The 56,758-nt window shown below is 71.7% G+C and carries 49 protein-coding genes and 1 pseudogene (2 of these 50 only partly in view); 15 read left to right on the plus strand and 35 right to left on the minus strand.

The window, feature by feature from the left end; translation table 11 throughout:
* From ACQB60_RS41390 to ACQB60_RS41405, 4 genes are all read right to left on the minus strand, one after another.
* Positions 1 to 1,178, minus strand: the 5' portion of a protein-coding gene (locus ACQB60_RS41390; protein ID WP_496931259.1) for an acyl-CoA dehydrogenase family protein. 760 nt of this gene lie to the left of the window's left edge; the window shows 1,178 of its 1,938 coding nt (coding positions 1–1,178); it begins with the start codon at positions 1,176 to 1,178; the stop codon falls past the left edge of the window.
* Positions 1,179 to 1,394: 216 nt separating this feature from the next.
* Positions 1,395 to 2,840: an aldehyde dehydrogenase family protein gene (locus tag ACQB60_RS41395; protein ID WP_496931260.1), complete on the minus strand. Its 1,446-nt coding sequence runs from the start codon at positions 2,838 to 2,840 to the stop codon at positions 1,395 to 1,397.
* 203 nt (positions 2,841 to 3,043) lie between these two features.
* Positions 3,044 to 4,714 (minus strand): PucR family transcriptional regulator, encoded by a 1,671-nt coding sequence (locus ACQB60_RS41400; RefSeq protein WP_496931261.1) that lies wholly within the window; start codon positions 4,712 to 4,714, stop codon positions 3,044 to 3,046.
* A gap of 244 nt (positions 4,715 to 4,958) precedes the next feature.
* A complete protein-coding gene (locus ACQB60_RS41405) occupies positions 4,959 to 7,112 on the minus strand; it encodes a type IV secretory system conjugative DNA transfer family protein (RefSeq protein WP_496931262.1) in 2,154 nt (717 codons plus the stop codon).
* A 243-nt stretch (positions 7,113 to 7,355) separates the two neighbouring features.
* On the opposite strand from ACQB60_RS41405, the gene gabT reads away from it, so the two are divergent.
* Positions 7,356 to 8,690, plus strand: a complete 1,335-nt coding sequence (gene gabT, locus ACQB60_RS41410; RefSeq protein WP_496931263.1) for a 4-aminobutyrate--2-oxoglutarate transaminase — start codon at positions 7,356 to 7,358, stop codon at positions 8,688 to 8,690.
* A gap of 192 nt (positions 8,691 to 8,882) precedes the next feature.
* Positions 8,883 to 9,740, plus strand: a complete 858-nt coding sequence (locus ACQB60_RS41415) for a phosphatase PAP2 family protein (protein WP_496931264.1) — start codon at positions 8,883 to 8,885, stop codon at positions 9,738 to 9,740.
* Here the strand turns inward: ACQB60_RS41415 and ACQB60_RS41420 are convergent.
* The 9 genes and pseudogenes from ACQB60_RS41420 to ACQB60_RS41460 all read right to left on the minus strand — a co-directional run bounded on the left by ACQB60_RS41420 (position 9,679) and on the right by ACQB60_RS41460 (position 19,509).
* Positions 9,679 to 10,338 (minus strand): DUF1579 family protein, encoded by a 660-nt coding sequence (locus tag ACQB60_RS41420; protein ID WP_496931265.1) that lies wholly within the window; start codon positions 10,336 to 10,338, stop codon positions 9,679 to 9,681. The genes ACQB60_RS41415 and ACQB60_RS41420 overlap by 62 nt on opposite strands.
* 29 nt (positions 10,339 to 10,367) lie before the next feature.
* Positions 10,368 to 11,384, minus strand: a pseudogene (locus tag ACQB60_RS41425) (chitinase); the annotation flags it as partial.
* A 271-nt stretch (positions 11,385 to 11,655) separates the two neighbouring features.
* Positions 11,656 to 12,141, minus strand: coding sequence for a hypothetical protein (locus ACQB60_RS41430; RefSeq protein ID WP_496931266.1), 486 nt, complete (start codon positions 12,139 to 12,141; stop codon positions 11,656 to 11,658).
* A 163-nt stretch (positions 12,142 to 12,304) separates the two neighbouring features.
* On the minus strand, positions 12,305 to 13,723 hold the full coding sequence (locus ACQB60_RS41435) for an NAD(P)/FAD-dependent oxidoreductase (protein ID WP_496931267.1): 1,419 nt from the start codon (positions 13,721 to 13,723) through the stop codon (positions 12,305 to 12,307).
* 43 nt (positions 13,724 to 13,766) lie between these two features.
* Complete coding sequence (locus ACQB60_RS41440; protein WP_496931268.1) at positions 13,767 to 14,567, minus strand: ABC transporter permease; 801 nt, start codon at positions 14,565 to 14,567, stop codon at positions 13,767 to 13,769.
* Positions 14,567 to 15,508 (minus strand): ABC transporter permease, encoded by a 942-nt coding sequence (locus tag ACQB60_RS41445; protein WP_496931269.1) that lies wholly within the window; start codon positions 15,506 to 15,508, stop codon positions 14,567 to 14,569. The genes ACQB60_RS41440 and ACQB60_RS41445 overlap by 1 nt, the downstream gene beginning before the upstream one ends.
* Complete coding sequence (locus ACQB60_RS41450; protein ID WP_496931270.1) at positions 15,505 to 16,662, minus strand: ABC transporter ATP-binding protein; 1,158 nt, start codon at positions 16,660 to 16,662, stop codon at positions 15,505 to 15,507. The genes ACQB60_RS41445 and ACQB60_RS41450 overlap by 4 nt, the downstream gene beginning before the upstream one ends.
* A gap of 72 nt (positions 16,663 to 16,734) precedes the next feature.
* The gene (locus ACQB60_RS41455) at positions 16,735 to 17,922 is read right to left on the minus strand and encodes an ABC transporter substrate-binding protein (RefSeq protein ID WP_496931271.1); all 1,188 of its coding nucleotides are present in this window, start codon (positions 17,920 to 17,922) and stop codon (positions 16,735 to 16,737) included.
* 84 nt (positions 17,923 to 18,006) lie between these two features.
* Complete coding sequence (locus ACQB60_RS41460; protein WP_496931272.1) at positions 18,007 to 19,509, minus strand: gamma-aminobutyraldehyde dehydrogenase; 1,503 nt, start codon at positions 19,507 to 19,509, stop codon at positions 18,007 to 18,009.
* Positions 19,510 to 19,727: 218 nt separating this feature from the next.
* On the opposite strand from ACQB60_RS41460, the gene ybiA reads away from it, so the two are divergent.
* Positions 19,728 to 20,321 (plus strand): riboflavin biosynthesis intermediates N-glycosidase, encoded by a 594-nt coding sequence (gene ybiA / locus ACQB60_RS41465; protein ID WP_496931273.1) that lies wholly within the window; start codon positions 19,728 to 19,730, stop codon positions 20,319 to 20,321.
* Positions 20,322 to 20,548: 227 nt separating this feature from the next.
* Here ybiA and ACQB60_RS41470 read toward each other — a convergent pair whose 3' ends face one another.
* Positions 20,549 to 21,253 (minus strand): DUF4190 domain-containing protein, encoded by a 705-nt coding sequence (locus ACQB60_RS41470; RefSeq protein WP_496931274.1) that lies wholly within the window; start codon positions 21,251 to 21,253, stop codon positions 20,549 to 20,551.
* A gap of 178 nt (positions 21,254 to 21,431) precedes the next feature.
* On the opposite strand from ACQB60_RS41470, the gene ACQB60_RS41475 reads away from it, so the two are divergent.
* The 3 genes from ACQB60_RS41475 to ACQB60_RS41485 all read left to right on the plus strand — a co-directional run bounded on the left by ACQB60_RS41475 (position 21,432) and on the right by ACQB60_RS41485 (position 24,542).
* Positions 21,432 to 22,472 (plus strand): adenosine deaminase, encoded by a 1,041-nt coding sequence (locus ACQB60_RS41475; RefSeq protein ID WP_496931313.1) that lies wholly within the window; start codon positions 21,432 to 21,434, stop codon positions 22,470 to 22,472.
* Positions 22,473 to 22,492: 20 nt separating this feature from the next.
* On the plus strand, positions 22,493 to 23,179 hold the full coding sequence (locus tag ACQB60_RS41480; RefSeq protein ID WP_496931275.1) for a glycerophosphodiester phosphodiesterase: 687 nt from the start codon (positions 22,493 to 22,495) through the stop codon (positions 23,177 to 23,179).
* A 187-nt stretch (positions 23,180 to 23,366) separates the two neighbouring features.
* Complete coding sequence (locus ACQB60_RS41485; RefSeq protein WP_496931276.1) at positions 23,367 to 24,542, plus strand: serine hydrolase domain-containing protein; 1,176 nt, start codon at positions 23,367 to 23,369, stop codon at positions 24,540 to 24,542.
* 43 nt (positions 24,543 to 24,585) lie between these two features.
* Here the strand turns inward: ACQB60_RS41485 and ACQB60_RS41490 are convergent, their stop codons facing one another.
* From ACQB60_RS41490 to ACQB60_RS41520, 7 genes are all read right to left on the minus strand, one after another.
* On the minus strand, positions 24,586 to 25,158 hold the full coding sequence (locus tag ACQB60_RS41490) for a DUF8788 domain-containing protein (protein WP_496931277.1): 573 nt from the start codon (positions 25,156 to 25,158) through the stop codon (positions 24,586 to 24,588).
* 12 nt (positions 25,159 to 25,170) lie between these two features.
* The gene (locus ACQB60_RS41495) at positions 25,171 to 25,602 is read right to left on the minus strand and encodes a DUF8788 domain-containing protein (protein WP_496931278.1); all 432 of its coding nucleotides are present in this window, start codon (positions 25,600 to 25,602) and stop codon (positions 25,171 to 25,173) included.
* A 14-nt stretch (positions 25,603 to 25,616) separates the two neighbouring features.
* Positions 25,617 to 26,453 carry a DUF8788 domain-containing protein gene (locus ACQB60_RS41500; protein ID WP_496931279.1) on the minus strand — a complete coding sequence of 279 codons (837 nt, stop codon included), beginning with the start codon at positions 26,451 to 26,453 and terminating at the stop codon, positions 25,617 to 25,619.
* Positions 26,454 to 26,502: 49 nt separating this feature from the next.
* Positions 26,503 to 26,937: a DUF8788 domain-containing protein gene (locus ACQB60_RS41505; RefSeq protein WP_496931280.1), complete on the minus strand. Its 435-nt coding sequence runs from the start codon at positions 26,935 to 26,937 to the stop codon at positions 26,503 to 26,505.
* Positions 26,938 to 27,004: 67 nt separating this feature from the next.
* Positions 27,005 to 28,555, minus strand: a complete 1,551-nt coding sequence (locus tag ACQB60_RS41510; protein WP_496931281.1) for a phenylacetate--CoA ligase family protein — start codon at positions 28,553 to 28,555, stop codon at positions 27,005 to 27,007.
* Positions 28,552 to 30,027, minus strand: a complete 1,476-nt coding sequence (locus tag ACQB60_RS41515) for a pyridoxal phosphate-dependent decarboxylase family protein (protein ID WP_496931282.1) — start codon at positions 30,025 to 30,027, stop codon at positions 28,552 to 28,554. The genes ACQB60_RS41510 and ACQB60_RS41515 overlap by 4 nt, the downstream gene beginning before the upstream one ends.
* A gap of 632 nt (positions 30,028 to 30,659) precedes the next feature.
* Positions 30,660 to 31,280 carry a cysteine hydrolase family protein gene (locus ACQB60_RS41520; protein ID WP_496931283.1) on the minus strand — a complete coding sequence of 207 codons (621 nt, stop codon included), beginning with the start codon at positions 31,278 to 31,280 and terminating at the stop codon, positions 30,660 to 30,662.
* Between the two features lie 244 nt (positions 31,281 to 31,524).
* On the opposite strand from ACQB60_RS41520, the gene ACQB60_RS41525 reads away from it, so the two are divergent.
* A complete protein-coding gene (locus ACQB60_RS41525; RefSeq protein ID WP_496931284.1) occupies positions 31,525 to 32,103 on the plus strand; it encodes a MarR family winged helix-turn-helix transcriptional regulator in 579 nt (192 codons plus the stop codon).
* Between the two features lie 158 nt (positions 32,104 to 32,261).
* On the opposite strand, the gene ACQB60_RS41530 is transcribed toward ACQB60_RS41525, so the two are convergent.
* The 8 genes from ACQB60_RS41530 to ACQB60_RS41565 form a co-directional block, all read right to left on the minus strand.
* A complete protein-coding gene (locus tag ACQB60_RS41530) occupies positions 32,262 to 32,993 on the minus strand; it encodes a gamma-glutamyl-gamma-aminobutyrate hydrolase family protein (RefSeq protein ID WP_496931285.1) in 732 nt (243 codons plus the stop codon).
* Positions 32,994 to 33,021: 28 nt separating this feature from the next.
* A complete protein-coding gene (locus ACQB60_RS41535; RefSeq protein WP_496931286.1) occupies positions 33,022 to 34,605 on the minus strand; it encodes an APC family permease in 1,584 nt (527 codons plus the stop codon).
* Between the two features lie 305 nt (positions 34,606 to 34,910).
* Positions 34,911 to 35,756: a fumarylacetoacetate hydrolase family protein gene (locus ACQB60_RS41540; protein WP_496931287.1), complete on the minus strand. Its 846-nt coding sequence runs from the start codon at positions 35,754 to 35,756 to the stop codon at positions 34,911 to 34,913.
* 1 nt (position 35,757) lies between these two features.
* Positions 35,758 to 36,729, minus strand: a complete 972-nt coding sequence (locus tag ACQB60_RS41545; RefSeq protein WP_496931288.1) for a 3,4-dihydroxyphenylacetate 2,3-dioxygenase — start codon at positions 36,727 to 36,729, stop codon at positions 35,758 to 35,760.
* Positions 36,722 to 38,278, minus strand: coding sequence for an aldehyde dehydrogenase family protein (locus ACQB60_RS41550; protein ID WP_496931289.1), 1,557 nt, complete (start codon positions 38,276 to 38,278; stop codon positions 36,722 to 36,724). The genes ACQB60_RS41545 and ACQB60_RS41550 overlap by 8 nt, the downstream gene beginning before the upstream one ends.
* Before the next feature lie 150 nt (positions 38,279 to 38,428).
* Positions 38,429 to 39,235, minus strand: a complete 807-nt coding sequence (locus ACQB60_RS41555; RefSeq protein ID WP_496931290.1) for an acetoacetate decarboxylase family protein — start codon at positions 39,233 to 39,235, stop codon at positions 38,429 to 38,431.
* 12 nt (positions 39,236 to 39,247) lie between these two features.
* Positions 39,248 to 40,657 (minus strand): NAD(P)/FAD-dependent oxidoreductase, encoded by a 1,410-nt coding sequence (locus ACQB60_RS41560; protein ID WP_496931291.1) that lies wholly within the window; start codon positions 40,655 to 40,657, stop codon positions 39,248 to 39,250.
* Positions 40,658 to 40,660: 3 nt separating this feature from the next.
* Entirely contained in the window at positions 40,661 to 40,849 is a 189-nt protein-coding gene (locus ACQB60_RS41565; protein WP_496931292.1) for a ferredoxin, read from the minus strand.
* 254 nt (positions 40,850 to 41,103) lie between these two features.
* On the opposite strand from ACQB60_RS41565, the gene ACQB60_RS41570 reads away from it, so the two are divergent.
* Positions 41,104 to 42,492, plus strand: a complete 1,389-nt coding sequence (locus ACQB60_RS41570) for a glutamine synthetase family protein (protein ID WP_496931293.1) — start codon at positions 41,104 to 41,106, stop codon at positions 42,490 to 42,492.
* 41 nt (positions 42,493 to 42,533) lie between these two features.
* Positions 42,534 to 43,799 (plus strand): cytochrome P450, encoded by a 1,266-nt coding sequence (locus tag ACQB60_RS41575; RefSeq protein WP_496931294.1) that lies wholly within the window; start codon positions 42,534 to 42,536, stop codon positions 43,797 to 43,799.
* A gap of 18 nt (positions 43,800 to 43,817) precedes the next feature.
* Here ACQB60_RS41575 and ACQB60_RS41580 read toward each other — a convergent pair whose 3' ends face one another.
* Positions 43,818 to 44,990, minus strand: coding sequence for an ABC transporter substrate-binding protein (locus ACQB60_RS41580; protein ID WP_496931295.1), 1,173 nt, complete (start codon positions 44,988 to 44,990; stop codon positions 43,818 to 43,820).
* Between the two features lie 79 nt (positions 44,991 to 45,069).
* Positions 45,070 to 46,512: a gamma-aminobutyraldehyde dehydrogenase gene (locus ACQB60_RS41585; RefSeq protein ID WP_496931296.1), complete on the minus strand. Its 1,443-nt coding sequence runs from the start codon at positions 46,510 to 46,512 to the stop codon at positions 45,070 to 45,072.
* 168 nt (positions 46,513 to 46,680) lie between these two features.
* On the opposite strand from ACQB60_RS41585, the gene ACQB60_RS41590 reads away from it, so the two are divergent.
* The 6 genes from ACQB60_RS41590 (at position 46,681) to ACQB60_RS41615 (ending at position 52,622) form a co-directional block, all read left to right on the plus strand.
* A complete protein-coding gene (locus tag ACQB60_RS41590) occupies positions 46,681 to 47,193 on the plus strand; it encodes an Lrp/AsnC family transcriptional regulator (protein ID WP_496931297.1) in 513 nt (170 codons plus the stop codon).
* Positions 47,178 to 48,557: an aspartate aminotransferase family protein gene (locus tag ACQB60_RS41595; protein WP_496931298.1), complete on the plus strand. Its 1,380-nt coding sequence runs from the start codon at positions 47,178 to 47,180 to the stop codon at positions 48,555 to 48,557. The genes ACQB60_RS41590 and ACQB60_RS41595 overlap by 16 nt, the downstream gene beginning before the upstream one ends.
* A gap of 398 nt (positions 48,558 to 48,955) precedes the next feature.
* On the plus strand, positions 48,956 to 49,759 hold the full coding sequence (locus ACQB60_RS41600; protein ID WP_496931299.1) for an ABC transporter ATP-binding protein: 804 nt from the start codon (positions 48,956 to 48,958) through the stop codon (positions 49,757 to 49,759).
* Positions 49,741 to 50,937, plus strand: a complete 1,197-nt coding sequence (locus tag ACQB60_RS41605) for a hypothetical protein (RefSeq protein WP_496931300.1) — start codon at positions 49,741 to 49,743, stop codon at positions 50,935 to 50,937. Before ACQB60_RS41600 ends, ACQB60_RS41605 begins: the two co-directional genes overlap by 19 nt.
* A gap of 99 nt (positions 50,938 to 51,036) precedes the next feature.
* Positions 51,037 to 51,441: a VOC family protein gene (locus tag ACQB60_RS41610; protein WP_496931301.1), complete on the plus strand. Its 405-nt coding sequence runs from the start codon at positions 51,037 to 51,039 to the stop codon at positions 51,439 to 51,441.
* A 35-nt stretch (positions 51,442 to 51,476) separates the two neighbouring features.
* Positions 51,477 to 52,622 carry an LOG family protein gene (locus ACQB60_RS41615; protein WP_496931302.1) on the plus strand — a complete coding sequence of 382 codons (1,146 nt, stop codon included), beginning with the start codon at positions 51,477 to 51,479 and terminating at the stop codon, positions 52,620 to 52,622.
* Between the two features lie 113 nt (positions 52,623 to 52,735).
* Here the strand turns inward: ACQB60_RS41615 and ACQB60_RS41620 are convergent, their stop codons facing one another.
* The 4 genes in view from ACQB60_RS41620 to ACQB60_RS41635 are tightly spaced (at most 9 nt apart) and all read right to left on the minus strand, a layout consistent with a single transcriptional unit that may run on beyond the window.
* Positions 52,736 to 53,527, minus strand: coding sequence for a maleylpyruvate isomerase family mycothiol-dependent enzyme (locus ACQB60_RS41620; protein WP_496931303.1), 792 nt, complete (start codon positions 53,525 to 53,527; stop codon positions 52,736 to 52,738).
* Positions 53,528 to 53,536: 9 nt separating this feature from the next.
* A complete protein-coding gene (locus ACQB60_RS41625) occupies positions 53,537 to 54,673 on the minus strand; it encodes an ABC transporter ATP-binding protein (protein ID WP_496931304.1) in 1,137 nt (378 codons plus the stop codon).
* On the minus strand, positions 54,673 to 56,370 hold the full coding sequence (locus ACQB60_RS41630) for an ABC transporter permease (protein ID WP_496931305.1): 1,698 nt from the start codon (positions 56,368 to 56,370) through the stop codon (positions 54,673 to 54,675). Before ACQB60_RS41630 ends, ACQB60_RS41625 begins: the two co-directional genes overlap by 1 nt.
* Positions 56,346 to 56,758 carry the 3' end of a thiamine ABC transporter substrate-binding protein gene (locus ACQB60_RS41635; protein ID WP_496931306.1) on the minus strand. It continues 691 nt past the right edge of the window, so 413 of the gene's 1,104 nt are visible here — the last part of the coding sequence; its start codon lies beyond the right edge, outside the window; the stop codon is at positions 56,346 to 56,348. The genes ACQB60_RS41630 and ACQB60_RS41635 overlap by 25 nt, the downstream gene beginning before the upstream one ends.

Here is a 56,758-nt window from a genome sequence, read left to right on the forward strand (position 1 = left end):
CCGCGGCCGCCGCGGATCTGGACCAGCTCGTCGGCCATCAGACAGCCCATCTCGGAGCCGTACAGCTTGGCGAGGGCGGCCTCGATGCGGATGTCGTTGCGGTCCTCGTCGGCCATCTGCGAGGACAGGTCGACCATGCCCTCCAGGGCGAACGTCGTCGCCGCGATGAAGGAGATCTTGGCGCCCACCGCCTCGTGGAACGCGACCGGTTTGCCCCACTGCTCGCGGGCGCCCGACCACTCACGGGCGATCTTCAGGCACCACTTGCCCGCGCCGACGCAGGTGGCGGGGAGCGAGAGGCGGCCGGTGTTGAGGGTGGTGAGGGCGATCTTGAGGCCGGCGCCCTCGGGGCCGATGCGGTGCGCGGCGGGGACGCGGACCTGGTGGAAGCGGGTCACGCCGTTCTCCAGGCCGCGCAGGCCCATGAAGGCGTTGCGGTTCTCGACGGTGACGCCCTCGGCCGCCGCCTCGACGACGAAGGCGGTGATGCCGCCCTTGTGGTCGTCGGACTTCGGGACACGGGCCATGACCACGAGGAGGTCGGCGACCACGCCGTTGGTGGTCCACAGCTTCACGCCGTCCAGGACGTAGTCGTCGCCGTCCGGTACGGCCGTGGTGGCGAGGCGGGCCGGGTCCGAGCCCACGTCCGGCTCGGTCAGCAGGAAGGCGCTGATGTCGGTGCGGGCGCAGCGCGGCAGGAACGTGTCCTTCTGCTCCTGGGTGCCGAACAGCTTCAGCGGCTGGGGCACGCCGATCGACTGGTGCGCGGAGAGCAGTGCGCTGATCGCGGGGCTCGCGGAGCCGACGAGGGCGAGCGCCTTGTTGTAGTAGACCTGGGTCAGGCCGAGCCCGCCGTACTTCGTGTCGATCTTCATGCCGAAGGCGCCGAGCTCCTTGAGGCCGCCCACGACCTCGTCCGGGATGCGGGCCTCGCGCTCGATGCGGGCCGAGTCGATCTTCGTCTCGCAGAAGTCCCGGAGCTTGGTGAGGAACTCCTCGCCGCGTCGCGCGTGCTCGTCGGCGGGCAGCGGGTGCGGGTGGATCAGGTCGAGCCGGAAGCGGCCGAGGAAGAGCTCCTTGGCGAAGCTCGGCTTGCGCCAGTCCTGCTCGCGGGCGGCCTCGGCGACCTGGCGCGCCTCGCGCTCAGTGACCCGTGGGGTGTCCTGTGGTGCGGTCATGAGGGGTTCTCCTCGCCGCGGTCGGATGGGGGTGCACCGCCGTTACCGGGCGGTGCTACTCGTCCGTATGTACCCGATTCCCCCCGAGTCGACCACCCCTCGCGCGCGAGCGGCCTACGGCCGCGCCCCCGGCCTCGCGCACGGCCTCGCGCACAGAGACGGCCGGAGCCCCCGCACAGCGGGCTCCGGCCGTCTCCTTCTGGGTGCCGCGGAGTCTCAGAGGTCGATGCCCGTGAGCACCATGACGCGCTCGTACGTGTAGTCGTCCATCGCGAAGCGGACGCCCTCGCGGCCGACGCCGGACTGCTTGACGCCGCCGTACGGCATCTGGTCGGCGCGGTAGGAGGGGGCGTCGCCGATGACCACGCCGCCGACCTCCAGAGCGCGGTGGGCGCGGAAGGCGGCCTGCAGGTCGTGCGTGAACACGCCTGCCTGGAGGCCGTACTTGGAGTCGTTGACGGCGTCGAAGGCGGCCTGCTCGCCGTCCACCTTCTTCAGCGTGAGGACCGGGCCGAAGACCTCCTCGCAGGCGATCGTGACGTCGGCCGGTACGTCGGCGAGCACGGTCGGCGCGTAGGCGGCGCCGTCGCGCCTGCCGCCCACGAGGACCTGCGCGCCCGCCTTGACGGCCTCGTCGACCCAGGACTCCACGCGCTTGGCGGCGTCCTCGCTGACCAGCGGGCCGACGTCGGTCTTCGGGTCGGACGGGTCGCCGGTGACCTGGCCCTCGACGGCCTTCACGACGCGCGGCACCAGGCGCTCGTACACGGAGGCGTCCGCGATCACCCGCTGCACGGAGATGCAGGACTGGCCGCCCTGGTAGTTGGAGAAGGTCGCGATGCGCGCGGCGGCCCAGTCCAGGTCCTCGTCGGAGGAGAAGTCGGGCAGCACGACGGCCGCGCCGTTGCCGCCGAGCTCCAGGGTGCAGTGCTTGCGCGGCACCGAGTCCAGGATCTGGTAGCCGACCTTGTCGGAGCCCGTGAAGGAGATGACCGGAAGCCGCTCGTCCTGGACGAGTTCGGGCATCTTGTCGTTGGCGACGGGCAGCACGGACCAGGACCCGGCGGGCAGCTCGGTCTCGGCGAGGAGCTCGCCGATGAGGAGGCCGGACAGGGGGGTCGCCGGGGCGGGCTTGAGGATGATCGGCGTGCCGACGGCGATGGCCGGGGCGACCTTGTGGGCGCAGAGGTTCAGCGGGAAGTTGAACGGCGCGATGCCGAGGACGACGCCCTTGGGGAAGCGGCGCGTGAAGGCGAGGCGCCCCTGGCCGCCGGCGTCGGTGTCGAGGCGCTGCGCCTCGCCGCCGTTGAACCGGCGGGCCTCCTCGGCGGCGAACCGGAACACCGAGACGGCGCGGCCGACTTCGCCGCGGGCCCACTTGATGGGCTTGCCGTTCTCGGCGGAGATCAGCTGGGCGATCTCCTCGGTGCGCTCGACGAGGCGGCGGCTCACGTGGTCGAGGGCGGCGGCCCGTACGTGCGCGGGGGTGGCGGCGAACTCCTCGCGCACCGCGTACGCGGCGGCGACGGCCTCCTCGACCTGGGCGTCGGTCGGAACGGCGGCCTGGCCGACGAGGCGCCCGTCCCAGGGCGAGGTGACGTCGAGAGTGGTCTCGCCGGTGGTCTGGCGACCGGCGAGCCAGAAGGCGTGGATGGAAGTCATAGCGAGTCCCGGCCCTTCCGCGGAGGTGTGGCGTGGTGCGTACGTTTTCCACCGTAGGGGTGGGGGGTGGGGCTTGCGTTTGTCCGGGGCGGAGCGTTGGGGTGGCGGGGCGCTACGGATTGGCACTTTCCCCGCCGCGTCTCCTGGCGCGCTCCGCGCGAGGGCTCGGCCTCAACGGCCTGGTCCTCGACCGCCGGACGGGCTCATTCGGTCGCCGTCGACGTCGTCTTGAGCGCCAGCCACAGCTCCATGCGTACGTCCGGGTCGTCCAGGGAGCGTCCGAGGATCTCCTCGACCCGCCGCATCCGGTAGCGCAGCGTGTGCCGGTGCACCCCGAGGTCCGCCGCCGCCGCGTCCCACTGGCCGTGCCGCGAGAGCCAGGCGCGCAGGGACGCGACCAGGTCGCCGCGGCCCGTCGCGTCGTGCTCGTGCAGCGCCCGCAGCAGCCCGTCCGCGAACGCCCGTACCGCGTCGTCGGCGAGGAGGGGCAGGACCGAGCCCGCCGCGAGTTCCTCGTGCTCGACGAGGGCGCGGCCGCGGCGGCGGGCGACGGAGAGGGCCTGGACGGCCTGCTTGTAGGCCGTCGCGGCGGCGATGGGTCCGGACGGGGCCGACAGGCCCATGATCAGCTCCGCGTCGTCGCCCGCGGCCTGCTCCGGCGCGGACGCGCGCGCCGCCTCCAGGGCCTGGGCGTACTCGACGACGGCCCGCGCCGCCGTGCCCGCGTCCACGACGAGGAGGACGAGCCGTTCCCCGTACGGGACGACCAGGAGGGACTCGCCCGCGCGGGCGGCCGCGGCCTCCACGACGTCGGCGAGCGCGGTGAGCGGGTCGCCGCCCAGCGCGTCGGCCGCCGCGAGCGCCGCCGAGGCGGTGGGTGTGGCCTCGCTCTCCGGGGACGCGTCGCCGAGCCCGCGCGCCACCGCCGACGACGCGGGCACCGCCTCCGCGACGACCAGGCGGAACGGGGCGTCGAGCAGCCCCCCGTACAACTCCCCCGCCACCGTGCGCGCGTGCTCCGGCTCGCCCGCGAGCAGCATCCGCACCACGGCCGAGCCGATGCGCTGCTCGGCGGCGTGCAGGGAGCGGGAGCGCTCCGTGGTGAGGGTGAGGAGCGCGATCGCGGAGTGCACCGCGTACCGCTCGGCGGTGCCGAGGGTGGAGGCCGTGCCGACGGCGAGCGCGGCCCGCGGGCGGCGCCCCGTGCCCAGCGAGTGCAGCTCGACCCGGTCCTCGGCGCCCGCGACGACGGAGCTCGCGGGCGCGGGCCGGTCGCGCAGCCGCTCCACGTCCGGGGTGAGCTTGGCGGCGCGGCGTCCGGCCCACTCGGGGGCGGTGGCGACGACGGCGCCCGAGGCGTCGTACAGCGCGGCCCAGCCGTCGACCTGCGCGGCGAGCGCGCCGAGCAGCCCCTCCGGGCCGCCGCTCAGGGCCTGCCGGGTGAGCTCGCGCTGGGCGGCGAAGCCCGCCGTGACCGCCTTGTACTGCTCGGCGGCGATGGCGGCGGAGACGGCCTTGCTGATGGCGAGGAACGGGGTGCGGCGCGGCACCTCGATGAGCGGCAGGTGCACCTCGGCGGCCGCGTCGACGAGCGCCTTCGGGATGTCCGCGTAGTGCACGCCGACGGCGAAGCCGAGCCCCACCACACCCGCGTCCGAGAGCCGCTTCACATAGCGCCGCATGGCCTCCGGGTCCTCCGCGTCCAGCTTGAGCGCGGTGATCAGGAGGAGCTCGCCGCCCTCCATGTAGGGCACGGGGTCGGTGAGTTCGCTGGCGTGGGCCCAGCGCACGGGGGTGTCCAGGCGTTCCTCGCCCGCGCGCACGGTCAGCTTCAGCGCGGAGTGGTGGACGAGCGAGGCGAGCGTGGGCGGCATGGGGCCTTCAGGTGGCGGCTGGTGGGGCGGGTGGATCGGGTGGATCGGGTCGGGTCGGTCGTCCGGGTGCCGTTCCCGGCCGTCCGTGGAGGCGGGCGCCCGGGAATGTGGATCTTTTGGCCGGTCCGTATGAACGACCTGTGTTGATTCTGCCTCACCGTATGGTGCCGACAGGACCGAATGCCGGGTACCCGTTCGCCGACAGTTGACCGGGGTCCCCTGCGTTCAGCTGACCGACGCCCCCTCAGCCCCGCAGGTCCACCAGGAGCGGAGGCGCGTGCTCTCCGCGCACGTCGCGCAGCGAGAGCACCGCGTGGCCCGGTGGCACCCCGTGCGCCAGTTCGGAGGCGGACCAGCGCTCGCGCTCGACCTGGCGGACGGTGACCGCGCGGGCCGTCGCGTGGTTGCCGGTGATCACCTTGCGCAGCACGTGCACCGTCTTGCCGAGCGGGGTCTCGGCGATGATCTGCCGGTCGGTGACGTCCCGCGTCTCGGTCCACTCCTTGCCCCAGACCTCCGCGAAGTCCTGCCCGTCCCACGGGGTGAGCCCGGACAGCGCCATCCGGCAGCCGATCGCGCCGAGCAGCGGGGTGCGCAGCGGCCGGGGCGCGTCGTCGAGGGTGCGCAGGGTGAGGACGACCCCGGCGTTGGCGGAGCGCAGCCGCTGGATCGCGCGCACCGACTCGGGCGTGATCGTGCCCGTCGCGTCGTCGAGGACCAGGCAGGCGAAGAGCGAGCGGTCCTCGCGGACGGCGGCGCTGGACGTGAACTGGGCGAGCACCAGGCGGGCCAGGATCCGCGAGGCGTCCGCGTGCCCGCGCTCGGGCAGGTCGATGCGGACCCGCACCGGGTGGTCGAGGGCGCGCAGCGAGAACGGCCGACCGCTCTCCGGCCCGTCGGACGTGTTGAAGAACGCGGCGAACGCGGGCCGGTCGAGCAGCGCCACCCGGTCCGCGAGCAGCACGCCCGCGTCCCCGAGATGCCCCAACTGCCGCTCACGGGCGTCGAGTTCACGGAGCATGGCGTCCTGCCCGGCGTCTTCGAGGGCCTTGCGGAGCGCACCGAGCGGACCGGGCGCGCCCTCCAGCAGGGCCCGCAGCTCCGGTACGGAGGGGAAGCGGCCGTGGACCGCGCGGAAGGGCCCGAGGAGCTGGGCGAGGACCGTCGTGGAGCGGCGGCTGTCGGCGCCGGGGTGCGGTTCGGCGAGATCGCCGACGAGGCCCTCGGCGAGCACGGCCGCGGCCTCGTCGGGGTCGCTCGCGCCGCCGTACAGGTCGAGGTCGTAGACGGACTCGGGGTGGCCGAGGCGGATCACGACGTCGTACGCGTCGACGGAGCCGAGGCCCGCGCCCGCGGCGCCGACCACCACGACGGCGGCCCGCCCGGCGAGCGCCTGGAGGCAGAGCGACTCGGCGAGCGGCCAGACGACGGAGCCGGTCTTGCCGGAGCCCGCGGGCCCGACGGCGAGCAGGGACGTGCCGAGGACGTCGGGGCCGATGCCGAGCCCCGCGCCCCGGTAGGCGTACGGGTTGCGCGGGTCGTCGGCGGTGCGGCCGAGGCGGACCTGCGCGGTGACCAGGTCGTGGCGGGCGGCGCGGGCGGGCAGGTCGCGGTCGCCGGAAGGGTGCGCACAGGCGGCGGCGCCGTCGCGGCGCACGGCCTCACTGAAGGCGGCGAGCGTGTTGCGCCCGGCCCGCACGGAGGCCCAGGCGCGGGCGATGCGGGCGTGGTCGATGTCCCGCATGAGCCCGGCCCCGGCGTCCGCGGCGAGCCGGTCGGCCACCGCGTCGGCACCGGCGGCCCTGAGCTGGGGCCATTGGGCGGGGTCTTCTTCGGGGGCGGGGGGCTGCGCCTCTTCCTTGGGAGTCGACAGGTTTTGCAGGCAAGGTTTCACAAAGCGCTGCCAGATCTCAGACCAACGCCCGAGACGGCCCGCCGCGACCATGATCCCGACAGCGACCATGCAGTAGTACAGGCGCTGAGCAATCGCCCCCGCGACTTCCGCTCCGCCACTGTGGCCCGGACGCACCCATGACTCCGGAGTGATCAAGAGGTAGGGCCACAGCCAGTACGCGCCGAGATAGCCGTTCCACAGCAATGACCAGACAAGCCAGCCCGCGAGGAAGGCGATCAACGCCCCACTCAGCAACTGCCTCGTGGGAGTGGTCTCGGGCTCCTCGGCAGCACGGGCGGTGTGGCCGAATCGCCACACCCCGAGTGCAGCCTTCGGCCGCGGCGTCCGCAGCCACGTCAGGAACGCGGCCCCGTCCGGCCTCGGCGGCACCCCCGGTACCCCCGACACCCCCGGCACCATCTCTCCCGGCGCCCGCGCGGGCCGGGGCGGCGGCACCGGAGTGGCATGTGTGCCACGTGCGTCCTGCGTGCCTTCGGGTTCCATGGCCCTTGCCCCCTGACCTGCCGCTCTGCTGGTTCGCGGGTCAATCTAGTGCCCCTGCTATGTCCACGGCGGACAACCGACACTCTCAACAACTCCCTGATGGAGCATGCCCGCTCCCCCACCTCACCCCTAGCCTGCGAAGAAGGAAGCCGATGCGTCCGTATCGTCCCGTGATCGCGCGTCGCCGTCTTCCCCGTCATCACCGTCATCGCCCCCCTTCGCACGACCCCCAGGGAGCCCCTCATGACCGCACTTCCGCAGGAGCGCCGCGTCGTCACCGCCATCCCCGGCCCCAAGTCGCAGGAGCTGCAGGCCCGCAGGACCGCCGCCGTCGCCGGGGGCGTGGGCTCGGTGCTGCCCGTGTTCGCGGCCCGTGCGGGCGGCGGCATCATCGAGGACGTCGACGGCAACCGCCTCATCGACTTCGGCTCCGGCATCGCCGTGACCTCCGTCGGCGCCTCCGCCGAGGCCGTCGTGCGCCGGGCGTCGGCGCAGCTGGCCGATTTCACCCACACCTGCTTCATGGTCACGCCGTACGAGGGCTACGTGGCCGTCGCCGAGCAGCTCGCCGAGCTGACGCCGGGCGACCACGCCAAGAAGTCGGCCCTGTTCAACTCCGGCGCCGAGGCCGTCGAGAACGCCGTCAAGATCGCCCGCGCCCACACCAAGCGCCAGGCCGTCGTCGTCTTCGACCACGGCTACCACGGCCGCACCAACCTGACGATGGCGCTGACGGCGAAGAACATGCCGTACAAGCACGGCTTCGGGCCGTTCGCGCCCGAGGTCTACCGCGTCCCGGTCGCCTACGGCTACCGCTGGCCGACCGGCGCCGAGAACGCCGGGCCCGAGGCCGCCGCCCAGGCGATCGACATGATCTCCAAGCAGGTCGGCGCCGAGAACGTCGCCGCGATCATCATCGAGCCGGTCCTCGGCGAGGGCGGCTTCATCGAGCCCGCCAAGGGCTTCCTGCCGGAGATCGTGAAGTTCGCGAACGCCAACGGCATCGTCTTCGTCGCCGACGAGATCCAGTCCGGCTTCTGCCGTACGGGCCAGTGGTTCGCGTGTGAGGACGAGGGCATCGTCCCGGACCTGATCACGACGGCCAAGGGCATCGCGGGCGGGCTTCCGCTCGCCGCCGTCACCGGCCGCGCCGAGATCATGGACGCCGCGCACGCGGGCGGCCTCGGCGGCACCTACGGCGGCAACCCGGTGGCCTGCGCGGGCGCGCTCGGCGCCATCGAGACCATGAAGGAACTCGACCTCAACGCCAGGGCCAAGGCGATCGAGTCGACCATGAAGGCCAGGCTCTCGGCCATGGCGGAGAAGCACGAGATCATCGGCGACATCCGGGGCCGCGGCGCCATGATCGCCATCGAGCTGGTCAAGGACCGCGCCGCCAAGGAGCCGAACGCGGAGGCGACCGCCGCGCTCGCCAAGGCGTGCCACCAGGAGGGCCTCCTGGTCCTGACCTGCGGCACCTACGGCAACGTGCTGCGCTTCCTGCCCCCGCTGGTCATCGGCGAGGACCTCCTGAACGAGGGCCTGGACATCCTGGAGACCGCCCTCGCGGGCCTGTGACGCACGACGGCGAGCGGCGCCCGAGGCGGCTCCGCAAGCACCGGAACGCGCCCTGACGTGTGCGGACCCCACGCGGTGAGAACGCCGTGACCTGGGGTGACCGTCAGGGCCTGTGAAGAACGTGTGCGAGCCCCATGACGGGATGCCGTTCCGCCTGTCGGGCCCCCGCCGCCTGCCGTACGGTTTCTGCAGATGAGAGAAACACCCCGCCCACAGGGGACTGTGGGTGACGCCGGGACGGAGCCTCCCCAGCCCCGCCCTGGTCGTGCCATTGCGCACACACCCGGAGCCTCGCGCTCCGGAACTCCTCACCGATCGGATGGCCGCCCGCCCCAAACCCCCCGGGGCGCGCGGCAGCCCGATCAGGTCGGCCATCCCGGAACCACCCCCCCTGTTCCGGGATGGCCGACTGTCTTTCTCACCCTCTTCGGCCTCTGCGCCGCCCTCTTCGCACTCGCCACCTGGCAGGTCGTCGTCGACGGCCCGCTGCGGCACGCGGACGAGCGGGCCGGGCGCGCGCTCGCCGACAGCCGCCTCCCGGACCGCGCCGCCGAGTTCCTGTCCGACCTCGGCAACATGACGGTCGCCGTCCCGGTGCTGGCCGCCGTCCTCGCGTACACCGCCTGGCGGGGGTGGCGCGAGGGGACGCCCCGGTGGTGGCCGGCACCGGTCGCCGCCGCCCTGGCCATGGCCGCGGTGCCGCTCCTCGTCGCCCCGCTCAAGGCCCTCGTGGACCGGCCGGGGCCGCCCGGGGTGGACGGCCACGGCGGCTTCTACCCCTCGGGCCACGCGGCGACCGCGGCCGTCGCCTACGGGGCCTGCACGCTGCTCCTGCTGCCGTGGGTGCGCAGCGCCTATCTACGGCGCGAACTGGTCATCGGCTGCGTCCTGTTGAACGCCGCGATCGGGCTCGGCCTGGTGCGCCGCGGCTACCACTGGCCGCTGGACGTCATCGCCAGCTGGTGCCTGTGCGTGCTGCTGCTCCAGGTCATGGCACTCGCGTGTACTCGACTCGGTCCACCAGGCGCTCCTTCTGACCGGGCGGCGTGAAGAAGAGGTCGACCGTGTGCCGGTCGTGGGAGCGGATGCGGAACTCGGTGCGCATCGGGATCTTCTTGCCCTTGTTCTCGGGGCCGAGGATGCCCGGGTCGGTGAACTCGCCGGGAATCGAGATCACCTTGGCGGTGCCGCTGTCCGGGGCGCCGCGGTAGGTCATCGCGGTGGGCGTGACGCTGTCGAAGGTGGTCCACTCGTAGCGCCGGTCGATGTTCGAGTAGCCCAGGACGCCGACGCGGAAGTACGGCTTCCCGGCCAGGGTGCCCTCGGTCCTCTCCTCCATGAAGCGGCCGCCGGTCTTCTTGAGCCAGCGGGTGCGCACCGTGATGTCGCGGGAGACGACCGGCTCGCCGTCGTGGCCGAGCAGCCAGTTGGTCTTGACCGCCTTCCACTTTCCGGCCAGCGGGTCGAGGAGGCGGTGGTGCGGGCCCGGCTCGAACGGGTCGTCCGGGGTGGCCTGCCGGGAAGCGGCGGCGCCCGTGGGGCCGGGCGCCGCCGAGGCGGTGAGGGTGCCGGTGAGGGCGAGGGCCGCGGTCAGGACCGCGGCCGACAGCACGTGTCTTCTGCTCTTCGGGTTCCTCGTCGTGGTCATGCCACACAGGGAACCGCATCCGGCGGCGTTCAGCCGGCGGATCGGCCGAAGTACTGGTCGAAGTTCTTCTGGAACTCCCAGCTGCTGTAGCGGTCCCAGTTGATCGACCACGTCATCAGGCCGGCGAGTCCGGGCCAGGTGCCGTGGGGCTGGTAGGAGCCGCAGTCGGTCTTCTTGGTGAGGCAGTTCAGGGCCTTGTTCACCTCGGCGGGGGCGACGTGGCCGTTGCCCGCGTTGGTGGAGGCGGGCATGCCGATGGCGACCTTCTCGGGCGGCAGCGGCGGGAAGACGTTGTTGGTGTCGCCCGCGACCGGGAAGCCGGTGAGCAGCATGTCCGTCATCGCGATGTGGAAGTCCGCGCCGCCCATGGAGTGGTACTGGTTGTCCAGGCCCATGATGGGGCCGGAGTTGTAGTCCTGGACGTGCAGCAGCGTGAGGTCGTCGCGCAGGGCGTGGATCACCGGGAGGTAGGCGCCTGCGCGCGGGTCCTGGCCGCCCCACTTGCCGGTGCCGTAGTACTGGTAGCCGAGCTGCACGAAGAAGGTCTCCGGCGCCATCGTGAGCGTGAAGCCCGAACCGTACTTGGCCTTCAGGGACTTGACCGCCGAGATCAGGTTCACGATCGCCGGGGTCTTCGGGTTCTTGAAGTCCGTGTCGTCGGCGTTCAGCGAGAGCGAGTGGCCCTCGAAGTCGATGTCCAGGCCGTCGAGCCCGTACTCGTCGATGATCGCGGAGACGGAGGAGACGAAGGCGTCGCGCGCCGCAGTGGTGGTCAGCTGCACCTGGCCGTTCTGGCCGCCGATGGAGATGAGCACCTTCTTGCCCTGCGCCTGCTTGGCCTTCACGGCCGCCTTGAACTCGTCCTTGGTCTCCACGTTCGGGCACTCGGTCTTGGGGCAGAGGCCGAAGCGGATGTCGCCCGAGGTCGCCGAGGTCGGTTCGCCGAAGGCGAGGTCGATGATGTCCCAGCTGTCGGGGACGTCGGCGAGGCGCGTGTAGCCGGACCCGTTGGCGAAGCTGGTGTGGAGATAGCCGACGAGGGTGTGGCCCGCGGCCACGGGAGAAGCGGGCGCCGCGGAAGAAGCGCGCGCCACGGCGGAAACCGGCGCGGAGTCGTCACGCGCGGCCGCGTCGGTGGTGGCCAGCAGGCCGGACGAGGCGAGCGCGAGGGCCGCGGCGGTGGCCACGGTGAGTCGTCTGGCGCGGGAACGGTTGAAGCGCGAGCGGTCCACAACTGCCTCCGGGCATGGGGGGATTGGAGGGTGGCGCGCGCCCAACTTGGTCCAGACCAATTAAGTTGTCAAGGGTTCCGGCAGCTCAGTCGGTGCCCTCGTCGCTCCCCTTCACCTCCTTCGTGTCCCGTGCGAGCCCCGCCGCCGCCTCGTGCATCGCGAGTTCGAGGAGCGCCGGGTCCGTCAGGGTGCCGGCGCCGTCCGGCGGGATCAGCCAGCGGACGCCGCCCGTGGTCCGCCCCGGATACGGGACGACGATCCATGTCCCGCTCCCGGCCCCGCGGACGCCCGTGCCGACCCAGCGCGCGACCGTCCCGGCGGGCACGAAGAAGCCCATCCGCTCGTCCCCGAAGTCGGCGAGCACCGGCCCCGGCCGGTCGAGGCAGCGGGTGAGCACGTCCAGCGTGGGGTAGCCGAGTTCGCCGGGCAGGATCAGCACGTCCCAGAGCCTGCCGGCCGGGAGCAGGGCCACCCCGAGGGGGTTGCGCTCCCACTCCCAGCGGCAGCTCTCCGGATCCGGCGCCACCGAAACCAGCCACTCGACCGCCGATTTGGTCCCCGAGCCCGTCATGGCATGACCTCCCTTTCCTGTGTGACGGCACTGCGTGTCACGAGGGAGAGGGAGTTCTGGCCCGATCATTACGCGGGTTCGGCTACTTGTTGGTAGTGCGACGGGTCACAGTGGCCGGGACGGCGTACGCCGGAGGGCGCCGGGGGGGCCGGGTCGGACCGGATCAGCTGTCGAAGCCCAGGCCCGCCTTGTCCATCGCCTTGAGCCAGACGTTGCGGCGGCCGCCGTTCTCGTCGGCACGGGCGAGGGACCACTTCGTCAGGGCGACGCCCGCCCACGCGAACGGCTCCGGCGGGAACGGCAGCGGCTTCGTGCGCACCATCTCCAGCGAGGTGCGCTCGGTGCGCTCCCCCGACAGCAGGTCCAGCATCACGTCGGCCCCGAAGCGGGTGGCCCCGACGCCGAGGCCGGTGTAGCCCGCCGCGTACGCGACGCGCCCCTGGTGCGCGGTGCCGAAGAAGGCCGAGAAGCGCGAGCAGGTGTCGATCGCGCCGCCCCACGCGTGCGTGAAGCGGACGCCCTCCAGCTGCGGGAAGCAGGTGAAGAAGTGCCCGGCGAGCTTGGCGTAGGTCTCGGGGCGGTGGTCGTACTCGGCGCGGACCTTGCCGCCGTACGGGTAGATCGCGTCGTAACCGCCCCACAGGATGCGGTTGTCGGCGGAGAGGCGGAAGTAGTGGAACTGGTTGGCCGAGTCGCCGAGGCCCTGGCGGCCCCGCCAGCCGATGGCGGCCAGCTGCTCGTCGGTGAGCGGCTCGGTCATCAGGGCGTAGTCGTAGACCGGGACGGTGTACGCGCGCACGCGCTTGACCAGCGACGGGAAGATGTTCGTGGCGAGCGCCACCTGGCGGGCGAAGACCCGGCCGTAGGGGGTACGGACGGCCATCCCCCCGCCGGAGCGGGCGAGTTGGAGGGCCGGCGTGTGCTCGTAGAAGCGGACGCCCGCCGCCATGCAGGCCCGCTTGAGGCCCCAGGCCAGCTTCGCCGGGTGCAGCATGGCGACGCCCTCGCGGTCCCAGAGACCGCCGAGGAAGGTCGGCGAGTCGACGTGCGCGCGCAGCTGCTCCGCGTCCAGGAGCTCGCTGCCTCCGGCGAGGCCGAGTGCGGCCATCTCCTCGTACATCTCGTGGAGTTCGTCGAGCTGGTGGGGCTGGGTGGCGACGTCGATCTCGCCGGTGCGCTCGAAGTCGCAGTCGATGGAGTAGCGCTTGACGGCGGCCTCGATCTCGTCGAGGTTGCGGGCGCCGAGCTCCTCCAGGCGCTCGATCTCACCGGGCCAGCGGGCCAGGCCGTTGCCGAAGCCGTGAGTGAGGGACGCGGCGCAGAATCCGCCGTTGCGGCCGGAGGCGGCCCAGCCCGTCTCGCGCCCCTCCAGGAGCACCACGTCGCGGTGCGGGTCGCGCTCCTTGGCGATGAGCGCGCTCCACAGTCCGCTGTAGCCGCCGCCGACGACGAGCAGATCGCACTGCTCGTCGCCGGTGAGGGCGGGCTCGGGGTGCGGCTTGCCGGGGTCGTCCAGCCAGAAGGACACCGGCTGGGCGTCGGCGAGAGAAGTGGTCCAAGGGGTCATGGCACTTGGGGCCATGATTTCCAACTCCTTCAGAAAGCCTGTGGTGCTTGCAGAATGCCTATGGGGCTTGCTTGTTGCGGCGCCTGCTGATCAGCATTCCGCCGACCACCAGGAGAACGGCGACGAGGAACATCGCGGTACCGATCACATTGATTTGAACGGGCGTGCCCCGCTGCGCGGATCCCCAGACGAACATGGGGAACGTCACAGTGGAGCCCGCGTTGAAGTTCGTGATGATGAAGTCGTCGAAGGAGAGCGCGAAGGCGAGGAGTGCGCCCGCCGCGATTCCGGGGGCGGCGATCGGCAGCGTCACCCGGACGAAGGTCTGCACCGGCCCCGCGTACAGGTCCTGTGCCGCCTGCTCCAGACGCGGGTCCATCGACATCACGCGCGCCTTGACGGCGGTCACCACGAAGCTCAGGCAGAACATGATGTGGGCGATGAGGATCGTCCAGAAGCCCAGCTGGGCGCCCATGTTGAGGAAGAGCGTGAGCAGCGAGGCGGCCATCACGACCTCGGGCATCGCCATCGGCAGGAAGATCAGCGAGTTCACGGCGCCGCGCGCGCGGAAGCGGTAGCGGACGAGCGCGAAGGCGATCATCGTGCCGAGCGCGGTCGCGCCGAGCGTCGCCCACGCCGCGATCTGCAGGCTGAGCGAGAGCGATCCGCACATGTCGGCGACGCCGCAGGGATTCTTCCAGGCGTCGAGCGAGAATTCCTGCCAGGCGTAATTGAAGCGGCCCTTCGGCTTGTTGAAGGAGAAGACCGTCACGATCACGTTCGGAAGGAGCAGATAAGCGAGCGTCAGAAGTCCCGCTATCACCACGAGATTGCGCCGGAACCAGCGTACGAGCGCCATCAGACGAGATCCTCCGTCCCGGACTTGCGGATGTAGAAGGTGACCATGAAGAGGATCGCGGCCATCAGGATGAAGGAGAGCGCGGCGGCCGTCGGGTAATCCAGAATGCGCAGGAATTGCGTCTGGATGACGTTGCCGACCATGCGTGTGTCGGTGGAGCCGAGCAGATCGGCGTTGACGTAGTCGCCCGCCGCCGGGATGAAGGTGAGCAGGGTGCCGGAGACGACGCCCGGCATGGAGAGCGGGAACGTCACCTTGCGGAAGGTCGTGGACGGCTTGGCGTAGAGGTCGCCCGCCGCCTCGTGCAGCCGCCCGTCGATGCGTTCGAGCGACGTGTAGAGCGGCAGGATCATGAACGGCAGGAAGTTGTACGTGAGTCCGCAGACCACCGCGAGCGGGGTGGCGAGGACCCGGTCGCCGTCGGTGGCGCCGAGCCAGCTCGTGACGTCCAGGATGTGCAGCGAGTTGAGGGCGCCGACGACCGGGCCGCCGTCCGCGAGGATCGTCTTCCAGGCCAGCGTGCGGATGAGGAAGCTGGTGAAGAACGGCGCGATGACCAGGACGAGGATGAGGTTGCGCCAGCGGCCCGCGCGGAACGCGATGAGGTACGCCAGCGGATAGCCGAGCAGCAGGCACAGCGCGGTGGCGCAGCCCGCGTACAGCACGGAGCGCAGGAACTGCGGCCAGTACTCGACCGCCGCGTCCCAGTAGGTGGCGAAGTGCCAGGTGACCTTGTAGCCCTCTTCGAGGGAGCCCGTCTGGACGGACGTCGACGCCTGGTAGACCAGCGGCAGCGCGAAGAAGACGAGCAGCCACAGGATGCCGGGAAGCAGCAGCCAGTAGGGGACGAGGCGGCCGCGCCTGCGGGGTTTGCGGGGGGCCTTCTCGGGGCCCGGTTCGGGGGCGGCCGGGGGTGCGTCGGCCAGTGGGGTCGTCGTCATGCGGCCGGGTCCTCCTCGACCTTCTCCACGCCCGCGTCGGCATCCTGCGCCGCGTCGAGGCCGAAGGTGTGCGCGGGGTTCCAGTGCAGGACGACCTCGGCGCCGGGGACGAGGCGGGTGTCGCGCTCGATGTTCTGGGCGTACACCTCGAAGGAGTCGCACAGCGGGCTGTCGACGACGTACTGGGTGGAGACGCCGATGAAGCTGGAGTCGGCGATGCGGCCGGTGATGCGGTTGCGCCCGGCGGGTATCCCGCCCGCGTCGTCGGCGTGCGTGAGGGAGATCTTCTCGGGGCGGACGCCGACGAGGACCTTGCCGCCGGTGGCGGTGGGGGCGGTACATCGGGCCGCGGGGAGCACCAGCTTGCCGTCCCCCGCCTTCAGTACGAGGTCGTCGCCGCTCTTCGCGTCGATGTCCGCCTCGATGAAGTTGGAGGTGCCGAGGAAGTTGGCGACGAACGTGGTGCGCGGGTTCTCGTAGAGGTCGGCGGGGGCGCCGAGCTGCTCGACGCGGCCCGCGTTCATCACGGCGACCGTGTCGGCCATGGTCATGGCCTCCTCCTGGTCGTGCGTGACATGCACGAAGGTGATGCCCACCTCCGTCTGGATGCGCTTGAGTTCGAGCTGCATCTGGCGGCGCAGCTTGAGGTCGAGGGCGCCGAGCGGCTCGTCGAGGAGCAGCACCTTGGGGTGGTTGATCAGGGCGCGGGCGACGGCGACGCGCTGCTGCTGGCCGCCGGAGAGCTGGTGCGGCTTCTTGCGCGCCTGCTCGCCGAGCTGGACGAGGTCGAGCATCTCCTCGACCTGCTTCTTCACCGACTTGATGCCGCGCCGGCGCAGACCGAAGGCGACGTTCTCGAAGATGTCGAGGTGCGGGAAGAGCGCGTACGACTGGAAGACGGTGTTCACCGGCCGCTTGTACGGCGGAAGACCGGTGACGTCCTGTTCGCCGAGGCGGACGGTCCCGGAGCTCGGCTCCTCAAGTCCCGCGATCATGCGGAGTGTCGTGGTCTTGCCGCAGCCCGACGCACCCAGGAGGGCGAAGAAGGAGCCCTGCGGCACGGTGAGATCGAGCGGGTGGACGGCCGTGAAGGAGCCGTATGTCTTGCTGATCCCGGTGAGGCGTACGTCGCCGCCGTGTTCTGTCGTCGTCATGGTGCGTCCAGGGGTCGAGGGGGGGCCTGCGGGGGCGGGGCGGGGCAGAGGCGGTGGGGGCGCCCGGGCGGGTCAGGAACCGGTGAGCTTCGCGAACTTCTCCTCGTACGCCGACTCCTGCTTCGGCGTGAGGGAGCGGAAGCCGTGGGACTTCGCGGCCATCTCCTTGTCGGGGATGATCAGCGGGTTGTGTGCCGCCTTCTTGTCGAGCTTCGCGAGCTCCTCGCGCACTCCGTCCACGGGGCACACGTAGTTGATGTACGCGGCGAGGCGGGCGGCCGGCTTCGGCTCGTAGTAGTAGTCGATGAGCCGCTCGGCATTGCGCTTGTGGCGCGCCTTGTTGGGGATCAGGAGGTTGTCCGTCGAGGTGAGGTAGCCGCTGTCCGGGATGGCGAACTCGATGTCGGGGTTGTCGATCTTGAGCTGGACGACGTCGCCGGCCCAGGCCAGACAGGCGGCGAGGTCGCCCTTGTCGAGGTCGGCGGTGTAGTCGTTGCCGGTGAAGCGGCGTATCTGCTTCTTGTCGACGGCCTTCTGGAGGCGGGCGATCGCCGCGTCGAAGTCGTCGTCGGTGAACTTCCCGGGGTCCTTGCCGAGGTCGAGCAGCGTCATGCCGACCGTGTCGCGCATCTCGGAGAGGAAGCCGACGCGCCCCTTGAGCCTGGGGTTGTCCAGGAGCTGCGAGACAGAGGTGATCTTCTCGCCGTCGGTCGCCTTCTTGTTGTAGGCGATGACCGTGGAGATGCCCGTCCAGGGGTACGAGTAGGCGCGGCCCGGGTCCCAGTCGGGGGAACGGAACTGGGGGGACAGATTCGCGTACGCGTGCGGCAGGTTGGACGGATCCAGTTTCTGGACCCACCCGAAGCGGATGAGCCGGGCGGCGAGCCAGTCGGTGACGCAGATGAGGTCGCGGCCGGTGTCCTGGCCGCTCTTCAACTGCTGCTGGATCTTCCCGAAGAAGTCGTTGTTGTCGTTGATGTCCTCGGTGTACTTGACCTGGATCCCGGTGCGCGCGAAGAACGCGTCCAGGGTGGGGTGCCGCTTCTTCTTGTCGACGTCCATGTACTCGGTCCAGTTGGAGAAGGTGACGCGCTTCTCGTCGCCGGAGTGGTCGTCGGCGGCGACCCCGCCCTTGCCCTGGCCGGCCGCGGGGATGCCGCAGGCGCTGAGGCCGCCCAGTCCGGCGACGGCGAACGCGCCGCCGGCGGAGGCACGCAGCAGGGTACGACGGCTCGTGCGGTCGGGCTCGTGGTGCTCCATGCGGTGACTGCCCTTTCGGGAGGGTTCAGTCGCGAGTGCCGGGCCGTCGGTCACGCGGCTCGGCACCCCGTCGCGACTTGTCGGCTATCGGTCCCCGAAGATCGTGCGGTGCCAGTCCTTTCGGGCGACCGCGGTGTTGTCGAACATGACGTGCTTGACCTGCGTGTACTCCTCGAAGGAGTAGGCGGACATGTCCTTTCCGTAGCCGGACGCCTTGTAGCCGCCGTGCGGCATCTCGCTGAGGATCGGGATGTGGTCGTTGACCCACACGCACCCGGCCTTGATCTCCCGCGTCGCGCGGCCTGCGCGGAACACGTCGCGGCTCCAGGCGGAGGCGGCGAGCCCGTACGGGGTGTCGTTGGCGAGGCGGATGCCCTCGTCGTCACTGTCGAAGGGCAGCACCACGAGGACCGGGCCGAAGATCTCGCTCTGCACGATCTCGCTGTCCTGCGCGGCGTCGGCGATGAGCGTGGGCTTGTAGAAGGCGCCGGGGTGCTGGAGCGCCTCGCCGCCGGTGACCACGCGCGCGTAGGAGCGGGCCCGGTCGACGAATCCGGCGACGCGGTCGCGGTGCGCGTGCGAGATCAGCGGCCCGAGGTCGGTGCTCGGGTCGAAGGGGTCACCGAGCCGGACGCTCTCCATGAGCGCGGCGACGCCCTCCACGAAGGCGTCGTACAGCGGGCGTTGGACGTACGCGCGCGTGGCGGCCGTGCAGTCCTGCCCGGTGTTGATGAGCGCGCCCGCGACGGCGCCGTGCACGGCGGCCTCCAGGTCGGCGTCGTCGAAGACCACGAAGGGCGCCTTGCCGCCGAGTTCGAGGTGGAGGCGCTTCACGGTGGCGGTGGCGATCTCGGCGACCCGCTTGCCGACGCCGGTGGACCCGGTGAAGGAGGTCATGGCGACGTCCGGGTGCCCGACGAGGTGCTCACCGGCGTCGCGTCCCGCCCCCGAGACGATGTTGACGACACCGTCCGGGATGCCCGCCTCGGTGGCGGCCTGCGCGAACAGCAGGGAGGTGAAGGGGGTCAGCTCGGCGGGCTTGAGGACGATGGTGTTGCCCGCGGCGATCGCCGGGAGGACCTTCCAGGCGGCCATCTGGAGCGGGTAGTTCCAGGGCGCGATGGACCCGACGACACCGATCGGCTCGCGCCGCACGTACGAGGTGTGGTCGCCGCTGTACTCACCGGCGGACTGGCCCTGCAGATGCCGGGCGGCCCCCGCGAAGAAGGCCGTGTTGTCGACGGTGCCGGGGACGTCGAACTCACGGCTCAGCTTGATCGGCTTGCCGCACTGGAGGGACTCGGCCTGCGCGAACTCCTCGGCGCGCGCGCCGAGCACGGCGGCGAAGCGGTGCATCGCGTCGGAGCGCTCGCCGGGGGTGGCCCCGGCCCAGCCGGGAAACGCCTCGGCGGCCGCAGCGACGGCGGCGTCGACGTCGTCCGTTCCCGCCAGTTCGTACGTGTGGACGTCGTCGCCCGTGGCCGGGTCGACGACCGCGTGGGTGGTGCCCGAGGTCCCCTTGGTCAGCCGCCCGGCGATGTACTGCGCGCCGTCCGCGAAGTGGTCCTGCGCCTGGAAGTTGTGCATGCGCTCTCCTCCGCCGCTCTCCCCGCCCAGGGAGCCCCCACAGGGGGTCGGCGTAGCTCCAGATCGATTTGAGTGACGATCCTGACAGAGCACTGATAGGCCAACAAGTGATTCCGTTGTTGCCTTTTGGTTACGCGACGGAATCTGTCGACCAGGTGTCGAGTCGTCCTGGAAAACCCAGGACGGAGTGTCAGTGGTGCGTGCCAGACTCGCGTGTCATGGGGATCTTGGACGGCGTGCGCACACGCGATGAGTTGGTGGCGGCCCTGCGAGCGGATCCGGCCTCGGCGGCCGGGGCGGCCCCGGGCGGGCGGCCTGTGAAGTATCTGTGTTTCTGGGGGCACCGCCCGCGCGCGGACGGCGAGCTGGGGGCGAGCTGCCTGAGCCAGTGGTGGCCCTCGCCGTTCACGGCGGACGGCGTGGAGTACGCGACGGCGGAGCACTGGATGATGGCGGCCAAGGCACGCCTGTTCGGCGACGCGGAGGCGGAGCGCGCGGCCCTCACGGCCCGCACCCCGGCCGAGGCGAAGAAGGCGGGCCGCCTGGTGCAGGGCTTCGACGAGGCGATATGGGAGCGCGAGCGCTTCGCCCTCGTGGTCGAGGGCAGCGTCCACAAGTTCAGCTCGGACGAGGCGCTGCGCACCTTCCTGGTGTCGACGGGCGACCGCGTCCTGGTCGAGGCGAGCCCTCTGGACCGGGTCTGGGGCGTGGGCCTGGCGGCGGACGACGAGCGGGCCCAGGACCCGGAGCGCTGGCGGGGCCTGAACCTGCTGGGGTTCGCGTTGATGGAGGCGCGGGAGAGGGTGCGCTGAGGGGGGTGGCTGAAGGCCGCGTCGCGGGGTGCCGGGTGGGCGGGTGGGAGACCGCCGCGGAGCGGCGGGGAGGACCTCGCGGAGCGAGGTGGTGGCGCCCCGGCGGAGCGGGGTACACGGCAAGCCCCGCGGAGCGGGGTACACGGCAAGCCTCGCGGAGCGGGGAACAGAGCAGTCCCGCGGAGCGGGAACAGGGCGAGCCCCGCGGAGCGGGGCAGAGGTACCCGTTACCCGATGAGCAGCGTCGCCGAATAGCCCCCGTCGTCCGAGTCCGAGTCCGAGAACGACGGGTCGTCGTCCTCGGCCAGGGCGCCCACGATCGTCAGCACCAGCATTCCCACACCCAGCAGGATCCCGACGATCCCGCAGATCAGCCCCGCCAGCGCCTGCCCGCCGTTCGTCGCCTCGCCCCGCCGCCACCGGCCCCGCCCGATCGCGCCGAAGATCACCGCGAGGATGCCGAGCACGATGGCGATGGGCCACAGGCAGAAGCCCACGGCCGAGATGATCCCGAGCACGAGCCCGGCGATCCCGAGCCCGTTGCTGGGCGCGGCCATCGCCATCCCCGGCCAGCCGTAACCGGGCTGCCCCGGCTGCATCTGCTGCCCCGGATACGCCGGGTAGCCCGGATACCCGTACGGCATCTGGCCGGGCCCGTCCGGTGACAGCGGTGGCGGCGGCACGGGCTCGCCACCGGGCGCCTCCGGGCCGGGGCCGCCCCCGAAGCCGGACATCGAGGTCATCGTCGCCTGGTCGTGCACGGAAGGCCCCGGCGGACCGTCGACCGGCGGCCCGGCCACGGGCGGGCCGGACACCGGTGGCCCGGCCGCGGGCGGCGCCCAAGGGTCCCGCTTCTCCAGGGGAACCCGGTCCCGCGGCTCCTCCTCGGGCGGTGCCCAAGGGTCTCTGGGCCCACTCGACTCGTCCGCCATGCCGGGTCACCTCTCTCCGTCGTTCAGGAATGCTACGGCCGCCCGCCGCACCGTGCCGGGCCCGCCCTACGATGATCCCCGACCCGTCGATCAGCCGATCAAGTCCGTTCCTGGGGAGGAAACCGTGACCGACCAGCAGCAGCGCTCCCGATCCACCGCCGCACCGCACGGCGCACCGCTGACCGCGCCGCGCGATCTGCACGCCTTCATCGCCGGGCTCCCCAAGGCGGAACTCCACGTCCACCACGTCGGATCGGCCTCCCCCCGCATCGTCGCCGCCCTCGCCGCCCGCCACCCCGACTCCAAGGTGCCGAGCGACCTCGAGGCGCTCGCCGACTACTTCACGTTCACGGACTTCGCGCACTTCATCGAGGTCTACATCTCGGTCGTCGACCTGGTCCGCACCCCCGAGGATGTGCGCCTTCTCACGTACGAGGTGGCCCGCGACCTGGCCCGGCAGAACGTCCGGTACGCGGAGCTCACGGTCACGCCGTCCTCCTCCACCCTGCGCGGCATCGAGGACCGGGCGTTCATGGCGGCCATCGAGGACGCCCGCAAGGCCGCCGAGGCGGAGTTCGGCGTCGTCCTGCGCTGGTGCTTCGACATCCCCGGCGAGGCGGGCCTGGAGTCGGCGAAGGAGACCCTGCGGCTTGCCACGACGGACGGGATCCGCCCCGAGGGACTGGTCTCCTTCGGCCTCGGCGGGCCCGAGATCGGCGTGCCCCGCCCGCAGTTCAAGCCCTTCTTCGACCAGGCGATCGCGGCGGGCCTGCACTCGGTGCCGCACGCCGGCGAGACCACCGGTCCCGAGACCGTCTGGGACGCCCTGAACGACCTGCGGGCCGAGCGCATCGGCCACGGCACCAGCGCCGCCCGGGACCCGAAGCTCCTCGCCCACCTCGCGGAGCACCGCATCCCGCTGGAGGTCTGCCCGACGTCGAACATCGCGACCCGCGCGGTCCGCACCCTCGACGAGCACCCCATCAAGCAGTTTGTCGAGGCCGGTGTGCTGGTCACGATCAACTCGGACGACCCGCCGATGTTCGGCACGGACCTCAACAACGAGTACGCGGTCGCCGCCCGCCTCCTCGACCTGGACGAGCGGGGCGTCGCGGCCCTCGCGAAGAACGCCGTCGAGGCGTCCTTCCTCGACCCGGCGGGCAAGGCGGCCCTGGCCGGCGAGATCGACACGTACACCGAGACCTGGCTCGCCCCCTGACGCCCCACCACAATGGGCACATGCGCACCGTGACAGCCGTGGCCCACCGAGGCGATCCCTACCGCGTCCGCGAGAACACCCTCCCGTCCCTGCGCTCGGCGCTCGGCCGGGGCGCGGACGCGGTGGAGATCGACGTCCGCCTGACCGCCGACGGCGTGCCCGTGCTGCTGCACGACGCGACGCTGAAGCGCCTGTGGGGCCACGACCGGCCGCTCGCCTCGCTCTCCGCCGCCGAGGTGCGCGGCCTCACCGGCGGCGGCGTGCCCACCCTTCAGGAGGCGCTCGCCGCCACCGAGGGCCACCGCGTCATGGTCGACCTGCCGGACGCCACCCCGAAGGCCGTCCGCACCGTGGTCGGGGTCATCGGCGACTGCGGGGCGGCCGAGCGGGCGTACTACTGCGCGGGCGCCCAGGCGATGCTCGCGGTGCGCGCCGCCGACCCGGCCGCCGAGATCGCCCTGACCTGGACGAGCGTGGCCCCGCCCCGGCGCGCCCTGCTCGACGCGGTGAAGCCCCGCTGGCTCAACTACCGCTTCGGCGTGGTCGATCGCGAGCTCACGGTCCGCGTCCACCACGACGGTCTCCTGGTCTCCGTGTGGACCCCGGACACGAAGCGCTCCATGCGCCGCCTGCTCGGCCTCGGCGTCGACTCGATCACCACGAACCGCGTCGACGTGCTGGACGCCCTGCGCACCCCGCACCCCTGACGCCCTGACGCCCTGCGCACCCCGCACCCCTAAGGGACTCCCCCGTCAACACCCCTGACTCCCCCGCCACTTGACCCTGACGGCTGCCCGGGGCCGTGCCCTCCTTGCTGACGATCCGCCCCCTCCCCGTGATCACCAGGATGGGAGCACCACAGAGCAACGCCCCGCAGCAGCCCAGGAGTCACCGATGAAGGTCCCCGCGCACACCGTCCGCACCGCCGCTCTCGCCGCCACCCTCGTCCTCGGCCTCACCGGCGCGGCCGCGGCCCCCGCCCTCGCGCACCCCACGCGCCCCGCCACGGCGCGCACCGCCGGTCACGCCCCCGACGCCAAGGCCCTGCGCGCCGCGATAGCGGGCCTCCCGGACGACGACGCGACCGCCGCCCTCGTCCGGGTGGGCGGCACCGACGGTGCGTGGCGCGGGAGTTCGGGCGTGCACGACCTGAGAACGGGCCGGGCCGCGGACCCGCACGGCCGGTTCCGCGCCGGGTCGACCACGAAGATCGTGACCGCCGCGCTCGTCCTCCAGCTCGCCGCCGAGAACAAGGTGGACCTGGACCGGCCCGCGCAGGACTACCTCCCGGGCCTGTTCACCAAGGAGTTCGAGCCCATCACCGTGCGGAGCCTGCTGAATTACACGAGCGGCCTGCGGTCGGGCGACGGCTTCGGCGACGACTTCGCGGACCAGTACGCGCACCGCTTCGACACCCTGCGCCCCGAGGCCGTCGTGGCCTCCGCCGTCGCGAAGGGGCCCGAGCACCGCCCGGGCGCCGAGCAGCACTACCGCAACATCGGGTACACGGTGCTCGGCCTGCTGATCGAGAAGGTCACCGGCGACTCGTACGCGCACCAGGCCGAGCGGCGGATCATCCGCCCCCTCCACCTGCGCGACACGTCCTTCCCCGGCGGCGACCCGCGCATCCACGGCCCGCACAACCGCGGCTACCAGAAGGTCCGACAGGCGGACGGGACAACGAAGTTCGTCGACGTGACCGAGTGGAACCAGACCGACCGATTCGCCGCGGGCGACATGATCTCCAGCACCCGCGACCTGGAGGTCTTCACGAAGGCGCTGTTCGCGGGGAAGGTCGTGGCGAAGCCGCAGCTGAAGGAGATGTTCACCCTGCCCGCGAAGGTCGAGGGCGCCCAGTTCGGCGCGGGCCCGCAGCGCATGAAGATCAACGGCACGGTGTTCTGGCTCAAGACCGGCGCGCGCTACGGCTACACGAACATCATCGCGTCCACCGAGAACGGCTCACGGACCCTCGTCTACTCGGTGAACGCGACGGACGCGAAGGGCGACGCCATGAACCCGGTCGCCGAGCGGATCGCGCGCGCCGCGACCTCCGACGCAAAGGGCTGAGCACCCGGGGAGGGGCACCGGGTGCTCAGCGGCGCGGCGTCCGTCAGATTCCGAGGATCCGGATGGACGGGTGCTCGACCGTGTTCAGGTAGAGCTTCTCCTTGGTGCCCTCCTGCTCCAGCTCCAGGATCAGCCGGTACCGGTACAGGCCGGGCTTGGCGGTGCTCAGGATCGTGCCGGCCCAGTAGTAGTAGACCGGGGTGAACTTGTCGCGCATCCGGTCCGGGGCCCCGTAGATCTTCAGCTCCGTACAGATCTTGCGCTCGGCCACGTCCTCCTCGTCACCCAGCTCGGTGTCGAGGAAGACGATGCTGTTGATCTTCGGCATGGGCGGCCAGGTGTTGTCGATCCGCTTGTCCATGTCGATGGGCCGCACGATCCAGTTGAGGACCTGGCCCTGCTTGCAGACCGTCTCCAGGTGGTTGGTGCCCTGGCCGGAGCCGCCGATGCTGTTGTCCATCATGTACATCGACTCGGCCAGCGAACCGGTCTCGGCCGCCCGCTCCATGTTGACCAGGGTGACGATGTTGAGCTGGACCGAGTTCAGCTGACCGGGGTTCTGCTTCTGCTCGATCCCCGTACCGGGCCCGCCGGCGGTGGTGGTGCTGGTGGTCATCGCTCCTCCTGATCAGCCGACGAGGCTCTGGGACAGCGTGGTGGTGATCGGTTCGTCCCGCGAACCGAGCTTGAACTTGATCTGGTACGAGACGACTTGGACGTCGTCCTTCTTCACCGTCGCGGTCCAGTACGCGATGTCGGTGCCCGGATAGACCTTCCGCACCGGCTCGCACACCTCGCTGTCGATCACGATGTCGTCGATGCCGACGTACGCCTCGCACTCGAGGGCGAGGACGTTCCACAGGAGCTGGTCGCCGCGCCGGACCCGGGTGCGCAGCTGCTCCGTGCCGAAGCCGGTGGATCCCCCGGCCTTGTTGGTGTCGTACAGATAGAGGTTGCCGTGCACGCTGCCGGTCGCCAGGGCGCCCACGCAGTCCACCACGGCGGTGATGGAGATCGGCCGCTTGCTGGTGTCGTTCTCCCGCTTCGCCCTCGGGGGCATCTGCCGCTCCTCTTCTATGCGTTGGGGGTCTGGGTGGCCGCCTGATGGGGTGCCGCGGGCGGCAGCGGGGTCATCGGGAGCAGGCCCATGCCCGCGCCGGTGAAGCCGTTGCGCTTGGGCTCGGCGGTGATCTTGAGCTTCGACTCGCAGGTCAGGTTGACGGGCGCCCAGAGCACCTCGCTGCCCTGCTGGAGCAGCTTGTGGAGCTGGATGCGCATCGTGTAGCTGTACGTGCCGGGGCGGGACGAGTCGACAGTGGCCGACCAGTACCAGCCGTCGGTGACCATGTCCGGCGAGCCGTACTCGGCGGGATACATGATCTTCTTGTCGACGGCCTCGCCGTAGATGTCGGTGATCACGGGGCCGGGGTAGCTGTAGGCGCCCGTGGACTCGGGGGTGACGACCTGGCCGGTGACGTCCAGGATCTTCTGCCCGGAGAGGCGGCCGCGGGTGCGCCGGGTGGTCTTCACGCGGGTGCCTACCGTCTTGCGGATCTTGCCGAGCTCGGCGGCGGGGTCGGCGCCGGCCGCGCCCGCCTTGGCGGTGATCGCGTCCAGTTCGGCGAGCGCCTCCGAGTCGCTCTCCCGGGCCCGCTCGGTCTCGTAGCCCTTCGGCACCGTCGGCGGGATCGAACCCAGGCTGTACGGGAGCCAGTTGAGCACCTGCTCGGTGGCCTGGGACCCGTCGCGCCAGTAGGCGCCGTGGATCGCGGTGACCAGCTCGCCGGTGCCCTGGCCCTCGGAGCCGTGCAGCTTCATGTTGTCGAACAGATAGGTGTTGCCGTGCAGGCTGTTGCTCTCCAGCGCGTTGCCGATGTCCACGAGCACGATGATCGCTAGCTGTTGGGCCATGACTCCACCTCGTCGTCCTTGGTCGTCGTCCGGGGGGCCGCGCGCATGCTCATACGCGCATCAGTGCGGGTGAGTCGACGTACAGGGTGCTCTGCGCGCCCTCGTACATCTGCAGTTCGAGGCGGTAGTTGTGGGGCACCCCGGGGATCAGGGACGGCGGCACGACGCCGGCCCAGTGCTCCAGGTCGAGCTTCTCGCCCTCGGTCTCGGACCGCGCCCCGTTCATGGACGTCACGGAGCCGTCCGGGCCGAGGAAGGAGATGTTCTTGATCTCCACGGGCGTCTGCAGGTCGACGGCGAGGGCCTGCCACTGGATGACCTGGCCGGGGCGGACCACCGTGCACAGGTGCGGGGTCCCCTGCCCGGTGCTCTTGTAGTCGCCGTTGTCGATCAGGCAGAGGTTGCCGTTCTGCAGGGTGCGGCCGGAGAGGGCGCCGATGACGTCGACCACGGCGAAGATGTTGATCTGTGGTTTGAGTGCCACTGATTCCTCCTGCGTTGTCTGCTGAGTGGGCGTGCGGGGCCGGCCCCGTCAGGGCGTGCCCGGCGGGTCAGCCCCGGTCCCGGACCAGCGGCACCTTGCCGAGCTCCGTGCGCTCGATGTCCGGTGAGTGGCGGGGAACGAACCGGACGCGCAGGCCGTAGCCGGTCTTCTCGATCGATGCGGGGTTGGCCTCCCCGTGGTTGAACAGCGAGAGCGAGCGCGGCAGGGCGTTGACGAGCACTCGGTGGAGCCCGGGTGCGCCGAGCATGGTGTCGGTGCGGTAGTTGAGGCCGAGCACGTCGTCGACGGCGGCGTACAGGGTGAGGGTCTTCTCCTCGCGGTGGTTCACGAACTGGATCTCGTGGGCCACCTGGTCCAGGTCGACCACTCCGGCGTCCTTCAGCTCGTCGCGCAGGGCGTCGTAGGCGCGGGCCGCGGAGTACTGGCTGTCGTTGAGGTGCAGGATGTCGCCGGTGCGTCCGGCGAACTCGAACTCCTGGGTCTTCAGGCCCGGTCCGTCGCGCCGGGGCCTGCGGATCATCCGGTCGCCGAGCTTGAGCCGCAGCAGCGGGGTCTCGTGGGCGTGCAGCCGGGTGACCACCAGCTCGCCCTCCTCCCCCTCGGCCACCCAGCGGCCGTTCTCGTCGACGATCTCGATCAGGTGCAGCCCGGGCACGGCGCTCAACTCGGGCGATTCCTCGGCCAGTTGGAGCCCGATGGTCTCGGCCTGGGTGGCGGCGAAGTAGCTGAGGATCGTCAGGTTCGGGAACATCGCCTTGAGCTCGACGCGCTTGCGCTGGGGCAGCACCCCGCTGCCGTACAGGGCGACGCGGAAGCTCTCCTTGGCCTGCTGGCTCATGCCCGCGCCGAGCTCGGGGAGGATCGCGATGCCCGCCGAGATGCCCATCAGGGCCTTCGGGCCGCGGTAGGAGAAGATGTGCTCGAGGACGGGGGCGGTGACCGGTCCCGCGCCGATGTAGTTGACGCCCGGCACGCTCTGCAGCACCCCGCCGACCATGGTGCCGCTGCTCCACATCTGGTAGTCGGCGAGCGTGGTGAGCAGCCACTTGGGGTCGCCGCCCTGGAGGTGGCGGTCGAGCTGGTACGTGCCCATGAAGCGGCCGGCCACGTCGTAGGTGTCGCGCAACTCCCGTAAGGAGTAGACGGTTTCGAGGGGGCTGCCGCTGCTGGTGCCGCCGCTCGCGACGACCTCGAATCCGCCGTGGCCGAGCGGGACCACCAGGCCGGGGCGCGCGTCCATGTAGAAGGCGCGCTGGGTCTCCTTGTCGGAGAGCGGGATGCGCTGCCATGCCTCGTAGCTGTCGGGGGCCCGGACGACCCCGGCGTTCTCCAGGCGCTCGCGCCACAGCGGGTTGAGCTGGACGGTGTGGAACATCTGCTGGAGCCTGCGCAGGACCAGGGCGTCCTGGATGTCGTGCGGGATCTCGCTGTACGGGGTCTGGCAGACGCGGGCGCACTCCCGCATCTTGTCGGCGAACGAGGGGAGCTGGGTGACGGCCTCGAAGCTCTGCGGCACGAGTTCCCATTCCGGGATGAGCCAGTTGACCAATTCCTGGGTTCCACCGGGCGGCGCCATGGTGGCCTGCAAGTTCTTCACTTTTCCTGGCCTGCCTTTCGTATCTCGCCAAGGAGCATCTGAAAGTGCTCGGTCGTGACCTGGTGATTCATCATGACCACGCGGAGTGCCGCAACGCCGTCCACGTCGACCTTGGAGATGAAGAAGTTCCCGCCACCCTTGATCCGGTCCCTGATGGCCACTTGGAATGCGGCGACATCCTTCTCTTCAAGCCAATCTGGGCGATACCGGAAGCACATGATATTGGCCTCGGGAACATGCACCGTCTCAAAGTCGGGTTGTTTCTCCACCAGCGCGTAGGCATCCTGTGTCAACTGGCAGAGATATTCGATCTTCTCGGCGAAGAGCGCCTGGCCGTAGATGGCCCACAGCGTCCAGAGCGTCATAATCATCGGGCGCTTGGTGCATTCGAAGTTCTTGTCGCCGCTGTCCAGGGCGGTATAGATGTTCTGCTGCTCGTCGAAGACATAGCTCGCGGTCTGCCGGAACGCGCCGAGGCTCGCTTTCGCGTCCCGGTAGAACAGCAGCGTGCATGGCGCGGGCACGAACAGCATCTTGTGCGCGTCCCAGGCCAGGGAGTCCACCTGGTCGATGCCGCGCAGCTTGGGGCGGAGCTTGTCGGAGACGAGCAGGCTCGCGCCGTGCGCGCCGTCCACGTGCAGCCAGAGGTCGCGCTCGCGGGCGATCACGGCGAGCTCGTCGAGCGGGTCGAAGGCGCCCACCGAGGTGGTGCCCGCCGAGGCCACCAGGCAGAAGACGTTCAAGCCCTGCCGCTCCGCCGCGTCCAGGGCGGGGCGGGCCCGCGCCACGTCGATGCGCCGGGCCTCGTCCAGCGGCAGGCGTACGATCCGGTCCTCCCCGATGCCGAGGATGCCGGCGGCCCGCGCGACGCTGTAGTGGACGTCGGCGCCGACCGCGACGGCGGGCCTGGCCGGGCCCTCCATCGCCGAGCCGCCCCGGGCCCAGACGCCGGGAAAAGCCCTGTTCCGGGCCGCGAGCAGGGCGGTCAGATTGGCGAGGGAGCCGCCGGACGTGGTGATCATGGCGAAGGTCCCGGGGTCCCAGCCGATGAACCGGTTGAGCTCGTCGGCCATGATCCGCTCGACGACGTTGGGCAGTTGGCCCGCCTCGTAGAAGGAGGACGGCTGGTTGACCACCGAGCTGACGAAGTCGATGACGCCGGCGAGCGGCACGACGCCCGAGAACTGCCGGCCCATGTAGCCGGGCGAGTGCACCTGGATGCCCGTCTTGATGTACAGGTCGACGATCGCCGCGAGCCGCTCCTCGTCGAAGGGCGCGGGCCGGTCCCGCTCCGTGGTCATCAGCGCCCTGGCCGCCCGCCGCAGCCGTGCGGGGTCGGTCAGTTCCAGTCCCCTGATCGAGAGGTCGGCCACGTGCTTCTCGAGCCGCGAAAGCACTGTTTCGGCGTTCTCCCGAAAAAGTTGAGCGTCGAACGCCTCGACCAATAAGCCGCTCTGGAGCGATTCCGTCACGGGGATCTCCTTCTGAAAGTTCCGAAGTTCCCTGGCTGGCCCACTGGTTGAATCCGGGCACAACGAGAGCTGAATTCGGGCACAACGAAAGGAACTACGAGTGGAAGGGACTGCGGTGGCGCGGGCACCAACCGTAGAGGGACATCGCCTCACGAGTGGACAATTATCCGGCGACTGTCCGAAATTCGGCACGACCGATGCAGACGTCAAGCGGAATCATCTGTCACAGGCGTCTTCACGAGTCCCACACACCGCGAGCGCCATGGATGGTTTCCGGCAGGGCCGCATATGTTGCGGGCCACAGAGATCGAAGGGTGCCCCAGGCAACTGACATGACATGTCCACAACTACGACGGTGGGCGTAGTCCTTCTTTGCCAACATCGCGCGAGGCCCCGGCCGGAATGCCGCCGCGCTCGTTTCGCTCTCAAAGACCCGAACCCGGTGCGGCATTTTGGCCATGAACTCCAAAAGTGCATACCAAAGGGCCCCGGCGTGGCACGCCGGGGCCCTTTGGTGCGGACCGGAATCCCGAGTGGCGGGATGCCGCGCGGAGAGATCCTGCGCGGAGAGGTCCTGGGCGGAGAGATCCTGCGCGGGGAGATCCTGGGCGGGGAGATCCTGGGCGGAGGGGTCAGGCACCGGCCTCCGTCTGCCCCGCGTCCGTCGCCGCCGCGAAGTCCGGGCGGGCGAGCGGCGCCTTGGCGCGCACCGCTCCGATCCACTCCGCGGTCGTGGCCACGGAGGCAAAGAACGACTGCATGACCACCAGGACGGCGTGGTGGATCTCCTGCGCGGACAGCGTGCCGGTCCGGTTGGACAGGCCCACCGTGCCGGTCGCGTCGGAGAGCATCTCGACCCGGTAGCCGCGGTGCACGGCGTCCCGGGCGGTCTGCTCGTCACAGGTCTGGGTCATGTAGCCGACGATGCTCAGGGTGTCGATGCCGCGGCGCTCCAGCCAGTCGGCGAGGTCGGTGCCGACGAAGGAGGAGGGCAGGGTCTTCTCCACCAGGTGGTCCCGGGGGCGGCTGGCCACCACGTCGTGCAGGGCGTGGCCCTGGCTCCCCTTCCCGAAGACGGGGGCGCCGGCGGGGGCGGCGTGCTGGACGACCACCACCGGCACGCCTTCCTGGATCGCGGCGTCCATGGCCGCGGCGACGTTCGCGAGGCTCAGGGACGGGGCCGGGAACGTGATGGGCATACCGCCTGTCACGTACTCGTTCTGGACGTCGATGACTAAGAGGGCACGCTTCATGACGGTTCTTCCCCTTCACAGGGCGGGAGGTGAACGGCGGTCGGCCCGGCCGGGGCTCGTTGGCGGCGCGCGGGGGCCGGTGGAAGGTGGTGCCGGCGTCGACGCTAGCACCGTCGATCGGGCTTTCGAAGGCGGCCTCGGAGGGGTCGCCATGTGATTCGGCCAGCCCGCGGGAGCGGCACGGTTTGGGGCCGAACGATACGCTGGGGAAGGCGAGTTCAAGGTCGCGAAGGAGGGGGTTCCCGTGCCCGGTCAGCGGTCCATCACCGAAGCCGAGAAGCTGGCGCAGGACAAGCTCGGCGGTGCGCCGATCCGCCACGACCAGATGGCCGCGGTGGCCAACATCTACCGGGCCGCCTCCGCCGTCCGCCAGCACCTGGAGAACTCGGTGCTGCGCGGCTCCGACCTGACCTGGACCGCCTTCGTCGTGCTGTGGGTGGTGTGGATCTGGGGCGAGTCGGAGTCCCGGCACGTGGCGGAGGAGGCCGGCATCTCCAAGGGCACACTGACCGGGGTCGCGCGCACGCTGGAGGCCCGGGGGCTGCTGCGGCGCGGCGGCCACCCCACCGACAAGCGCCTGGTGCTGCTGCAACTGACCGACGAGGGCGAGGAGTTGATGCGGGGCCTGTTCCCGCGGTTCAACGACGAGGAGTCGTTCGTGACCGGGCGCCTCAGCGACGCCGAGTGCCGCTCCCTCGCGGGCGGGCTGCGCCAGGTGGTCCTCCAGGTCGAGGAGGGCGGCGAGGAGCGGCGGCTGCGGCTCCTCGACGGCGCGGAGCCCGCACCCCGCCGCAGCGGACGCCGCCCCCGCGCGGACGGCTGACCGACGAGGGCATACGGGGATCCGGGTGCGGCCACGACTAGGCGGGCATACGGAGAGCCGGGCGCGGCCACGACTGAGCAGACATACGGGGATCCATGCGCGGCCACGGCTTGGCGGGCGCACCGGGGCGCGGGCGCGCATACGGCCGCGCGGGCACATCAGCGCGCTCCCCGTGCCGCCCGGACGAAGGCGTCGAACAGGCCCTGCTGGGCCGGGTCCCGGGCGGCCGTGTCCTCAGGGTGCCACTGCACGGCGGCGAACCACCCGTGCCGGTAGGGGAGTTCGAGCGCCTCAAGGGTGCCGTCGCCGGCCCGCGCGGCGACCGTGAGGCCCGTGCCCAGGCGGTCGACCCGGTGGTGGTGGTAGCAGGACGCGGTCACGTCGGTGGCCCCCATGACCGACTGCAACAGGCTGCCCGGCTGGACGGCGACCTGGTGGACGTAGTGCCGGTGCTCGCGCCGCCAGCCCGCAAGATGCTGTTGCAGGCTGCCCCCGAGAGCGACGTTGACGACCTGCAGGCCCCGGCAGATCGCGAGCAACGGCACGTCGGTGCGCAGCACTTGGTGGACCACGGCCAGGTCGAAGCCGTCCTGTTCCGCGTCCACGTCGTACAGGCTGCCGTGCGTGCGGTGGGTGCCGTAGCGGCTGGGGGACAGGTCGCCGCCGCCCGGCAGCAGGACCCCGTCGAAGCGGGGCAGCCGGGCGGCGAAGTGGGCCGGGTCGGCGGCGGCGTCGGGGGCGTGCGGGTGGATGGTGGCGGGTTCGCCGCCCGCCCGCCAGACGGCCTCGATCAGGGCGCGGGCGTTGACCTCGGCCGCGTAGCGCAGCGCGGAGGTGGAGTCGGCGAAGCGGGCAGGGATGGCGATCAGGGGGCGCGCGAGGTGGTACACGGCGGTTCCTCGGGATTCACTGCTGTGCTCAGGCGGTGGGGCGCACGGGGTCGGAGTCGGGGCCGGGGTCGGAGTCGGGGTCAGGGACAGGGTCGGAGTCCGAATCGGGGTCGGGGTCCGGATCGGGGTCGGGGTCGGGGTCCGCGTCGGAGTCGGGGTCGGGGTCGGGGTCGACGCGGCGACGGGTCACCTGGGCGGTGGCGCCCAGCAGGAACACCGCGGGCACGGCAAGCGCCAGCCAGGTCGCGGTGGTCCGGTCGCCGCCGATGAGGGTGGTGAGGTTGGCCAGGATCAGCCCGATGGCGCCCGCGATGCCGAGGGCGCCGAGGGACGGCGCGAGCAGGGTGTGCCAGAGCCGCCGGTCCAGGCGGGCACGGCGGAAGAAGACGACCACCGACAGGGACGTCAGGAAGTACAGCAGCATGATCGCGAGGACGGCGGCGCCGCTGAACCAGGAGAACAGCGTGAGCACCGGGTCCTTGCCCGCGAGCGCGAACGGCACGACGAGCAGCAGCGCGATCACTGTCTGCGCGGTGCCCGCGGCCCACGGCGCCTGCCGCCCGTTGAGGCGGCACAGCCCGGCGGGCAGGAGCCCTTCGCGGCCGAGCGAGAAGAGATAGCGGTTGGCGGAGTTGTGGAAGGCGAGGATGCCCGCGAAGAGCGAGGTGGCGAGGAGCACGGGCAGCAGATCGCCCGCCCAGGCCCCGAACCGGTCGGTGATCGGGGCGAAGACGAACGCCGAGGAGTCCCCGCCCGCCAGGGCCTTGGCGGCGGCCCCCCGGGCGCCCGTGGCCCCGTAGGCGGAGATCACCATCCACGAGGTGAGCGCGAAGAACGCGGTGATCAGCGTGATGGAGAGGTAGGTGGCGCGGGGCACCGTCCGGTGCGCGTCGCGGGCCTCCTCGCCGTAGATGGCGGTGGCCTCGAAGCCGAACATGGACGCGACCGCGAACATCAGGGCGACGCCCGGCGCCCCGTCGAGCGCCGCGTGCGCGGAGAAGCTCTCCGTGAACCCGAGCCCCTCGGGCCCGCCCCCGCGCACCAGCGTGACCAGGGCGAAGGCCAGCAGGACGCTGGTCTCGGCGAGCACGAAGACGGCGAGCACCTTGGCGCCCATGTCGATGCCCGCCGCGCCCAGCACCTGCACGACGGCCATCGCGGCGAGCGCCCACGCCCACCACGGCAGGTCGACTCCCCCGTGTTCCAGGAGCAGTTGGCGGACCGTCGCGCCGAACAGGCCGTACATCGCGGCCTGGATGGCGCAGTACGCGAACAGGGCGACGGCGGCGCTCGCCGTGCCGGTGGTCCTGCCGAGCCCCTTGCCGATGTACGTGTAGAAGGCCCCGGCATCGACGACGTACCGGCTCATCGCGACGAAGCCGACGGAGAAGAGCAGTACGACGGCGCCCGCGGCCACATAGGCGGCGGGCACGCCCGCCCCGTTGCCGAGGGCGACGGAGAGCGGCACGGCCCCGGCGATGCCGGTGAGCGGGGCCTGGGCGGACAGGACGAGGAAGAGGATCGCGAGGACGCCCAGGGCGTCGGGCTTGAGCCGGGCGGTGGCGGGGCGCGGCCGGGCGGTGGCGGACGGGTGGGGCGTACGGTCGCGCATCCCGGCTCCTCGGTCTGATCTGGTCCGGTCGTTCCGGCTGTTCCAGCTGTTCCGGTCGTTCCGGCTGTTCCGGTCGTCCCGGTCCAGCCGGTTCTGGTGCGGCCGGTTCTGGTGCGGCCTGTTCTGGTGCGGCCTGTTCTGGTGCGGCCTGTTCTGGTGCGGCCCGTCCCGCTCGATGGACGGGCGGGCGGACGGATGAGCGGACGGACGGACGGGCGGACGGGCGGTGCGGCGCCGTGCCGGACATCCCCGTGGCAGGTCCGGTACGGCGCCGTCTCCCCTGGGCCCGGCGGCGGGCCCCTGGCTCAGCGGCGCGGCGGCCGGATGCCGCGGAACTCCCAGTCGCCGCCGAGGGCGGTGGAGCGGACCTCCTCGGACTCGGTGGGCTGCGCGCCCACGTCCCGGCGGACGGGCGTGGGCCCGCTGACGACGCGGCTGGCCAGCCGGCCGAGACCCTCGACCTCGACCTCGACGACGTCGCCGGGCTCGACCGGCCGCGAGCCGGCGGGTGTCCCGGAGAGGAGCACGTCGCCGGGGAGCAGCGTGATGGTGCGGGCGATGTCGGCGACGAGGTAGTGCATGTCCCAGCGCATCTCGTCGGTCGAACCGTCCTGCGCCAGCGTCCCGTTGACGTAGGTGCGCAGCCGCTTGTGGGTGAAGTCCCAGTCGGTGACGAGGCCCGGGCCGAGCGGGCACAGCGTGTCGGAGCCCTTGACCCGCAGCATGGACCCGGCGTCGGTGTCCCGGAAGTCGTGCAGCCCGAAGTCGTTGCCGATCGTGTAGCCCGCAATGTGTCCGGCGGCCTCGGCCGGGGAGACGTTGCGGGTGGTCCGCCCGATCACGATGGCCACCTCGCCCTCGTAGTTGAGCCACTTGCAGCCTTCGGGGCGCACCACGGCGCCGTCGTGGGCGTTGAGGGCCGAGACCGGCTTGTGGAAGTACGTGGGCGTGGCGGGCGCCTCGACCCCGAACTCTTCTATGCGGCTGCGGTGGTTGAGGTGGACGGCGACCACCTTCGACGGGGCGACCGGGGGCAGGTGCCGGGCCTGGTCGGCCTTGATGCGGCGGCCGTCCCCGGCGACCAGTTCGTCGCCGTCGCGCCGGACCTCGACGGCGGCGCCGTCCAGCAGGATGCGGCGGAACTCGGGCATCTCACGCCTCCTCGGGGCGGCTGTGCGGGGTGCGCTGGGGGTGCGCGGCCGGGGTGTGCGCGGCCGTCGCCTCTCGTTGCGGGCCGCCGCACGTCCACCCGGCGGCGGGCCGGTCGAACCAGAGGTGGGCCTGCCCGGTGCCGATCGAGTTCTCGTACTCCCCGTACTGGCGCCCCGGCGCGGCACAGGCCCCCTCGCCGAGCGCGCCCGCCAGCATCAGGTAGTGCGCGAACCGCGCCTCGGGCTTGAACGCGGCGAACTCCCCCATGGTGGCGAGCACTTGGCGGTGCCGCCCCTCCTTGAGCCAGGCGATGCGCTCCTCGTCGGCGGCGCGGGCCCGCTCGGTACGGATGTGCCGGACGTCGCTCGCCTCGTGGTCGCGGAGTTCACGCAGCGGCCAGAACGTGTGCGACAGGGCGCCCGAGGCGATCAGCAGGACCCGGCGTCCGGGCGTCGCCGCGACACCGTCGGCGAGGGCGCGCCCCAGGCGCAGATGGTCCTCCGCGTCTCCCGTCTGGCACACCCCGATGGACAGCCACCGCTTGTCGGGCAGCCCCTCGCCGAGGAACTTCCACAGGTTGAGGGTGGCGTAGTGCAGCGGCAGATACGGGTCGTCGACCGCCGTGATCCAGGTCCGGTGCCGCCCCGCGAACCCGGCGACGGCATGCGCGAGTTCGGGGTCGCCCGGGAAGTCGTACGGCATCCGGCACATCCCGCGCGGCAGCTCCTCGGAGGTGAAGAGTCCGGCCCTGCGGGCGTGCGCGGAGACGACGAACTCCACGGTGGTCGCCCAGTGCGAGTCCAGGACCACGACCGTGTCGTAGCCGTCGCTCTCGAAGACCTCGGCGCGCAGCCGGCGCAGCCCGGTGACGAGGCTGATCTCGCGGCCCTCGTTCAGGGCGCGCCGGTCCTGCTCGGGCAGCACCATGGTGGGGACGTGGGCGAGGAGCCCGGCCCCGACGATCTCACCCATGTCCGCTCCCCTCGGCATGTCCGCTCCCCTCGGCATGTCCGCTCCCCTCGGCACGTCCGCCTCCCTGCGTGGGCGTGGGCGTGGGCGTCGGCGCGGTGACGGTGTTCTTGAGGTCGCAGTAGAAGTCGAAGCTCCACCCGCCGCCCTCGCGGCCGATGCCGGACTGCCGGGCGCCGCCGAAGGGGGCGCGCAGATCGCGTACGTAGAAGCAGTTGACCCAGACGGTTCCCGCGGTGAGGCGGGCGCCGACGCGTTCGGCGCGCCGGGGGTCGCCGGTGGCCAGGGCCGCGGCGAGCCCGAAGCGGGTGCCGTCGGCGAGGCGCACCGCCTCGTCCTCGTCGCGGAAGGTCTGCAGAGTGAGGACGGGTCCGAAGACCTCCTCCTGCACGATCTCGCTGTCCTGGCCGACGTCGGTGAGGAGCGTGGGCAGGTAATGCAGGCCGCCCAGGCGGGAGTTGGGGCCGCCGCCGAGCAGGGTGCGGGCCCCCTCCGCAACGGCACGCCGCACGAAGCCGTCGACGCGCTCCAGCTGGCGCGGGTGGATGACGGGCCCGAGGTCGGTGCCGGGCTCCCGCGGGTCCCCCGGGGTGAGGCGGGCGGCCCGCTCCATCAGGCGCCGCGTGAACGCCTCGGCGACCGATTCCTCGACGAGCAGCCGGGTCGCGGCGAGACACACCTGCCCGGCGTTGTCGTACTGCCCCACCGCGAGGTCGGCGGCCAGGTCAAGGTCGGCGTCGGCGAACACCAACAGCGGTGACTTGCCCCCGAGTTCGAGGCTGACCGGGGTGAGGTGGGTGGCCGCGGCGGCGGCGACGCGGCGGCCGGTGGGCACCGAACCGGTGAAGCTGACCCGTCGCACGCCCGGGTGCGCGGCCAGGGCGGCGCCCGCCTCCGCCCCGTACCCCTGGAGGACGTTGAGGACCCCGGGCGGCAGCCCCGCGGCGGCCGCGATGTCGGCGAGCAGCGACGCGGTGAGCGGGGACCACTCGGAGGGCTTGAGGACGACGGTGTTCCCGGCGGCGAGGGCCGGGGCGACCTTCCAGGTGGCGAGCATCAGCGGCGCGTTCCACGGCGTGATGAGCGCGCAGGGGCCCGCCGGGTCCCAGGAGACGTGGTTGCGGTGCCCGCGCGTCTCGAAGTCCTTGCGGCCGACGGAGAGCGACCAGTCCGCGAAGAAGCGGAAGTTGTGCGCCACGCGCGGCATGACGGAGCGCCGGTGGGCACGCAGCAGGGCGCCGTTGTCGGCGGTCTCGACGCGCGCCAGGTCGTCGAGGCGGCCCTCCACCCCGTCGGCGATCGCGTGCAGCAGCCGGGCCCGCTCGGCACGCGGCGTCGCCGCCCACGCGGGGAAGGCGGCAGCGGCGGCGGCCACGGCGTCGTCGGCGTCCGCGACGGTCCCCCGGGCGACCTCGGCGAGCGGCCGCCCGTCGATGGGCGAGCTGTCGGGGAAGGCGGCCGCGGACTCGACGCGGCGGCCCGCGATCCAGTGCCGGGTGTCGACGGGGGTGGCGGCGACGTCGACGGTGTGGCGGTGGGCGGCGGCGGTCATGCGGGGCCTCCGGGAGAGCGGTGAAGTGGTTCGCGTCGGTGCACGTCCCTGGGCACGTCCCTGTGCACGTCCCTGTCCCTGTCCAAGTCCCTGTTCATGTCCTGGTCTCCGTCCTGGCCGGCCACCGAGCCGGCCTGCGGGGTGGGCGACCTACTCGGCGCCGGAGGTGTGCGACTCCAGCAGGCGGCCGCCGTCCCAGACGACGCCGACCTGCCGGTAGTACGCAGCGATGGGTTCCCGCACGGCGAGGCGGGCGAGTTCCTCGGTCGGCGCGTCGAACAGCTCCAGCTCGGCGTCGCCGCGCCACGCGGGCCCGGCCTCGAACGACGCGGCGCCCGACTCGACGAGCTCGTCCAGGGCGAGCCCCTTGCCCTTCTCGATGGCGGGCAGCCAGCGGTGGTGGGCCATCGGGTGGGCGTTGACGAAGCCGCCCGTCGGGGACGGCTCCCGCAGGGTCACCACGGCCTGGGCGAGGCGCCGGTCGGCCGCGGCCAGCGTGGCCCCGAACCGCGCCCCGGCCTCGATCCGCGGCGCGGGGCCGTACGGGTGCGGGCGGGTCTGGTGGATCGAGCCGAGCTTCTTCGGGTAGCCCTGGTGCAGGCCCCGCGCGACCGCGAAGTCCTTGTCGACCCAGATGTGGACGCAGCGCGAGTAGGTCCGCCCCCGGTAGGAGCAGCGCACCACCGCGAACGCCTCCTTGTACTGGGACCGCACCGGGTCGAGGAGCTCGGCGCGCGAGTCCGCGCAGGACTGCCAGTCGGCCCAGATCAGCGCGACGGCCCCGGGGTCGTCGTCCACCAACTCCAGTGGCCGGGGCAGGAGTTCACGGACCCGGGCCGGGTCGGTGCGGTACTCGACGGTCAGCAGGTCGCCGGAGTAGTGCCAGGGCGGTGCGGGCACGAGCGAGGACGCGCCGGTCGCCGTCTTGGGGTGGAAGAAGCCGCGGACACCGGTCACAGCGGGTGCTCCTCACGCGAGGGGTACGGGCTGCCGCAGCAGCTGGACACGGTGGCGGGCGGCCGCGGCACTGGCGCCGGGGCCGCCGAGGGCGACGACGCCGACGAGGCGCCCGTCGGCGTGGTAGCCCGCGACGATGTCGTTCTCCGGCGCACCGGGGTCCTCGTCAAGGGCGCCCTCGATGTCAAAGGTGCCCTCGATCAACTCCACGTCCCCGGATCCGAGTTCAGGCGCCCCGAACGACCGCAGCCGGAAGCCGTGCTGATCACTCCAGAAGCTGGGCAGCGGCGCGAACGGGGCCGCCGACCCCTCATCGACCGCGCTCCCCGTGACCGCTCCCCCGGCGGCCGCGCCCTCCGAAGCCTCTCCCCCAGCCGCTCCCCCGGCGACCGTGCCCTCCGCGGCCGCTCCCCCGACAACCACTCCCCCACCCACATACGCGGCCAGCACCCGCCCCGCGTGCCGCGCGCTGTCCCCGGGCATCGACCAGTGCTCCACCCGCCGCGCGAGCCCGCCGTGCCGCGGGTCCGGGAAGCGGGCGACGTCACCGACCGCGACCGCGTACGGAAGGCCCCCGACCCTCAACTGCCCGTCCGTGCGCACCCCGTCGCTCAGGTCGAGCCCGTTCCCGTCGAGCCATTCGGTGTTGGGCACCGTACCGACGCACTCCACGACCAGGTCCGCCGCCAGGACCCGCCCGTCGTCGAGGACGACCGAGGTGACCCGGCCCTCCCCGCCGAACGCGGCCACTCCCGCGCCCAGCACGAACTTCACCCCCCGCGCCTCGTGGCGGCGCCGCAGCACCCGCGCGAGCCCCTCCCCCAGGGGCCGCAGCATCGGCAGCCGCACGACGTCCACCACGGTCACCTCGGCGACCCCCAACTGAACGGCAGTGGAGGCGAGTTCACACCCGATGAACCCGGCCCCCACCACCACGAGGCGCACCCCGGGCCGCAGCAGCCCGTCCCGCAGCGCACGGGCGTCCCCGAGGGTGCGCAGCACATGGCGCCCGCTGTCCGGTCCCGCGGGCCCCGGGCAGGTGAGCCGCCGGGGCCGCAGCCCGGTGGCGGCGACGAGACCGGCGAAGCCCAGCTCCGTGCCGTCGTCCAGGACGGCGAGGCGCTCGCGCAGCCGGACCGCGCACACCCGCCGCCCGAGCAGCCACTCCACGTCGGCGGCAGCGGCGCGCGGGGTGAAGGCGAGGGAGTCGAACGACGCCGTCCCGGCGAGGGCCTCCTTGGACAACGGCGGCCTGTTGTACGGCATATGGGGCTCGTCCCCGACGACGGTCACGGGCCCCCGCCAGCCCGCGGCCCGCAGCTGCTCGGCGGCGCGCAGCCCCCCGAGGGAGCCCCCGACCACCAGAACACGCCCGGCCCCGGCCCCGCCCCTCGCCGCCGCGGCCGCCGCCCTCGCCGCCACGCCTCAGCCCTCGATCCGGATGGCCTGCATCGGACAGACGTCGGCAGCCTCTTCGACCTCGTCGCGCAGCTCGTCGGCGGCGTCGGAGACGTACTGGAGATGCCCCTCGTCGTCGAGGCGGAAGACGTCGGGCGAGGAGAAGACGCACTGCCCGTGGTCCTGGCACTTGCTCTTGTCGACAACGACCTTCATGGACGACCTCCGACCTCCCGAGGCGGCGACACCTCAACTCGTTTGGTCTCAAACAACTATTGCTCAACATAGGGAGCCACCCGGGCCGGGTCAATCCCCTTCGCGGAGCGACGAGTTGGCGTTCCGGGCCTTGCCGCGAACACGGACCGTCCCTACGGTCGACATACCGTTTGGCATCAAACAAGCACTCGGCCGAGTACGCGAGCGAGTGCCCGCACAAGCACCCCGTTCCCCACCTGCCCGAGGAGGCAGCGGTGAGCGTTCACGACCCCGCGGGACTGTCCCAGCACCTGAACCGGCTCACCGCCGAGGGCGTCGACGTCGTCCGGGTGGTCTACCCCGACCTCCTCGGCACCGACCGGGCCCGTGACGTCCTGCTCGACCGGCTGCCCGGCGCCTGCGCCCACGGCCTCGCCTTCTGTCGGGCCGTCTACCACACCACCCCGGGCGGCGGCGTCGTGCCGGTCGCCGGGGGCCTGGAGGCGGGTCTGCCCGACATGGTCGTCCGCCCGGACCTGGCCACCCTGGCCGCGCTGCCCTGGGAGCCTGGCGTCGCCTCCTGCTTCGGCGACGTCATCGACCCCCGCACGGGCGCGCCCCCGCCCGAGTCCCCCCGCGACCTGCTGCGCGCGGTGCTCGACCGGTACGCGGAGCACAGCCTCCGCCCGGTGGCCGGGCCCGAGCTGGAGTACTTCCTGTGCGAGGCCGACCCGGGCGCGCCGGGCGGCTGGCGGCGCTACAGCGCGGCGTCCGGCGTCGTCTACACGGCGGGCCTGCGCGCCGACCCCGACAACCATCTCCTGCGCACGCTGCGGCAGTTGCGGGACCTCGGCATCGGCGTCACCAACGGCAACCACGAGTTCGACGGGGCGCAGTTCGAGATCAACCTCGACCACTCCGGGGCGCTGGACGCCGCCGACCGCGCCTTCCGCCTCAAGTGCGCCGTGAAGGAACTCGCCCGCGCGGAGGGCAGGCTGGCCACGTTCATGGCCAAGCCCTTCAACGGGGTGGGCGGCTCGGGCTTCCACCTGCACCTGTCGTGCACCACGGCGGACGAGGCGGCGGACGAGGCGGCGGACGACCCCGGCGAGCGCAACGCCTTCGCCGACCCCTCAGGCCCCCACGGCCTCTCCTCCACCGCCCGCCACGCCGTCGCCGGACTCCTCGCCCACGCCCCCGCGCTCACCGCCCTGGTCAACCCGACGGTCAACTCGTACAAGCGCTTCGGCCCGGACACCCTGGCCCCCTGGCTGATCGACTGGGGCCCGGACAACCGCAGCGCGATGGTGCGCATCCCGCCCGAGCGCGGCCCCGGCACCCGCCTCGAACTGCGCCTGGGCGACGCCAGCGCCAACCCGTACCTGCTGATCGCGGGCACGCTCGCCGCCGCGCTCCTCGGCATCGTCGACGCCCAGGAGCCGCCCGCCCCGCTCCAGGGGTACGGCTACGACGCCGGCAAGGCGGCCCTGCTGCCGACGAGCCTGTCCGCCGCGCTCGACGCCTTCGAGGCCGACACGGCCCTGACCCGGCTGCTCGGCAAGGACTTCGCCGCCGCCTTCCTCACGTACAAGCGGGACGAGCTGGACCGCTTCCACCAGTACGTCACGGACTGGGAGTTCACGGAGTACGCGTACCACCTCTGACCGCCCACCCGGCCGCAGCTGCCTCAGCGAAGGAGCCCCCGATGGTGCCGCCGCCCCTGCCCCTCGACGAGGTCGACCTCACCGACCTCGACCGGTTCACCGACGGCCGGGCCCCCTGGCGCATGTTCCACACCCTGCGCCACGAGGACCCCGTCCACTGGCAGCCCGAGGCCGGGCCCAACGCGGGCTTCTGGGCGCTCACCCGCCACCAGGACATCACGCGCGTGGACCGCGACCCGGACACGTTCACCTCGACCCGGTTCGTCAACCTCGAAGAGCTCGACGACGACCAGATCGCCATCCGGGCCTCGCTCCTGGAGACCGACGGCATCCGCCACCGGGCGTTGCGCGGGCTGCTCCAGCGCCAGTTCGGCCAGAGCGTCATCAACGGCTACACGGACTTCCTGCGCGGACTGACCGCCCGCACCCTGGACGCCGCCCTGCCGCGCGGCACGTTCGACTTCGTCACCCACGTCTCGGCGGACTTCCCCATCAACGTCCTCGCCCGCCTCCTGGACGTGCCGCCCGAGGACAACCGCCGCCTGATCGACTGGGGCAACCGCCTCATCGGCAACACCGACCCCGACTACGCCGACGTCCTGCTCCACAGCGCCGACAGCGAGCGCTACCGCGACCTGCCCTTCCGCTCCCCCGCGGCCGCCGAAGTCTTCGCGTACGGACGGGAGTTGGCGGACCGGCGGCGCGGCGGCAGCGGCACCGACCTGGTCTCCCGCCTCGTCAACGAGACCCCGCGCGACGGCGTCCCGCTCTCCGCCCAGGACTTCGACAACTACTTCCTGCTCCTGGTCGTCGCGGGCAACGAGACCACCCGGCACGCCATCTCGCACGCGATGCTCGCCCTCACCGAGAACCCGGGCCAGCTCGGCCTGCTGCGCGAGCGGCCCGAGCTGATGCCGACGGCCGTCGAGGAGTTCCTGCGCTGGGCCTCGCCGGTCTACCACTTCCGGCGCACGGCGACCCGGGACACCGAGCTCGGCGGGAAGAAGATCAGGGAGGGGGACAAGGTGGTGATGTGGTTCGCCTCCGGCAACCGCGACGAGTCCGTCTTCCCCGACCCGTACGCCTTCGACGTCACCCGCACCCCCAACGACCACGTCACCTTCGGCAAGACCAGCCCGCACCTGTGCCTGGGCAACCTCCTCGCCCGTACGGAGATCCGCATCATGTTCGAGGAGCTGATCCCCCGCATCGCGGACATCCGCCTGGCGGGCCCGGTCCGCAGGGTCCGCTCGAACTTCGTCAACGGCATCAAGGAGCTGCCGGTGGAGGTGACACCGACCGGATGACCGGCACCAACGAGCTTGCTACAGCCCGGCGATGGCGTTCCACCGCTTCGCGAACTCGGTCCGCTCCTCCGGCTTGATGTCCCGCGCGATCTTCAGCCGCTTCCGCATCGCGTCGTCGGGGAAGATCAGCGGGTCCTCGGCGAGGGCGGCGGTGTCCTTGTCCTTGGAGGACGCGAGGACGTCGCGGGCGGCGGGCACCGGGCAGACGTAGTTGACCCAGGCGGCGAGCTCGGCGGCGACCTCGGGCTGGTAGTAGTGGTCGATGAGCCGCTCGGCGTTGCGCTTGTGGCGGGCGAGGTTGGGGATCATCAGGGACTCGGCCCACAGCTCGGCGCCCTCCTCGGGGACGACGAACTCGATGTCCGGGTCGTCCGCCTGGAGCTGGATGACGTCACCGCTGTACGCCTGGCAGGCGAGCACGTCGCCGCTGGAGAGGTCCTTGATGTAGTCGTTGCCGGTGAAGCGGCGGATGTGGTGGCTGTGCACCAGCTTCTCCACCCGGTCGCACACGCGGTGGAAGTCGCCGGCCCGCCACTTGGTGATGTCGACGCCGTCGCCCTGCATCAGCAGCGCGAACGCCTCGTCGAGCCCGGACAGCAGCGTGACCTTGCCCTTGAGGTCGTCCGCCCACAGGTCCGAGACCTGCCGGATCTCGCGGCCCAGCCTCTTCTTGTTGTACGCGATGCCGGTGATCCCGGACTGCCAGGGCACCGTCGACCTGCGCCCCGGGTCGAAGTGCGGTGAACGCAGCAGCGGGTCCAGGTACTTGGCGACGTTGGGCTGCCTGGCCCGGTCCATCTCCTGCACCCAGCCGAGCCGTACGAAGCGGGCGCACATCCAGTCGCTGATGACGATGAGGTCGCGCCCGGTCTCCTGGTGGTTCATCAGGGACGGGCTGATCTTCCCGAAGAACTCGTCGTTGTCGTTGATCTCCTCGGTGTAGCGGACGTCGATGCCGGTCCGCTTCTCGAAGGCGTCGAGCGTGGGCCGCTTCGTCTTGTCCTTGTCGTCGGTGTCGATGTAGAGCGGCCAGTTGGCGAAGGCCAGCGACTTGTCCCGCGCCGAGCGGTCCCCGGCGGAGCGCTCCCCCGGCGCGACGTAGGCGGCGGGCACCCCGCAGCCCGCGAGCGCGCCCAGGAGCCCGGTGGCGCCGAGGCCCTTGAGGAACGTGCGACGTGCAGCAACTGTCATGGCCCCAGCCTCACTTCACAGAGGTGGGGCGGGCAATGGACAAGGTGTCCACTGCCCGCCCCACGGACAACTCAGAACGTCAGCCCTCGATCGACGTCATCACGTGCTTGATCCGCGTGTAGTCGTCGAAGCCGTACGCCGACAGGTCCTTGCCGTAGCCGGACTTCTTGAAGCCGCCGTGCGGCATCTCCGCGACCAGCGGGATGTGCGTGTTGATCCAGACGCAGCCGAAGTCCAGGGCCTTGGACAGGCGCATCGCGCGGGCGTGGTCCTTCGTCCAGACCGAGGAGGCGAGCGCGTACTCGACGCCGTTCGCGTACTCGATCGCCGTCGCCTCGTCCGCGAAGGACTGGACGGTGATGACGGGACCGAAGACCTCGTTCTGGATGATCTCGTCGTCCTGCTTGAGCCCGGAGACGACGGTCGGGGCGTAGAAGTAGCCCTTCTCGCCGACCCGGTGGCCGCCCGCCTCGACCTTGGCGTGCGCGGGCAGCCGGTCGATGAAGCCGGAGACCTGCTTCAGCTGGTTGGCATTGTTGAGCGGCCCGTACAGGACGTCCTCGTCGTCCGGCTGGCCGGTCTTCGTGTCGGCGGCGGCCTTCGCGAGCGCGGTCACGAAGTCGTCGTGGATGGACTCGTGGACGAGGACGCGGGTCGCGGCCGTGCAGTCCTGGCCCGCGTTGAAGAAGCCCGCCACCGAGATGTCCTCGACGGCCTTGGCGATGTCGGTGTCCTCGAAGACCACGACGGGCGCCTTGCCGCCGAGCTCCAGGTGGACCCGCTTGAGGTCCTTGGCGGCGGACTCGGCGACCTGCATGCCCGCACGCACCGAACCGGTGATGGAGGCCATCGCGGGGGTCTTGTGCTCGACCATGAGGCGGCCCGTGTCACGGTCGCCCGTCACCACGTTGAAGACGCCCTTCGGCACGATCGAGCCGATGATCTCGGCCATCAGGACGGTCGAGGCGGGGGTGGTGTCCGAGGGCTTGAGGACGACGGTGTTGCCCGCGGCGAGCGCCGGGGCGAACTTCCACGTCGCCATCATCATCGGGTAGTTCCACGGCGCGACCTGCGCACAGACGCCGATCGGCTCGCGCCGGATGATGGAGGTCAGCCCCTCCATGTACTCGCCGGCGGCGCGCCCCTCCAGCATCCGGGCGGCGCCCGCGAAGAAGCGGATCTGGTCGACCATGGGCGGGATCTCCTCGGACCGCGTGAGCCCGGTCGGCTTGCCCGTGTTCTCGACCTCGGCGGCGATGAGCTCCTCGGCGCGCTCCTCGAAGGCGTCGGCGATCTTGAGGAGGTACTTCTGGCGCTCGCCCGGCACCAGGTCGCGCCAGGCCGGGAACGCGGCGGCGGCCGCCTCCATCGCGGCGTCGACGTCGGCCTGTCCGGAGAGCGGGGCCAGCGCGTACGCCTCGCCCGTCGCCGGGTTCACCACCTCGGTGGTCCGTCCGTCGGCGGCGTCCCGGAACTCACCGTCGATGTAGTTGCGCAGACGACGCAGCTCACTGGTGCTCACTGCCGGCCCTCCTGGGTAGCTAGCTGTCCAAGGGTTGAGACACCCACCCTAGTCCGTACACCAACGCTTTCGACACCCCCCACCCCTCACGAACTACGGAATCCGTGAGTATCAAGCTGGCAAACAACGAATTTCATCGGTTTGGGGTTGCGGGACTGACGAGTCCTCATGCAGAGTGAGCTCGTGGCCAGTCGCAGCGCAGACCCCAGCAGCTCCCGCGGCGGGAGCCCGTCCTCCTCCATCGACGCCGTCTCCCTGGCGATCATCGAACAGCTCCAGGAGGACGGCCGCCGTCCGTACGCCGCCATCGGCAAGGCCGTCGGCCTCTCCGAAGCGGCCGTGCGCCAGCGCGTCCAGAAGCTCCTCGACCAGGGCGTCATGCAGATCGTCGCGGTCACGGACCCGCTCACCGTGGGCTTCCGCAGGCAGGCGATGGTCGGCATCACCGTCGAGGGCGACCTGGACCCGGTGGCGGACGCGCTGACCGCCATGTCGGAGGTCGAGTACGTGGTGATGACCGCGGGCTCGTACGACCTCCTCGTGGAGATCGTCTGCGAGGACGACGACCACCTGCTCGAAGTCATCAACAAGCGGATCCGTGCGCTCCCCGGCGTGCGCTCCACCGAGAGCTTCGTCTACCTCAAGCTCAAGAAGCAGACCTATATGTGGGGAACCCGATAGCCGTGAGCAAGGACCTCAGCCAGACCGCCTACGACCACCTGTGGATGCACTTCACCCGCATGTCGTCGTACGAGAACGCGCCCGTCCCCACCATCGTGCGTGGCGAGGGCACCTACATCTACGACGACAAGGGCAAGCGCTACCTGGACGGCCTCTCCGGCCTGTTCGTGGTCAACGCCGGCCACGGCCGCCACGAGCTCGCCGAGACCGCCTACAAGCAGGCGCAGGAGCTGGCCTTCTTCCCGGTGTGGAGCTACGCCCACCCCAAGGCCGTCGAGCTGGCGGAACGTCTCGCCGACTACGCCCCCGGCGACCTCAACAAGGTCTTCTTCACCACCGGCGGCGGCGAGGCCGTCGAGACCGCGTGGAAGCTGGCGAAGCAGTACTGGAAGCTCAAGGGCCAGCACACCAAGTACAAGGTCATCTCGCGCGCCGTCGCCTACCACGGCACCCCGCAGGGCGCCCTGTCCATCACCGGACTCCCGGCCCTGAAGGCCCCGTTCGAGCCGCTGGTGCCCGGCGCCCACAAGGTCCCGAACACCAACATCTACCGCGCCCCGATCCACGGCGACGACCCCGAGGCGTTCGGGCGCTGGGCCGCCGACCAGATCGAGCAGCAGATCCTCTTCGAGGGCCCGGAGACCGTCGCCGCGGTCTTCCTGGAGCCGGTGCAGAACGCGGGCGGCTGCTTCCCGCCCCCGCCCGGCTACTTCCAGCGGGTGCGCGAGATCTGCGACCAGTACGACGTGCTGCTCGTCTCGGACGAGGTCATCTGCGCCTTCGGCCGCCTCGGCACGATGTTCGCCTGCGACAAGTTCGGCTACGTCCCGGACATGATCACCTGCGCCAAGGGCATGACCTCGGGCTACTCCCCGATCGGCGCGTGCATCGTCTCCGACAAGATCGCCGAGCCGTTCTACAAGGGCGACAACACCTTCCTGCACGGCTACACCTTCGGCGGCCACCCGGTCTCCGCGGCCGTCGGCCTCGCCAACCTCGACATCTTCGAACGCGAGGGCCTCAACCAGCACGTCCTCGACAACGAGTCGGCGTTCTTCAGCACCCTCGACAAGCTGAGCGACCTGCCGATCGTCGGCGACGTCCGCGGCAACGGCTTCTTCTACGGCATCGAGCTCGTGAAGGACAAGGCCACCAAGGAGACGTTCAACGACGAGGAGACGGAGCGGATCCTCTACGGCTTCCTCTCCAAGGCCCTCTACGAGAACGGCCTGTACTGCCGCGCCGACGACCGCGGCGACCCGGTCGTCCAGCTCGCCCCGCCGCTGATCTCGAACCAGCAGACGTTCGACGAGATCGAGTCCGTCCTGCGCTCGGTCCTCACGGAGGCGTGGACGAAGCTGTAGAGCCCTCCTGAGAGGACCCGAGAGGTCTCTGAGAGGTCTCCAACACCGGCCCCGGGGGCGCCCGTTCGAGTGAGAACGGGCGCCCCCGGGCCGCGTCGCTTTCGGCCCCAAACCACCGGATCCCTAGCGTGCCCATTGAATCCTCCCCTTCCCGAAGGAGGGGATTCCTGGCTCACGCCGCCTGACGAACTGGCGGCCCGTCAGGTCTTACGCGATCAGCACCAGCCGGGTTGGAACCAGCCCGGTTGTCATTGCAAGCGAGGTGGCTGCCTGTGCGTGCTTGGTTCTCGCGGCGCACGTCGGGAACGTACCAGCCGGGCCCTTCGTGACCGATTGCGTCCGCAGTCGTTCCCCCGTACGGGGGATGGCAACAACCGATCCGAACCGAGGTGTACGCCATGGTGGCCCCGCCGGACAACGACGTGCTGTGGGCACGCGCACTGCACGTCACACACAACGGCTCCCCCGCGCTCACCGGCGTCTCGCTCGGTGTCCGCGAGGGCGAGATCCTCGCCGTGGGCGGCCCGCGCGGCAGCGGCAAGACGACGCTCCTGCAGTGCCTGTCGGGTCAACTCCTGCCCCAGCAGGGCGAGGTGTGGTTCAACAGCGCCCCCGTCCACACGATGGGCCCGCTGGTCCGCGAACGCCTTCGCCGCGACCGCTTCGGCTGGATCGACCCCCAGCCCCACCTCGTCCCCGAGCTCACCGCCTGGGAGAACGTCGCGCTGCCACTGATGCTGCGCGGCGCCTCCCACCGCGTGTCCAAGACCGCCGCCCAGGAGTGGCTGGACCGCCTCGACATCGGCCTGGTCGCCCGCAAGCGCCCGCACGCCCTGCTCCAGGCCGAGCGGCAGCGCGTCTCCATCGCCCGCGCCCTGGTCACCACGCCGTCCGTGCTCTTCGCCGACGAGCCCACCGCCCCGCTGCACCGCGCCGACCGCGCCCACGTGCTGCGCACCCTCACCACGGCGGCCCGCTCGCACGGCATCACCGTCGTCCTCGCCACCCACGACGCGGAGGTCGCCACGCTCGCCGACCGCACGGTCACGCTCCTCGACGGCCGCCGGGTCAACACCGTGCACCTGCCCGGGAGTTCGGACACCCAGGGCGGTCAGGGCGGGCAGGGCGGTCAGGGCGGGCCCAGCCGCGCCGCCGGCACCTCCGGTACGGAAGGCCGGGCCGCGTGCTCGCTCTCCGTCTAGCCCGCGGCGCCCACCCCCTGGTCCTGCTGCGCCGCCTCCTGGTCACCGCGGCGGCGGCCGGCACGGGCTTCCTGCTGCTGTGCACCCTGGGGTACGCGATGGGCCACCCGGGAGCGGGCTCCGTGCTCCGCCTCGCCTGGTGCGCGGCCCCCCTCGCCGCCACCGTCCACTTCGCCGTCGCCGTCGCCCGCACCGACCCGGCGACCCGGCCGCGCCCCGGCCTGTCGGCGGTCGGGCTCGGCCCGGGGCGGCTCATGCTGATCGCCGCGGTCTCCACGGCGGTGGCCTGCACGCTCGGCTCCATGGTGGCGCTGCTGTTCTTCCTCCACCTGCGCGGCGACATCACCGGCCTGCCCTTCGACGGCGCCGCCGCCGAACTCCTCGCCGCCGACCGGCCGTTGCCGCTCGCCGCCGCCCTCACCCTGCTCGCCGTCGTCCCGCTCACCGCGTCCGCGGCCAGCGCCCTCGTACTGCGCCCGCGCACCGTCCGGCCCACCGAGGAAGGCGCGGGGCCCGCGGATCCCGCCGCCCCCGCGGACCCCGACCGGCCGAGCGCCCCGGCCCCCGCCCCGAGCGGGCTGCCCTGGGGCGTGGCGCTGCTCGCGGCGGGCCTCGCCGTGGAGACGTACGCGAGCCGGGCGGGCGACTCCGACGGCATGCCGCTGCCCGGCGGCCTGACCGAGTCCCCCGCCGGAGTCCTCGCGGGCTGGGCCCTCACCGCACTCGGCCTGGCCCTCGCCGGACCCGGCCTCACCTACCTCTGCGGCCACCTGCTGCAGATGGTGCGGCCCGGGGCGATGCGGCTGCTCGCCGGGCGGGTCCTGATGGAGGAGGCCCGGCGGATCGGACGGCCGCTCGGCGTGGTCTGCGCGGTCGCCTCCGGCGCGTACGCGGCCGCCGTCATCTCCTCCTCCGGAAGTCCCGCCCTGCCCGGCACCGGCCCGCTCACCGTGCTCGGCTCGCTGCTCGTGGCCGGGTGCGCGGTGCTGACCCTGGCGACGGCCTCCGTCGAGGCCCGCCAGTCCCGCGCCCACACCACGGCCGCGCTGCTGCGGCTCGGGGCGCCCGCGTCGATGCTGCGCGGCTCGGCGGCGCTGCGTGCGGGTGCGCTGCTCGCCGTGTTCGGGCCGCTGACCTGGGCGGTCGCGGAGCTGGCGGCGCTTCCGCTGGTGCCCTGAGGAAATTCCCCCAGAAAATTTCCCCGCGGCCGATGAGTTCCGCACCGAACAGGTGTCTACCCCGGCGAAAGGCACCCGCACTCACTGGGAGAGACACTCATGTACCAGCAGATGATCTTCGTGAACCTGGCCGTCGACAACGTCGAGGCGTCGAAGAAGTTCTTCACGGAGCTCGGCTACACGATCAACCCGCAGTTCTCGTCCGACGACTGCGTCTGCGTGGTCATCAGCGACACCATCATCGCGATGATGCTGAGCAAGCAGCACTACGCGACCTTCACGCAGAAGGAGATCGCGGACGCCACCAAGTCCAGCGAGGTGCTGCTGTGTCTGAGCGCCGAGTCCCGCGAGAAGGTCGACGAGCTCGTCGACGCGGCCGTGGCGGCGGGCGGCACGGCGGGCAAGACCCAGGACTACGGCCAGATGTACGGCCGCGCCTTCGACGACCTCGACGGCCACACCTGGGAGGTCATGTGGATGGACCCGGCGGCGGTGCAGAACTGACACCGGTGCTACGTGGGGCTGCCTAGCATGGGCGGATGTCCGAGACATCCGCCCCTGAGGGCCCCGGCACCGACCGCGAGATCGAGACGCTCACCGAGTTCGACGAGACCGTCGCGGCGAAGGGCTCCCTGGCCGGGCACCGCGTCCAGGCCGTCGACCTGACAGGCCGCACGGCCGCGCTGCACACCGCCGACGTCACGGGCGCCGTCTTCCTCGGCTGCCCGATGGACGACGCGGCCATCGCATCGGTCCGCGCCGCCGGCGCCCTCGTCTTCCCGCCCGTCCCGGGTCTCCCCTTCAACCCCTACCGGGGCCTGCTCTACACGCCCGCCGACCTGTTCGAGGGCCTGGACACCGCCGACGGCTACGACGCGACGCCGGACGCCCACGCCTATGCCTGGTTCCAGCGCACCAAGGAGGACGGCGACGTCCTCGCGTCGATGCTGCGCGCCATCCACGACGACTCCATCTCCGACGCCCTCGACGAACTCCTCGCCGGGGCGCGGGTGGTGGGCGTCATGGGCGGCCACGCGATGGCGCGCGGCACCCGCGAGTACGAGGACGCGGCCCGCCTCGGCCGCACCCTGACCCGGTCCGGCCTCACGGTGGCGACGGGAGGCGGGCCCGGCGCGATGGAGGCGGCGAACCTGGGCGCGTACGCGGCGCCGTTCGACGACGCCATGCTGGACGAGGCCCTCGAACTCCTCGCCAAGGCACCGTCGTTCACCCCCTCGGTGACGGAGTGGGCGCGTGCGGCCTTCACGGTCAGGGAGCGCTGGCCGTCCGGCGGCACCTCGGTGGGCATCCCCACCTGGTTCTACGGCCACGAGCCGCCGAACGCCTTCGCCTCGCACCTGGCCAAGTACTTCGCCAACGCGACCCGCGAGGACGGCCTGCTCGCCCGCTCCACCGCGGGCGTCATCTTCCTCCCCGGCGCGGCCGGCACCATCCAGGAGATCTTCGACGCGGCGACCCCCAACTACTACGAGTCCCGGGGCGAGCCCCGCCCGATGGTCCTGGTGAACCGAGAGCACTGGACGACGCGCTTCCCGGCGTGGCCGCTGCTGCGGGCGTTGGCCGAGGGGCGCTCGATGGAGGGGAGGATCGCGTTGGTGGAGGACGTGGAGGACGCACCCGGCGCCCTGACGTCGCGCGGCCCCTCCAGCCCGTCCGGCGATTGAGGACGAGGCCGTTCAGGCCGATACGGGGGCCCGGGGGCGGAGCCCCCGGTTTCGGGAAGGGGCGGGGCTGGGGAAGGAACCGCCGGAGGCACAGCCCGGCCCCCACCCACCGCTCAGCCGAACGACGCCCGCTCCAGCCAGAAGTCCAGCAACTCCCGCTCCCCCAGCACCTCAACACCACCGTCGTCGAGGCTCCGCCTCCTGTAGAAGGCCAGCAACACCTCCGTCAACGGCCCCCGCACCGCAACCGTCGCCTTCTCATGCCCCCGCCGCCACCCGAACCCGTCGTCCCCGAACTCGATGAGCCACTCGGCCTCCAGGCCGGGCCCCGCGTCCGTCGCGTGCAGGTGGATGCTCCGCCCCGCCCCCTTCAACTCGGCGGCGCTGTCCGAGGGATCGGCCCGCTGCACGAACCGCACGATGTCCAGCCACTCGTCGATCGCGTCGGCCGCGACCTCGGGGTCCACCTCGTACGGCACGCCCACGGCGATCGCCGCGTCCGCCCGGTGGACCGCCACCTCATGGGTCATGCGCCGCGCCCAGAACGCGGCGTCCCGCGCCTCGGTCCACGTCCACACGAACGCCTCGGGCCCCACCTCCCGCAGCGTCCCCACCACGAGCTGCGCCGACTCGGCCAGCCAGGCGTCGAGCCCCGCGGGGTCGTCGTCACCGGGCGCCTCGGCCCCGGGGATCTCCTTCTCGTCGACGGGCTTGTCGGTGCCCGTCCGCAGCATGATCTCCGCCCACCGCACCGCCCGCCCGACGTGCCGGGCCAGCTCGCCCAGCGTCCAGTCGGGACAGGTCGGCACCGTGACCGTGAGGTCCGCCCCCGTGAGCGTCGCCCGCAACGCGGCCAGCTGACCGGCGACTTCGTCGCAGTAGCGCTCGTACTCCAGTGTCGTCATGGGCGCACCCTAGTTCGCCTTGAAAGGCCCCCGCACTCCGGTTTCGGACTGCCCGGACCCCCGCACGCCGGGCGCTTCTGCCGCCTCAGGCGCCCCACCTACGTCACGCCCGTCACGCCGGTCCAGCACCACGACATCCCCGGCCCCGAACCCGACCCCCACCATGTCCCCCACCTCGGGCGCCTCCCCCAGCGGGCAGGCCGCCTCGATGCGCGGCCCCTCCACCGGCCGCAGCCGCACCGCGACATGGGTGCCCCGGAAGGTGCGCGCCACCACCTCGCAGCCCAGCCCCTCCTCGGCGGGCCCGAGCCGCACCCCGGTGGGCCGCACCAGCAGCTCACACGCGCCCTGCCGGGTACCGGCGGGCACCGGCACCTTGCCCCACACGGTGTCGGCCACGTCACCCGAACCCGACACCGTCGCCTCGACGACGTTGTCGAAGCCGAGGAACCGCGCCACGAACGCGTCGACGGGCCGCTGCCACACCTCAAGTGGCGTGCCGGACTGGGCGATCCGCCCGTCCCGCATGACCACGACCCGGTCGGCGAGCGCGAACGCCTCCCCCTGGTCATGGGTGACCGCGAGCACGGTCGTGCCCAACTCGCCGAAGAGCTCCCGCAGTTCGACGACGAGCCGTTCGCGCAGCGACCGGTCGAGCTGGCCGAGCGGCTCGTCCAGCATCAGCAGCCGGGGCCGGGGGGCGAGCGCGCGGGCCAGGGCGACCCGCTGCTGCTCGCCGCCGGAGAGCGTGGCGACGGCGCGCCGCTCGGCGCCGGGCAGCCCGACAAGGGCGAGCAACTCCCGTACGCGTGCGTCCTGTTCGCCCTTCGAGACCCCATGCATCCGCAGCCCGAAAGCCACATTGCCGCCCACGTCCCGCTGCGGGAACAGCTGGTGGTCCTGGAACATCAGGCCGACGCCCCGCTTGTGCGCGGGCACCCCGCCCTGGTCACGGCCGTCGAGGACGACCCGGCCGCCGTCGAGGCCCTGGAGCCCCGCGACGGCCCGCAGCAGCGTCGACTTGCCGCTGCCGCTGGGCCCGAGCACGCACACGGTCTCGTGCTCGGCGACGGACAAGTCCACGGCGTCGAGCGCGGCACGCTCCCCGAACCGCACCTCCGCCCGGTCCAGCGTCAGCAAGGCCATCAGAACTCTCCCGTGGTGCGTTCGGTCCGGATCCGTTCGAGGAGCAGCAGCGATACCGCGCACACCGCCATGAGGATCGTCGAAAGGGCCATCGCCTGGCCGTAGTTGAGGTCCCCGGCCCGCCCGAGCAGCCGCGCCACGGCGACCGGCAGGGTCGGGTTGTCGGGCCGCGCGATGAACACGGTGGCGCCGAACTCGCCGAGCGACACGGCGAAGGCGAACCCGGCTGCGATCAGCAGCGCCCGCCGCACCATCGGCAGGTCGACCTCCCGCCAGGCCCGCAGCGGCGACGCCCCGAGCACGGCGGCCGCCTCCCGCAGCCGCCCGTCCACGGCCCGCAGCACGGGCAGCATCGTCCGCACGACGAAGGGCACGCCCACCAGCGCCTGGGCGAGCGGCACCAGGATCCATGAGGAGCGCAGGTCGAGCGGCGGCTCGTCCAGGGTGATCAGGAAGCCGAAGCCGACGGTGACGGCCGACACCCCGAGCGGCAGCATCAGCAGCGCGTCGAAGCCCCGTACGAGCCGCCCGGCCCTGCGGGTGAGCGCGGCGGCGGCGAGCCCGCCGATGACGACGGCGATGGCGGTGGCCGCGAGGGCGTACTGGAGGGAGTTGCCGATCGCGTCGATCGGCGGCACCAGGAACGCCCCGCCCTCCGCCGACGTCAGCTCCCTGAAGTACAGCAGCCCGAAGCCGTCGGGCCCGTCGAAGGAACGCTGCACGAGGACGCCGAGCGGCAGCAGGATCAGCACGACGATCGTGGCGAGGACGAACGCGAGCAGCGACCACTGCCCCGCCCCGCGCGGCCGCCGCGCCACCGCCGCGGCGGAGACCAGCTTCAGGGCGCTCTCCCGTCGCCGCACCGTCCAGGCGTGCACGGCGAGGATCAGGCCGACCGCCGCGAACTGGACGAGGGTGAGCACGGCGGCCGTCGGCAGGTCGAGGAGCTGCGCGGTCTGCCGGTAGATCTCCACTTCGAGGGTGGAGTAGGCGGGCCCGCCGAGGATCTGCACGATGCCGAACGACGTGAAGGTGAAGAGGAACACCATCAGCGCGGCTGCGGCCACGGCGGGCGCGAGCGCGGGCAGCGTCACCGTCCGCCAGGCCCGCCACCGGGAGGCGCCGAGCATCCGCGCGGCCTCCTCCTGGCGCGGGTCGAGCTGCGACCAGAGCCCGCCCACCGTCCGTACGACGACGGCGTAGTTGAAGAAGACGTGCGCGAGGAGGATCGCCCACACCGTGGTGTCCAGGCGCACCCCCCACCAGGCGTCGAGGAGCCCGTCGCGGCCGAGCAGCGCCAGGAAGGCCGTGCCGACGACGACGGTCGGCAGCACGAACGGCACGGTGACGACGGCCCGCAGCACCTGCTTGCCGGGAAACTCGAAGCGCGCGAAGACGTAGGCGCCGGGGAGCGCGATCAGCAGCGTGAGCGCGGTCGACGCGAGCGCCTGCCAGGTCGTGAACCACAGCACGTCCCGGATGTCGGACTGCCCGAGCACCTCCGCGATCCGCCCGAACTGCCAGACCCCGCCGACCTTCAGCCCGCGCGCGACGATCGCCGCGACGGGGTAGGCGAAGAACACCGCGAAGAACGCGACGGGCACGGCCATGAGCCCGAGCCGCGCCGCGCTCCCCCGCCAGCCCCCGTCACGGGCCTCACGGCCCTTCGGGCCTACTTCTGTACGAGCGAGGTCCACGACTTGACCCACGCGTCACGGTTGGCGGCGATCTTCTTGGGCGCCATGGTCTCCGGGGTCACGGTCGCACCGAACTTGGTGAACAGCTCCGGCACCTTCGCCTCCTTGAGCGCAGGCTTGACGAACATGTTGAGCGGCATGTCCTCCTGGAACTTCTTGCTGATCAGGAAGTCGAGGAGCGCCTTGCCGCCCTTCTCGTTCTTCGCGCCGTCGAGCAGCCCCGCGAACTCGATCTGCCTGAAGCACGTCCCGGTGGCGACGCCGGTGGGCGCCTCCTTGGGCTGCGGCTTGGCGTAGAGGACCTCGACGGGCGGCGACGAGGCGTACGACACGACGAGCGGCCGGTCGCCCTTGGCCTTCTTGCCTCCGGCGGACCCGGAGAACTCCT

Origin of the sequence: Streptomyces odontotermitis (assembly GCF_050510915.1) — a bacterium.
Lineage (GTDB): Bacteria > Actinomycetota > Actinomycetes > Streptomycetales > Streptomycetaceae > Streptomyces.

Coding starts and splice junctions, on each gene's coding strand:
- ACQB60_RS41395 (WP_496931260.1), bottom strand. CDS start 2,840: ATGACTTCCATCCACGCCTTCTGGCTCGCCGGTCGCCAGACCACCGGC.
- ACQB60_RS41400 (WP_496931261.1), bottom strand. CDS start 4,714: ATGCCGCCCACGCTCGCCTCGCTCGTCCACCACTCCGCGCTGAAGCTG.
- ACQB60_RS41405 (WP_496931262.1), bottom strand. CDS start 7,112: ATGGAACCCGAAGGCACGCAGGACGCACGTGGCACACATGCCACTCCG.
- gabT (WP_496931263.1), top strand. CDS start 7,356: ATGACCGCACTTCCGCAGGAGCGCCGCGTCGTCACCGCCATCCCCGGC.
- ACQB60_RS41415 (WP_496931264.1), top strand. CDS start 8,883: ATGAGAGAAACACCCCGCCCACAGGGGACTGTGGGTGACGCCGGGACG.
- ACQB60_RS41420 (WP_496931265.1), bottom strand. CDS start 10,338: ATGACCACGACGAGGAACCCGAAGAGCAGAAGACACGTGCTGTCGGCC.
- ACQB60_RS41430 (WP_496931266.1), bottom strand. CDS start 12,141: ATGACGGGCTCGGGGACCAAATCGGCGGTCGAGTGGCTGGTTTCGGTG.
- ACQB60_RS41435 (WP_496931267.1), bottom strand. CDS start 13,723: ATGGCCCCAAGTGCCATGACCCCTTGGACCACTTCTCTCGCCGACGCC.
- ACQB60_RS41440 (WP_496931268.1), bottom strand. CDS start 14,567: ATGGCGCTCGTACGCTGGTTCCGGCGCAATCTCGTGGTGATAGCGGGA.
- ACQB60_RS41445 (WP_496931269.1), bottom strand. CDS start 15,508: ATGACGACGACCCCACTGGCCGACGCACCCCCGGCCGCCCCCGAACCG.
- ACQB60_RS41450 (WP_496931270.1), bottom strand. CDS start 16,662: ATGACGACGACAGAACACGGCGGCGACGTACGCCTCACCGGGATCAGC.
- ACQB60_RS41455 (WP_496931271.1), bottom strand. CDS start 17,922: ATGGAGCACCACGAGCCCGACCGCACGAGCCGTCGTACCCTGCTGCGT.
- ACQB60_RS41460 (WP_496931272.1), bottom strand. CDS start 19,509: ATGCACAACTTCCAGGCGCAGGACCACTTCGCGGACGGCGCGCAGTAC.
- ybiA (WP_496931273.1), top strand. CDS start 19,728: ATGGGGATCTTGGACGGCGTGCGCACACGCGATGAGTTGGTGGCGGCC.
- ACQB60_RS41470 (WP_496931274.1), bottom strand. CDS start 21,253: ATGGCGGACGAGTCGAGTGGGCCCAGAGACCCTTGGGCACCGCCCGAG.
- ACQB60_RS41480 (WP_496931275.1), top strand. CDS start 22,493: ATGCGCACCGTGACAGCCGTGGCCCACCGAGGCGATCCCTACCGCGTC.
- ACQB60_RS41485 (WP_496931276.1), top strand. CDS start 23,367: ATGAAGGTCCCCGCGCACACCGTCCGCACCGCCGCTCTCGCCGCCACC.
- ACQB60_RS41490 (WP_496931277.1), bottom strand. CDS start 25,158: ATGACCACCAGCACCACCACCGCCGGCGGGCCCGGTACGGGGATCGAG.
- ACQB60_RS41495 (WP_496931278.1), bottom strand. CDS start 25,602: ATGCCCCCGAGGGCGAAGCGGGAGAACGACACCAGCAAGCGGCCGATC.
- ACQB60_RS41500 (WP_496931279.1), bottom strand. CDS start 26,453: ATGGCCCAACAGCTAGCGATCATCGTGCTCGTGGACATCGGCAACGCG.
- ACQB60_RS41520 (WP_496931283.1), bottom strand. CDS start 31,280: ATGAAGCGTGCCCTCTTAGTCATCGACGTCCAGAACGAGTACGTGACA.
- ACQB60_RS41535 (WP_496931286.1), bottom strand. CDS start 34,605: ATGCGCGACCGTACGCCCCACCCGTCCGCCACCGCCCGGCCGCGCCCC.
- ACQB60_RS41540 (WP_496931287.1), bottom strand. CDS start 35,756: ATGCCCGAGTTCCGCCGCATCCTGCTGGACGGCGCCGCCGTCGAGGTC.
- ACQB60_RS41545 (WP_496931288.1), bottom strand. CDS start 36,729: ATGGGTGAGATCGTCGGGGCCGGGCTCCTCGCCCACGTCCCCACCATG.
- ACQB60_RS41550 (WP_496931289.1), bottom strand. CDS start 38,278: ATGACCGCCGCCGCCCACCGCCACACCGTCGACGTCGCCGCCACCCCC.
- ACQB60_RS41565 (WP_496931292.1), bottom strand. CDS start 40,849: ATGAAGGTCGTTGTCGACAAGAGCAAGTGCCAGGACCACGGGCAGTGC.
- ACQB60_RS41575 (WP_496931294.1), top strand. CDS start 42,534: ATGGTGCCGCCGCCCCTGCCCCTCGACGAGGTCGACCTCACCGACCTC.
- ACQB60_RS41580 (WP_496931295.1), bottom strand. CDS start 44,990: ATGACAGTTGCTGCACGTCGCACGTTCCTCAAGGGCCTCGGCGCCACC.
- ACQB60_RS41590 (WP_496931297.1), top strand. CDS start 46,681: ATGCAGAGTGAGCTCGTGGCCAGTCGCAGCGCAGACCCCAGCAGCTCC.
- ACQB60_RS41600 (WP_496931299.1), top strand. CDS start 48,956: ATGGTGGCCCCGCCGGACAACGACGTGCTGTGGGCACGCGCACTGCAC.
- ACQB60_RS41610 (WP_496931301.1), top strand. CDS start 51,037: ATGTACCAGCAGATGATCTTCGTGAACCTGGCCGTCGACAACGTCGAG.
- ACQB60_RS41615 (WP_496931302.1), top strand. CDS start 51,477: ATGTCCGAGACATCCGCCCCTGAGGGCCCCGGCACCGACCGCGAGATC.
- ACQB60_RS41620 (WP_496931303.1), bottom strand. CDS start 53,527: ATGACGACACTGGAGTACGAGCGCTACTGCGACGAAGTCGCCGGTCAG.
- ACQB60_RS41625 (WP_496931304.1), bottom strand. CDS start 54,673: ATGGCCTTGCTGACGCTGGACCGGGCGGAGGTGCGGTTCGGGGAGCGT.